This is a genomic window from Psychrobacter lutiphocae DSM 21542 (genome assembly GCF_000382145.1).
GTDB lineage: Bacteria > Pseudomonadota > Gammaproteobacteria > Pseudomonadales > Moraxellaceae > Psychrobacter > Psychrobacter lutiphocae.
Map to the genome: position 1 here is coordinate 1 of NZ_KB907646.1, position 47,231 is coordinate 47,231.

The 47,231-nt window shown below is 42.0% G+C and carries 35 protein-coding genes and 2 pseudogenes; 16 read left to right on the plus strand and 21 right to left on the minus strand.

What is annotated here, in order from left to right:
• Positions 1 to 536: 536 nt before the first annotated feature.
• The 4 genes from frdA to frdD all read left to right on the plus strand — a co-directional run bounded on the left by frdA (position 537) and on the right by frdD (position 3,996).
• Positions 537 to 2,348, plus strand: a complete 1,812-nt coding sequence (frdA, locus tag H140_RS0109600) for a fumarate reductase (quinol) flavoprotein subunit (protein WP_019673439.1) — start codon at positions 537 to 539, stop codon at positions 2,346 to 2,348.
• A gap of 1 nt (position 2,349) precedes the next feature.
• Positions 2,350 to 3,171 (plus strand): succinate dehydrogenase/fumarate reductase iron-sulfur subunit, encoded by an 822-nt coding sequence (locus H140_RS0109605; RefSeq protein WP_019673440.1) that lies wholly within the window; start codon positions 2,350 to 2,352, stop codon positions 3,169 to 3,171.
• A 14-nt stretch (positions 3,172 to 3,185) separates the two neighbouring features.
• On the plus strand, positions 3,186 to 3,578 hold the full coding sequence (locus H140_RS0109610; protein WP_019673441.1) for a fumarate reductase subunit C: 393 nt from the start codon (positions 3,186 to 3,188) through the stop codon (positions 3,576 to 3,578).
• Between the two features lie 70 nt (positions 3,579 to 3,648).
• Positions 3,649 to 3,996: a fumarate reductase subunit FrdD gene (frdD, locus tag H140_RS0109615; RefSeq protein ID WP_019673442.1), complete on the plus strand. Its 348-nt coding sequence runs from the start codon at positions 3,649 to 3,651 to the stop codon at positions 3,994 to 3,996.
• Between the two features lie 142 nt (positions 3,997 to 4,138).
• Here the strand turns inward: frdD and H140_RS0109620 are convergent, their stop codons facing one another.
• The 3 genes from H140_RS0109620 to H140_RS0109630 all read right to left on the minus strand — a co-directional run bounded on the left by H140_RS0109620 (position 4,139) and on the right by H140_RS0109630 (position 9,149).
• A complete protein-coding gene (locus H140_RS0109620; RefSeq protein WP_019673443.1) occupies positions 4,139 to 7,474 on the minus strand; it encodes a YjbH domain-containing protein in 3,336 nt (1,111 codons plus the stop codon).
• Complete coding sequence (locus tag H140_RS0109625) at positions 7,474 to 8,241, minus strand: hypothetical protein (protein ID WP_156819147.1); 768 nt, start codon at positions 8,239 to 8,241, stop codon at positions 7,474 to 7,476. Before H140_RS0109625 ends, H140_RS0109620 begins: the two co-directional genes overlap by 1 nt.
• A 185-nt stretch (positions 8,242 to 8,426) precedes the next feature.
• Complete coding sequence (locus H140_RS0109630; protein WP_019673445.1) at positions 8,427 to 9,149, minus strand: hypothetical protein; 723 nt, start codon at positions 9,147 to 9,149, stop codon at positions 8,427 to 8,429.
• Positions 9,150 to 10,184: 1,035 nt separating this feature from the next.
• Between H140_RS0109630 and thrS the strand changes: the two genes are divergently transcribed.
• The 3 genes from thrS to H140_RS0109645 all read left to right on the plus strand — a co-directional run bounded on the left by thrS (position 10,185) and on the right by H140_RS0109645 (position 14,306).
• Positions 10,185 to 12,098, plus strand: coding sequence for a threonine--tRNA ligase (gene thrS / locus H140_RS0109635; protein ID WP_019673446.1), 1,914 nt, complete (start codon positions 10,185 to 10,187; stop codon positions 12,096 to 12,098).
• Positions 12,099 to 12,153: 55 nt separating this feature from the next.
• Complete coding sequence (gene infC / locus H140_RS0109640; protein ID WP_019673447.1) at positions 12,154 to 12,657, plus strand: translation initiation factor IF-3; 504 nt, start codon at positions 12,154 to 12,156, stop codon at positions 12,655 to 12,657.
• 392 nt (positions 12,658 to 13,049) lie between these two features.
• Complete coding sequence (locus H140_RS0109645; RefSeq protein ID WP_019673448.1) at positions 13,050 to 14,306, plus strand: toxic anion resistance protein; 1,257 nt, start codon at positions 13,050 to 13,052, stop codon at positions 14,304 to 14,306.
• A gap of 124 nt (positions 14,307 to 14,430) precedes the next feature.
• Here H140_RS0109645 and ahpC read toward each other — a convergent pair whose 3' ends face one another.
• On the minus strand, positions 14,431 to 14,997 hold the full coding sequence (gene ahpC, locus H140_RS0109650; protein ID WP_019673449.1) for an alkyl hydroperoxide reductase subunit C: 567 nt from the start codon (positions 14,995 to 14,997) through the stop codon (positions 14,431 to 14,433).
• 571 nt (positions 14,998 to 15,568) lie between these two features.
• Here ahpC and H140_RS0109655 point away from each other — a divergent pair.
• Positions 15,569 to 16,471 carry a hydrogen peroxide-inducible genes activator gene (locus H140_RS0109655; protein ID WP_019673450.1) on the plus strand — a complete coding sequence of 301 codons (903 nt, stop codon included), beginning with the start codon at positions 15,569 to 15,571 and terminating at the stop codon, positions 16,469 to 16,471.
• Positions 16,472 to 16,562: 91 nt separating this feature from the next.
• Here H140_RS0109655 and H140_RS0109660 read toward each other — a convergent pair whose 3' ends face one another.
• The 8 genes from H140_RS0109660 to H140_RS0109695 all read right to left on the minus strand — a co-directional run bounded on the left by H140_RS0109660 (position 16,563) and on the right by H140_RS0109695 (position 27,126).
• Positions 16,563 to 17,273, minus strand: coding sequence for a M48 family metallopeptidase (locus H140_RS0109660; protein WP_227672884.1), 711 nt, complete (start codon positions 17,271 to 17,273; stop codon positions 16,563 to 16,565).
• A 33-nt stretch (positions 17,274 to 17,306) separates the two neighbouring features.
• Entirely contained in the window at positions 17,307 to 18,815 is a 1,509-nt protein-coding gene (locus H140_RS0109665) for a DUF1513 domain-containing protein (RefSeq protein WP_019673452.1), read from the minus strand.
• Positions 18,815 to 19,975 carry an imelysin family protein gene (locus tag H140_RS0109670; protein ID WP_019673453.1) on the minus strand — a complete coding sequence of 387 codons (1,161 nt, stop codon included), beginning with the start codon at positions 19,973 to 19,975 and terminating at the stop codon, positions 18,815 to 18,817. The genes H140_RS0109665 and H140_RS0109670 overlap by 1 nt, the downstream gene beginning before the upstream one ends.
• 74 nt (positions 19,976 to 20,049) lie before the next feature.
• The gene (locus tag H140_RS0109675; RefSeq protein ID WP_019673454.1) at positions 20,050 to 21,723 is read right to left on the minus strand and encodes a di-heme oxidoreductase family protein; all 1,674 of its coding nucleotides are present in this window, start codon (positions 21,721 to 21,723) and stop codon (positions 20,050 to 20,052) included.
• A gap of 46 nt (positions 21,724 to 21,769) precedes the next feature.
• Positions 21,770 to 22,978 carry an RNA-guided endonuclease InsQ/TnpB family protein gene (locus tag H140_RS0109680; protein ID WP_019673455.1) on the minus strand — a complete coding sequence of 403 codons (1,209 nt, stop codon included), beginning with the start codon at positions 22,976 to 22,978 and terminating at the stop codon, positions 21,770 to 21,772.
• 328 nt (positions 22,979 to 23,306) lie between these two features.
• Complete coding sequence (locus H140_RS0109685) at positions 23,307 to 24,764, minus strand: imelysin family protein (protein WP_019673456.1); 1,458 nt, start codon at positions 24,762 to 24,764, stop codon at positions 23,307 to 23,309.
• 297 nt (positions 24,765 to 25,061) lie between these two features.
• Positions 25,062 to 25,718, minus strand: coding sequence for an OmpA family protein (locus H140_RS0109690; protein ID WP_019673457.1), 657 nt, complete (start codon positions 25,716 to 25,718; stop codon positions 25,062 to 25,064).
• A gap of 262 nt (positions 25,719 to 25,980) precedes the next feature.
• Positions 25,981 to 27,126, minus strand: coding sequence for an RNA-guided endonuclease InsQ/TnpB family protein (locus H140_RS0109695; protein ID WP_019673458.1), 1,146 nt, complete (start codon positions 27,124 to 27,126; stop codon positions 25,981 to 25,983).
• A gap of 730 nt (positions 27,127 to 27,856) precedes the next feature.
• On the opposite strand from H140_RS0109695, the gene H140_RS0109700 reads away from it, so the two are divergent.
• The 5 genes from H140_RS0109700 (at position 27,857) to minE (ending at position 32,618) form a co-directional block, all read left to right on the plus strand.
• On the plus strand, positions 27,857 to 28,825 hold the full coding sequence (locus H140_RS0109700) for an acyltransferase (RefSeq protein WP_019673459.1): 969 nt from the start codon (positions 27,857 to 27,859) through the stop codon (positions 28,823 to 28,825).
• A 51-nt stretch (positions 28,826 to 28,876) separates the two neighbouring features.
• Positions 28,877 to 30,010 carry a hypothetical protein gene (locus H140_RS14415; RefSeq protein ID WP_019673460.1) on the plus strand — a complete coding sequence of 378 codons (1,134 nt, stop codon included), beginning with the start codon at positions 28,877 to 28,879 and terminating at the stop codon, positions 30,008 to 30,010.
• A gap of 156 nt (positions 30,011 to 30,166) precedes the next feature.
• A complete protein-coding gene (gene minC / locus H140_RS0109710) occupies positions 30,167 to 31,015 on the plus strand; it encodes a septum site-determining protein MinC (protein ID WP_019673461.1) in 849 nt (282 codons plus the stop codon).
• A 507-nt stretch (positions 31,016 to 31,522) separates the two neighbouring features.
• A complete protein-coding gene (minD, locus tag H140_RS0109715; protein ID WP_019673462.1) occupies positions 31,523 to 32,335 on the plus strand; it encodes a septum site-determining protein MinD in 813 nt (270 codons plus the stop codon).
• 1 nt (position 32,336) lies between these two features.
• The gene (gene minE, locus H140_RS0109720) at positions 32,337 to 32,618 is read left to right on the plus strand and encodes a cell division topological specificity factor MinE (protein ID WP_019673463.1); all 282 of its coding nucleotides are present in this window, start codon (positions 32,337 to 32,339) and stop codon (positions 32,616 to 32,618) included.
• Positions 32,619 to 32,884: 266 nt separating this feature from the next.
• Here the strand turns inward: minE and H140_RS0109725 are convergent, their stop codons facing one another.
• The 8 genes and pseudogenes from H140_RS0109725 to pilG all read right to left on the minus strand — a co-directional run bounded on the left by H140_RS0109725 (position 32,885) and on the right by pilG (position 42,734).
• On the minus strand, positions 32,885 to 33,433 hold the full coding sequence (locus tag H140_RS0109725; RefSeq protein WP_019673464.1) for a cytochrome b: 549 nt from the start codon (positions 33,431 to 33,433) through the stop codon (positions 32,885 to 32,887).
• A gap of 223 nt (positions 33,434 to 33,656) precedes the next feature.
• Positions 33,657 to 34,193 (minus strand): hypothetical protein, encoded by a 537-nt coding sequence (locus tag H140_RS0109735; protein ID WP_019673466.1) that lies wholly within the window; start codon positions 34,191 to 34,193, stop codon positions 33,657 to 33,659.
• 50 nt (positions 34,194 to 34,243) lie between these two features.
• Positions 34,244 to 36,379, minus strand: coding sequence for a hybrid sensor histidine kinase/response regulator (locus H140_RS14955; protein WP_019673467.1), 2,136 nt, complete (start codon positions 36,377 to 36,379; stop codon positions 34,244 to 34,246).
• An 87-nt stretch (positions 36,380 to 36,466) separates the two neighbouring features.
• A complete protein-coding gene (locus H140_RS15225; protein WP_019673468.1) occupies positions 36,467 to 39,790 on the minus strand; it encodes an Hpt domain-containing protein in 3,324 nt (1,107 codons plus the stop codon).
• 3 nt (positions 39,791 to 39,793) lie between these two features.
• Positions 39,794 to 41,038: pseudogene (locus H140_RS14425) on the minus strand (methyl-accepting chemotaxis protein); the annotation flags it as partial.
• Positions 41,039 to 41,259: 221 nt separating this feature from the next.
• Positions 41,260 to 41,838 (minus strand): chemotaxis protein CheW, encoded by a 579-nt coding sequence (locus H140_RS0109750; protein WP_019673470.1) that lies wholly within the window; start codon positions 41,836 to 41,838, stop codon positions 41,260 to 41,262.
• A gap of 2 nt (positions 41,839 to 41,840) precedes the next feature.
• On the minus strand, positions 41,841 to 42,206 hold the full coding sequence (locus tag H140_RS0109755) for a response regulator (protein WP_019673471.1): 366 nt from the start codon (positions 42,204 to 42,206) through the stop codon (positions 41,841 to 41,843).
• A gap of 126 nt (positions 42,207 to 42,332) precedes the next feature.
• On the minus strand, positions 42,333 to 42,734 hold the full coding sequence (gene pilG / locus H140_RS0109760; RefSeq protein WP_019673472.1) for a twitching motility response regulator PilG: 402 nt from the start codon (positions 42,732 to 42,734) through the stop codon (positions 42,333 to 42,335).
• Between the two features lie 622 nt (positions 42,735 to 43,356).
• On the opposite strand from pilG, the gene H140_RS0109765 reads away from it, so the two are divergent.
• A complete protein-coding gene (locus H140_RS0109765; RefSeq protein WP_019673473.1) occupies positions 43,357 to 44,079 on the plus strand; it encodes a response regulator transcription factor in 723 nt (240 codons plus the stop codon).
• 59 nt (positions 44,080 to 44,138) lie between these two features.
• Complete coding sequence (locus H140_RS0109770; protein WP_019673474.1) at positions 44,139 to 45,968, plus strand: sensor histidine kinase; 1,830 nt, start codon at positions 44,139 to 44,141, stop codon at positions 45,966 to 45,968.
• Here the strand turns inward: H140_RS0109770 and H140_RS0109775 are convergent.
• Positions 45,963 to 46,877 carry a histone deacetylase family protein gene (locus H140_RS0109775; protein WP_019673475.1) on the minus strand — a complete coding sequence of 305 codons (915 nt, stop codon included), beginning with the start codon at positions 46,875 to 46,877 and terminating at the stop codon, positions 45,963 to 45,965. The genes H140_RS0109770 and H140_RS0109775 overlap by 6 nt on opposite strands.
• Before the next feature lie 167 nt (positions 46,878 to 47,044).
• On the opposite strand from H140_RS0109775, the pseudogene H140_RS15910 reads away from it, so the two are divergent.
• Positions 47,045 to 47,231: pseudogene (locus H140_RS15910) on the plus strand (helix-turn-helix domain-containing protein); the annotation flags it as partial.

Below are 47,231 nucleotides of genomic sequence, written 5' to 3' on the forward strand. Positions count from 1 at the left end.
TTTTTTGGTTGGTTTAAATTCTTTTATTTGAACTTAAACCTTTAATTCCGTTATCAAAATCTCTTAATCAATCTCACAATCGATTTCGTTGTTCCGATAAGGTGCGTATTATAGACGCTTTATTTTGTTTGTCAAGGGTTTGTTTCGTTTTATTTGAAATTTGTTGCCTGAACAACTCGTTCCTAATAATTATCTACTCCATTAAACCCAGCCTTCCGTCGGTACCAAGTAAGTGTCTGTTTTTACTAGGCTTTTATTATCTAACTTCTGCGCTTCTGACTGAACAGGGGCGTATTATATAGGGTTTATGATGAGTGTCAAGCCTTTATTCGGGCTTTTTTTGATTTATTTGCTTTTTGTTGGGTTTTTGTTGGGTTTTTGGAGCGCCCCAAATTATCATTGCCACCGTCAGATCTTTACAACATTGCAATTTGAATCGATAAACCCTTAATTCACATTTTAACTAATTTTAAACCACAATCTGACCATGGCTTTGCTACAATAAAGAAATAACATTCTTCATCTAAGAGGGCCATATGCAAACCATAAAAACAGATATAGCAATCGTTGGCGCTGGTGGTGCTGGACTTCGTGCGGCTATTGAGATTGCCCGTGGTGCGCCTGATGTTGAGGTGACTTTAATTTCTAAGGTTTATCCGATGCGTAGTCATACCGTAGCTGCTGAGGGAGGCGCTGCTGGGGTGGTGCGTGATGATGATTCGTTGGAAAATCACTTTAATGATACAGTTTCTGGTGGAGACTGGCTGTGTGAACAAGATGTGGTTGAGTACTTTGTCGAGCATGCGACTGAAGAGATGATTCAGCTTGAACATTGGGGTTGTCCGTGGTCGCGCTTACCAAATGGGCGTGCGAATGTGCGTCGCTTTGGTGGTATGAAAATTCCACGCACCTGGTTTGCTTCAGACAAAACAGGATTCCACATCCTGCACACCTTATTTCAAACCTCTATGCAATATCCAAATATCAAACGCTTAGATGAGCACTTTGTCCTAGACATAGTTGTCAGTGAAGGCGCTAGCCATGACCCTGCTGACAAGCAGCTGCAAGGGGTGATTTGCTATGACCTATTAAATGGACAAACGATCGGTATACAAGCCAAAAGCGTTATTATTGCAACTGGTGGTGCTGGTCGTGTCTATGCCTTTAATACTAATGGCGGTATTGTCACTGGTGACGGTATGGCTTTGGCTTATCGTCATGGTGTGCCCTTACGTGACATGGAATTTGTCCAATATCACCCTACCGGACTACCCGGATCTGGTATTTTAATGACAGAAGGCTGTCGTGGCGAGGGCGGTATATTAATTAATAAAGACGGTTATCGCTATCTACAAGATTATGGCCTTGGTCCTGAAACGCCCATCGGTGAACCCAAAAACAAGTACATGGAACTGGGTCCGCGTGACAGACTGTCACAAGCGTTTTATCATGAGTGGAAGGCTGGCCGAACAGTAGATACCTCCAGAGGTCCTGCTGTATATCTCGACCTTCGCCATTTGGGTGAAGCACATATTAATGAACGCCTACCTTTTATTCGTTCTTTGGCGCAGAAATTTGTCGGTGTTGATCCAGTTTATGAGCCGATTCCTGTACGTGCCACTGTTCACTACACCATGGGCGGCATTGAAACTGATCGCCACTGCCAGACCCGTATTCCAGGATTATTCGCTGTTGGTGAATGCGCGTCAGTTGGCCTGCATGGTGCTAACCGCTTAGGTTCCAACTCGTTAAGTGAGTTGTGCGTATTCGGTAAAGTTGCTGGTGAAAATGCATTGTCCCATATCAAAAAAACGGCTCAGCAAGATAGTCTGGCGATCTCATCTGCACAGTTTACGCAACTGGCTGAACAGGCTTTTAAACCCTATGCTGAACTGCTAAACCGTACCGATGGTACAGAAAAACCTGCTGATATTCGCAATGACTTAGGCAGACTAATGGAAGAAAATGTCGGGATTTATCGCAGCGCAGAGCATTCGCAAGCTGCCATAGCCGGTATTAAACAACTCAAACAGCGCTATAAAAATGTGAAAGTCACTGATCACAGTACCACGTTTAACACTGACTGGCTGACTACCATTGAGCTTAGCTATTTATTAGACGTGGCAGAAAGCATGATTTATAGCGCCAGCGCTCGCAAAGAGTCACGCGGTTCACATCAACGCCTAGACTACCCAGAGCGTGATGACGAGCACTATCTAAAACACTCTCTTGCCTTTTACCAATCAGGTGCTGAACCGACCATTGAATATAGTGATGTGTTAATCACTAAGTCACAACCCGCCACGCGCGCTTATGGCGCTGCCGGTGATGCCGGAGGAGACAACTAATATGAGTAGCCAGCCAAAGATGCATAAGCCCCGCTCTCAAACAGAAATGGGAACAAAACAAATGGCTCACAGTGGTCATATCAAAATCACAGTGATGCGTTATCGCCCTGCTCAAGATGATAAGCCTTGGCCTGAAACCTTCGATATTGCATGGACATACGATATGTCTATTTTGGACGCTTTAGGTGTCATTAAAGATGATTTACGCCCTGAACTGGCCTATCGTTGGTCATGTCGAATGGAAGTCTGCGGCTCTTGTGGCATGGTGATTAATGGCGTGCCTAAGCTTGCCTGCTCTACTTTTGTGCGTGATTATGTTCCGCAAAATGGAGGAACAGGTGAGATTGTCATCGGTGCGATGGATAATTTCCCAATTGAAAAGGACCTGATTGTGGATACCCAGCCTTTTATTGAAAAACTAGAGTCTGTAAGTCCTTATATTATCAGCAAAAACCCACGAGCATTGAGCGATAAAGAGTATCTTCAAACGCCAAAACAGCTTGCTAAATATAAAAAGTATACCATGTGTATTAACTGCATGCTTTGCTATCAAGCCTGCCCTCAAGTCGGTCTAAATGCAGACTTCTTGGGTCCTGCTGCATCTGCCTTGGCACATCGTTACAACCTTGATAGCCGAGATGATGGCGCAAAAATACGCTTTAAAATGCTCAATGAAGAAGATGGAATCTGGCCTTGTACCTTTGTCGGATACTGTTCCGAGGTATGTCCTAAGCACGTTGATCCTGCCGGCGCTATCCAACAAGCTAAAGCTCAAGGCGTTGGCTATTGGGCAATGGACCTATTTAGCAAAGACAGTCAATAAAAGGAGTCTTAATCATGGCTAGAAAACCTTACATTACAAAGCAGTCAGATAACTGGTATACACAGACTCCCTTCTACAAAAAATATATGCTACGTGAGTTAACCTGCATCCCTGTGATGCTGGCTGCGCTTAATTTCTTTTGGTGTATTGCTGCCCTTGCCAGCTCTGCTGATGCATGGACAACTTGGATTAATTTCCAGCGCAACCCTATTGTGGTTGTCCTTAATCTAATCGCCATAGTTGCGGCACTATTCAATACGGTTGAATGGTTTAAAGCCATGCCAAAAGCCATGCCCATCCAAGTTGGAGAGCGTTTTGTTGAAGACAGCAAAATGATTACTGGCAGTTGGATTGCTTTTGCTGTCATATCTCTTTTTGTATTTTTTGTCATCTATGCCTTGGTTTAGGCACTGGCATCACCTTCGGTTCATTAATCGCTTAATGACAATTAAGCATGCGTATTAAAAAGGAAGCATCATGAGCAATAAGCACTTAAAGCCTATTTTTTGGGGTATATTTTCTGGTGGTGGCACCGCAGCAGCTTTGGCTTTAGCACCGATGATTGTGGTTATTTGTATTTTGCTGCCATTTGGTGTATTGGGCAGTCCCGACAGCTTTTATGAAAATGCACACTACTGGATAAATCATTGGTTCTTTTTAGTTGCATTTTCAGTGCTGGTTTTCTTATTTATGTGGCACGGTGCGCATCGCCTGTATTACATTTTACATGATATGCACTACCATGTTGGCAATGGCGTTCGCTATGGCTTATACACCTTGGCAGTGGTGGCATTTTTAGTCACTTTATTTATTGGACTGTCCTAGTTTTCTGGACAGATTAAAGCTGTTTTAAAAACGCCATTTCTCAGCTAATTTAATAACCTTTACTCCTTATTTTGTTTGTTAAAATCGTGTGTGTTAACTGATTTTGACAAACCGTTCAGGGAGAAAAGGCATTAAAAGATGGCTAATAATGCTCCATAGGATTTTGTTTTTCTAAAGCAGCATTATCTAATGATGAGGTGAAGTCATATAAATTATATCGACGCTGTAACTTAGCACCACCATCACGGATGAGCGGCTGATACACTAGGCTGGTCTGCCCCGATGTCCATTGTGGGAACAAGGTATCTAGTGGAATAGAAACATAGACGCCTTTGTCCATACTACCCTCACCAAACTCTTCAGCTGACACATTGGTTTTAGTGAGCCAGCCTCCCATTTTGACACCGTTGCCAAAGGTGCGTGATAAATCAAGCGTCGCACCTTTGTCACCGGCTAGGTATTGGCCGGCCGACAGTTTCATGTCGATGTCATATAAAGGGGTATCCCAATATAAACTGACATGACCGGTGTTGACTTCGTAATCTCTAAAGCCGAAATGTTGGTCGAAGTCGCGCTTGCGGACGCGGTTTAAGTCAATACCAACCGCCCAAGGTTGATTAGGCTTACGATACAGTAACTCGCCACCAACACCAGCATACATAGACTCAAGATAACCAGCGTAAGCCATACCGTACAAGTTATTGCCAAATGACTTAAATTGGTTCAGCTGTAAATTTGGCATTAAGATGCGTGAATTGGTCATATACTCACCAACATGAGTACGTACACGTGGCAATTTACTGTCTGCGGTGTAGCTAAACTTGTCATAGTTATCCAACAAGCGTAGCTGTGCTTGGCCACTGATCCAAGCGCCCTGCCACAGTCGATAGTCGGCACTGGCATTGGCAAAAATACCGTACAAATAGCCATCTGGGCCACCAATACTTTGACTGACACTTGGGAAGATACTTAAGCTGGCTTTTGGAACATCTACATGGGCTATCAGCTTGTCCGTATTGGGCTGATAGCTCTGTGCCGCTGAAGTAATAGCAACCGGCTGCTCAATACGCTGAGAAGGTGGAGTCAGCTGTAAGTATTGCTCTTGCCAAGTAGCTGGGTCAATGTTAAACACACTAACCGGCTCTCCATAACGCGAGACTTGTATCTGCACCAGACTAATATCTGCCGGTAACCCTTGACGCAATATCTCCATGCCCTGCTTTAAGCGTTCTTTAATAAAGACACCGCCGTAATCGTCGACATTAATAAAAACTCGATCATTTTCAAAAGCTAAATCTGTCGCACGCCAACCTGTCGCTTGTGAGAAGGCATTCAACAAGGGCGCATTTTTTGACAGCTCGATTTTCGCTGACTCGGTTAAATCACGACCAATATTGGGTTGGCCCCAACGGTTCTGATTTAAGTTAAGCTGATGCTTACTCTTATCAACCCATTCAGTAATCGTATCACCCCACTTACCGCTGACACTGGGGGTGAAGTCAGCTTTATAACTTAAGCTTGAATAACTGGTTTTGGGTAAGCTTTCAACATACTGAGTTTGTTGTGCCTTAGGCTTCACACGACCTAAGCCTGACATATCGCCTTGCAAGCTGACGCCTAGCATTAAGGTGTCGCCACGCTCCAGTCCGCCGCTCAGAACCAATCCTCTTTTTTTATCTTGCCAAGTAACGCCAACGTTAACTGGGAAGTCTTTTGGGTTATGGTTTTTATTAGAATGTGGCTCCGATTGATAGTCATTGCCATCGTATTCGACTTTAACAGTTAAAGGATCATACGGGCTATGCCATTGCACACCACCGAAGACAGATGCTTTTCCAGTGAACCAAGATTTTGGACTAACATCACCGCCTTGCCCACGCTTGGCAGCAACTCTGTCTTTAAAGCGGTTATCAATAATGCCTAGTGGATTTTTTAAATCACCTCGCGCGCCTAGATAACCCCAACCCATCCCTAAGCTAAAATCAAAGTCACCATAGCGCTTATTGGCTACTAAATACTCCCCATCGAACAGGCCTGTGCCAGCAGGATCACGCCAACCAACAGCCAACTGTGGCACCCACTTGCTTTCATTGAGAAGCTTTAACTTAACATCTAACGATTTATCTTTTAGATCTTGGTTAGGACTTACAGGACCGTAAGAAACACCAGAAATACTGGTATATCTCACCACAGTCTCAAGACGATCAAATGGCTGTAAAACAATATTGTATTGAGTATAAGGATCTACATGGGACACATGTGCAGTTAAGTTACCCGCTTCTTGCATCCTTGCTGTCGGTGTCTGAAGGAGACCAGTTATACCCCAATCACTTGGAGTAACTGGCAGATCACGCGCCGTTTCTAGCTGGGCTTGCGACAAGGTTAATGGGGTTTCATCTTGCCCAAATGGCAACAGCAAATCTACGCCTTGTGTGCCAATAAACTGAGCAACAGATTGTGCCAGTTGTTCTGGCCATTTATTGGAGGCACTGGGCACCCATAGCCAAGAACCTGGAGCTGGTGCTTGTTGTTGCTGTTGATTCCAATTGCCTATTGTCAAACGCTCAACACTGCCGTCTGCTGAAATAAGGTAGGCCTCATCTGACACAAACTTCTTCTGCAGCTTAAGCTGACATTCAGCGATATAATCTTTTGCTCGAACACCTGCTTGATAGCTCACTCGACAAGCAGAAGCATCATCAAACAGCACCGTAACTGTATGCGGCTGTTGATGTAAAACAACTTTGTCATTTTTTTTGAATACGGGATCAACTTCTGGGTTGACCTGTAAATAACTGGCATCCTGCTTAGGTAACACCACCCGTCCGGTAGCAGGTAGGCTCGCAAGCCACTGCTGTAATGCTGTCACACTGGCACGGTTATTATCGTTACCTGTAATGTGTCGGCTTATTTGAGTGTTGACCTTGTTTTTTGTACTACTGATGCCATTGTTAATCGCATTGGTTACCCGATTGCCAGAAGTGTGATAAATTGGCTGATTGGCAATAAATTGGGTTAACTGTAAGTTTAGGTTTTCACGCTGTGCCTGCTGTGGAGCCACTTCGACATGTGCTTCCCAAGCAAGCGCTGGCTCATAATAGAGGCTGTCTTTTATAGTAGCATTGCCCATAGCATCAGCATTGGCATAAGAAACAAACACCTGGTCTAACTGTTGACTTAACCACTCCCCCATTCTTTCACCTTCAGGCGCTGATAGGGTTGTTGCGGTATTTGTTGTTATAGAGGTATTTGCTAAAGCGTTGTTGGCGCTGGTGTTGGCATCATTGGCATAAGCAGACAGCGTTAAGCTTGACACTAACGCAATCACCAGATATTTAACTTTAAACTGTGCGGTTTGACGCGCTGACATTTGATATTGTGATGCACCTTCTAAACCAGAGGCTGTCGCTGTTGTCACAGAATTGGCGCTGTTGGCACTAGAGACGGTGGTGTTCGCTTTTGCGATATTTTTTGACATTATAATGTGTTCCATACTTGCCAAGACAGACAGTATTGTTTGGAAATACATTGTTGTCCATAAACAGGGGTTTTCATATTTTGAAATTCAAACGCATACCAAGCATCAAAGCTGGCATAAGCCTGATTACTTTTACTTGTGCCTGTTAATTGCTGTAATAACTTGGAGGCTTTAGAAGGTATATCGGCTTGGGATCTATAAGATTGAGTATCTGCTTTCTGATGTACGCTATACTCATGCACCCAGACCAAATTGGCCTCATCACCAACATAGCTATGATGCGCAGGTGGTAAGCTCTCATTGACCTCCCTAAACTCTGGCAAAGCCAAAATACCTTCAATTCGATCAACATAACGCTGAAATTGAAATGGCTTTTGTGCCGGCCAGTTAATAGCTTGAGGCAGATGCTCACGCCAATCTATCAAAGGTGTGGTAACGGCTATTAGTCGGCCATTCGCCCATTTAAATACAGAACGATCTGAGCTATAAAATACTTGCGTATTTGCCACTGGCCACTGCTGTGTTACACCCTGTGCCAACCAAAGTGTTTGACCATTCATGATCAGCTTAATGTAGTTAAACTGTGGGTTTAATGCAGGTGGTGGGGTTTTGTCTTTGAATAGTGCTTTGGGCGGGTTAAAGCATTTGCTCTGTTCTGCGACACATCCTGTTGTCGACTGACAAGCAGTTAATCCTAAGATACTGCCGACAGTGATCGCTCCGAGCATTTGTCGCTGATATTTAGAGAATCCTTTCTTTTTTTGCATCTTCTTTTCAACTTTTTAATTTTTCAGCTTTATTCTTAGCTTTAAATGATTCAGTGTTTAAAATGATTCAATTTTCAACGTTTATGACGCACGCTTTTTTATAGTGAACAATAAACTGATATAGAAAAATACCTTAAATTTAACAACTTAAGGTATTTTGTTGGATTCAAAGATAGGATCAATAGCTATTTAGTCGTACCTGTGGTACCCGTTGTTCCAATTGAGCTTGAGCTTGAGCCACCAGAGGCCGCTAATACGGCAACACCGATCACACCAGCTGCGACAGGTACCCAAGTTGGGATGGTTCCGGCTGCTGCGCCAACTGCTGATGTTGGGCTTGGCGTCGTAACTGGTGCGGTCGCTACTGGCTGTGGCGGTGCAGGCTGAACGGCAATTGGCTCAGGCTGAACAGTTGGCGTTGGCTGTGGCGCTGGCTGCATAATTGGTTCAGGCTTGGCTGCTACTGGCATACCTTCAGGAAAGTTACCACTAAACCAGTTATCACACTGCTTCATAGAAACACGAACGATATCACCTGAGGCATTGGTGTACTGGTTGATCTCCATATCTGGTGAATATGGAATATATTTACCTTGAAGGGCTTTGGCAACGCCATCACGACCACCACGACGACCCGTGCCGATATCACACGTACCTTTGCTATATTGTGGCGCTAAGTCACCTAAGCGGCCTGTATGCACAGCGATTTCATTACCACGTAACATCGGCTTATGAAAAGTGCTGGACTGATAAAATTTTGCTGTGCCTGTTTCGATTGAGTTACGGCACTCTGCTAACGTGTCATAACCCACATTACCATGAGAATCGTAATGCATCGCTGCTTGTGCTGAAACGCTCATTGCAGCGCCTAGTGTTACTAATGATAGTGAACCTATTAGCCTTTTCATACTGTCTTCCTTTACATGTATAACTGCTGTCATACTTTTTAAATTAACCATAAAATTTTTTAAATTAGTGCTATAAATCTTGAATGATAAAAAACGATAACTTTGGTGCATAATCTACATGAAGTTTTAACAATTGTATACTAAATTTTTAAACTTTTTATTAATTTTTTCTTATGTAACACGCTGATTATCGTTCTGTTAATGCAGGTCTTTATCTGGTTTTTATTAAAAAAGCCAGCCTTAATATCTAATACCTATTTGATTTATATATTATTTTTTATTATATTTTTTAGCCTATTAGGCTAAGTTTTATGTTGATAATGTTGGTAAGCGTGACGAAAAGAGCTGAGAAAATCTTTTAACTGAGCAGGAGTTAAGTTGTGCTTGGTTGATAGGTAAAGAAAAAATAACTCTCAGAGGTGAGAGGCGTTAAAAGTAAATCCATCCCCAGCCTTGAGAAGCGTTAATAAAAGCTCTGGGAGAGCTTTTTAGCTTCGCAAGAGTCAAGCTTTGCTTGGCTAAAGGAAAAGAAGGGAGCAAAGCCTTGTGTGAGTTATGGTTTGGGTGGGTGGTGGTTCATTATGGGTTTGAGTGTGGCCATGGGTGCGGTTTAGCCCTGATTGAAGTGGATATACTTGGTGCAGCACTGAGTTGCGTGCGCTTGGCAAATGACGGTATCGTAGCGCAGGAACGGCAGTTGCCATTAGCGTACGCCTCAGTGCAAACCAAGATAGTAACGAAAAGCAGGAATAGCTACTAAAAAATGCTAATAATGGTGTAAAATTTTAGTAAATTTAAACGGTTTTTGGTAGTTATTGTGAGGTGATGACGGATTCACTATAAAAACTACTTTAAATTCCTTTATAATATAGACAATGACAATCTGATTAGCTGACTATATTGGTCGGTTTTTTCTGTTAAAATTTAATCTGACGGTTGTATTTCTTATTTATCATCACAATTATTCTTATTATCATCAGCTAACTTCAATGATGATTTTTTTATTTGCGTTTTCGATTATTTGGATTTGAGATTATGGTTGCAATTACTCTACCTGATGGCAGTGTCAAAGAATTTGACGGTGCGACAACAGTTATGCAAGTGGCCCAAAGTATTGGTCCTGGTCTTGCAAAAGCGACGATTGCTGGGCGTGTGGATGGCAAGCTAGTCGATGCTTGTGATCCAATTACCCAAGATGCTAGCGTCGAAATTGTGACCGCTAGAGAGCAAGATGGCTTAGACATTATCCGTCACTCTACCGCGCATTTGCTTGGTCATGCAGTTAAACAATTATACCCAAATGTAAAAATGGTCATCGGTCCTGTCATTGAAGATGGGTTTTATTATGACATTTATAGCGAAAAGCCATTTACCCCTGATGATATGGCGGCGATTGAAAAGCGTATGGCTGAGTTGATTAAGCAAAACTACGATGTCATCAAAAAAATGACCCCACGTGATGAAGCGATTAAAATCTTTGAAGAGCGTGGTGAGGACTATAAGCTAAAACTGATTGAAGATATGCCAGAGGAAAAAGAGCTGGGTCTATATCATCATCAAGAATATGTCGACATGTGCCGTGGTCCACACGTGCCAAATACCCGCTTCTTAAAAGTATTCAAACTGATGAAGATGAGTGGTGCTTATTGGCGTGGTGATGCCAAAAATGAGCAGCTACAACGTATTTATGGTACAGCCTGGGCGGATAAAAAAGATCTAAAAGCTTATATCCAGCGTATTGAAGAAGCGGAGAAACGAGATCACCGTAAGATCGGTAAAGCGCTTGATTTGTTCCATTTGCAAGAGCAAGCCCCAGGCATGGTGTTCTGGCATCCAAATGGTTGGACCATTTATCAAGTACTTGAGCAATACATGCGTAAAGTACAACAAGATAATGGCTATAAAGAAATCAAAACACCACAAATTGTGGATAGAAGCTTGTGGGAAAAGTCAGGTCACTGGGATAACTATGCTGAAAACATGTTTACTACCAGTAGTGAAAACCGTGATTATGCCATTAAGCCGATGAACTGTCCTTGCCACGTGCAAGTGTTCAATCAAGGTTTGCGCTCATATCGTGACTTGCCTCTACGTCTAGCAGAGTTTGGCTCGTGCCACCGTAATGAGCCTTCTGGTGCCTTGCATGGCATCATGCGTGTGCGTGGCTTTACTCAAGATGATGCGCATATTTTCTGTACCAATGCACAAATTGGAAAAGAAGCTTCAGACTTTATTAAGCTGACGCTTGATGTATATAAAGACTTTGGCTTTGATAACATCGAAATGAAGCTATCAACTCGCCCTGAAAAGCGTGTTGGTGCTGATGATCTGTGGGACGCTGCTGAGAAGTCGTTGGCTGATGCCTTAGATGCTGCTGGACTTGAATGGGAATTGCAAGAAGGCGAAGGTGCATTTTATGGCCCAAAAATTGAATTTAGCTTACGTGACTCGATTGGTCGTGTCTGGCAGTGTGGTACACTACAATTAGACTTCAACTTACCTAATCGCTTGGAAGCCCACTATATTAATGAGCAAGGCGAGCGTGACGTACCAGTTATGTTGCACCGTGCTATCTTAGGGTCATTTGAGCGCTTTATCGGTATGTTAATTGAGCACTATGCTGGTTGGTTACCCGTATGGCTGTCACCACAGCAAGTGGTGGTGATGAATATCACTGACAAACAGCGTGAAGCTTGTGAAAATGTAGTCAGTGAACTGCAAAATGCAGGGTTACGTGTCATTAGTGACTTGCGTAATGAAAAAATTGGATTTAAGATACGAGAAAGAACATTAGAACGTATCCCCTATATGCTAGTATTAGGGGATAAAGAAGTTGAGTCAGGACAAGTTAACGTGCGTACACGTGAAGGGGAAAACCTTGGCGTGATGTCTGTGACCGACTTTATTGAATTAGTGCAGAAAGCAATCGCCCAAAAGGGACGAGTTTAGTCTTTCAAAAACCCAAAACTGATGAGGAGTATTACCTATTAAACAGTCAAACCGTTTGAACATCAACGAAGAGATTCAGCAAAAAGAAGTTCGCTTAGTTAAAGAAGACGGCGAACAAATGGGTATAGTCGATATTGACACTGCCCTTAAAGCGGCTCGTGATGACAATCTAGATTTGGTTGAATTGGTACCGAACGCCAAACCGCCTGTCTGTAAAGTTATGGACTACAAGCGTTATCTGTATGACCAAAAACAAAAGGCAAAAGAAGCTAAGAAAAACCAAAAACAAACTCAGCTAAAAGAGATGAAGCTGCGTCCTAGCACTGATGAAGCAGATTACCAGGTTAAACTGCGTAAAATCATCAGCTTCCTAGAAGATCAGGACAAAGTGAAAGTAACCATTCGCTTCCGTGGCCGTGAAATGGCTCACCAAGAGCTTGGCTTACAGCAGCTGAATCGTATCATTGAAGATACATCTGATATCTCAAATGTCGAACAACCACCTAAGATGGAAGGTCGCCAGATGGGGATGCTACTTGGCCCAACACGCAAAAAGTAATCCGTTTTAGATGGCTTGTTGATCTGTCAATTTGACTTATCAGCCCTTAAACAGTATCCAATCTGCAGTTATAAAATAGCACCACCAATTTGCAATTGCAGATTGGTGGTTTTTTACTATTAAATATATTTACGCTTTCACTCTTGGGTTTTAGTCACTAATTAAGGTACATTAAAAATAAGGTACATTAGAAATAAAATAGATTTAAAGCAAAGTACATGACAATCAAAGCACATAAACATATAAATCATACCTAATTTAAAACTTATTAAACTAGGGGCTGTATAGAATTCATCTACTAGGACTGAATGAATTCTATACAGCCCCTAACCATCAGTTATTTTTTATTACGGCTTATTTTGAATTTTTAAATAGAACAACAAGGAAACAGTATGCAAGAACTTACCCCACCAGAAAACACCAACGCCCCCTCTATCACCTTAACACCGCCAGAGCCAGTAAAAGAAGTGCCAGCCAGTGAAGCCGACCAAATGGTGAAGCTTGACCCCACCCAAATCCCCGAATTGGACGCCAAAGTCGATGCCTTTGTAGAGCATGTGCTAACCAACCCAGTACAAAGCGATGAGTTTAAACAGAATGTACAGTCCATCCATAACCTAGGTAACAAAGAAATTCGCGAATCAGCACAAGTATCCAATCGTATGCTTGATATGCCAGCTAAAAGCTTGGATAAAGGCTTATTTGATAATTCACCTATCGCAAAATCACTCACTGAACTACGCGGTATTGTCGAAGACTTAGATCCTAGCAAAAAACAACTAACCAGCCCACGCAAGTTATTTGGCTTAATCCCTCTAGGCAACAAAGTACAGGATTACTTCCGCCAATACGAATCAGCTCAGTCACATATCAACGCAGTAGTTACCAGCTTATATAACGGTAAAGATGAGCTACTTAAAGACAATGCGATGATTGAGCAAGAAAAAGTCAATATGTGGAATCTTATGCAGCAGATTCGTCAGTATATCTATGTTGGCAAAAAAATTGATGAGCAGTTAGAACAAAAGGTGTATCAGATTGAAGCCACAGACCCAGAGAAAGCCCGTATTATTAAAGAAGAAATGCTGTTTTATGTGCGTCAAAAGAACACCGACTTCTTAACCCAGCTTGCAGTTAACGTGCAAGGCTATCTGGCTTTAGATACCATTCGCAAAAACAACCTAGAGCTGATTAAAGGGGTAGATCGTGCGACCACTACTACTGTTTCTGCATTACGCACCGCAGTAGTTGTCGCTCAAGCCATGACCAATCAAAAACTGGTATTAGACCAAATTAGTGCATTAAATAAAACAACCAGCAGCTTAATTGAGTCAACCTCAGCGATGATGAAGCGCCAATCTACCGAAATCCATGAGCAGGCCAGTAATAGCACTATTGAACTAGATAAGCTACAAACTGCATTTAATAATATCTATGAAACCATGGATATGATCAGCGACTACAAAGTGAAAGCTTTAGATAATATGAAAACGACGGTCGATGCTTTAACTCATGAAGTGGATAAAGCTCAAAAATACTTAGATAAAAGCAATCAAACCACAGTGCTAGAAGTAACCAAAGAGATTGATACTAAAAAAATAGCCAATCAGGCTGATAAGTCCGATAATGTTGTCGATATCGATCTTTAATAATTGTTAGATATTAACTTATTAAATGCTAATACAAAAAAAGCCCCGCTAACTAAGTTAGCGAGGCTTTTTACGACATAAGGTATATTACCTTACTTAATCTAATTTCTTTATAAAAGATTTATTAGATTTTACCTACTAGGTCTAGGCTTGGTTTTAAAGTTTCTTGGCCTTGCTCCCAAGCTGCTGGACAAACTTCACCGTCGTTGTCACGTACGTACTGAGCTGCTTTTACTTTACGGACCATATCTTTAGCGCTACGACCGATACCTAAGTCATGGATCTCAGCAACTTTAACAACACCATCTGGGTCAACTAAGAACGTACCACGTAGAGCAGCGTGCTCTTCTTCGATTAAAACGTTAAAGCCACGAGCAATATTACCAGTACCATCACCTAACATTGGGAAGGTTACTTTACCGATAGCTTCTGAAGCATCGTGCCATGCTTTATGTACGAAATGAGAGTCAGTAGAAACTGAATACACCTCAACACCAAGACCTTGAAGCTCTTCGTAATGATTTGCCATATCTTCTAATTCTGTTGGGCAAACAAATGTGAAGTCATGTGGGTAAAACATAAAGATAGCCCATTTGCCTTTAACATCATCTGAAGAAATGGTTTTGAACTCACCATTTACAAAAGCTTCAGTTGTAAACTCAGGGATTTGTTGATTGATAATTGATGACATAGCTTTCGCTCCTTGTTGTAGTTAATTGTAGTTAGTTCAAAGGTTGGTTTTAGTATTAAACTTTTTAGTATTAAACTAAAGTATAACTATCTGTTCTGTTCGCTAGCATTGCATCATGCTTGTATATAACAGGCTAACTTGAGCCGAATGTAACGCCATAACAGCTTAACTATTTATAGTTACAAACTAATATAGTAAAAAATCTATCCATATAGTTAAAAACTTACTCAAGCCAAGCTAATCTAGCATAACTTAATTACTAAAATATGACTTTGGTTGTTGTGCTAGTCACTGGTAATTTTATGTAGCTAGAACGTTAACCTATATCGGCTGTTATTAACCTTTATTGGCCATGTGCTGGCTGACTACATGAGCTAGTATAGCAAAAACTTATGATTGGTCTAATTTAAAGCATTTATAGTTACATTTTGTTTTATAAATCAATAAACTTATTGTTATATACTCAATATATCACTAATAGCAGATATGTATTATTATATATCAGACAATAGAAACACCTACGGATACTCCTCCTATAAAAATTCACGCATAAAAACCTAAGAGAGCCTTTATGATTACATTAAGACAGTTAGAATTTGCCATTGCGGTTGCTAAACACCGTCACTTCAAACGAGCTGCTGAAGAATGTAATATTTCACAATCTGCGTTAAGCTTAGGTATTGCAGAGTTAGAAAAACAGCTAGATACTCAAATCTTTGAACGCAATAATAAACAAGTGCTCATCACTCCTATCGGAGAAGAGATCTTAGTGCGCGCACGTCGAATCTTCTCTGAAATCAATGATCTGACAACTCGGGCGCAAAGTCATCAAACGCCCTTAGCTTATCCGATGAGCATTGGCATGATTCCGACCATTGCACCTTATTTATTACCCAAAGTATTGCCTGAGTTAAAAGCACAGTATCCTAATTTTCGTATAACAGTTGTCGAACGCCAAACTGAGCGCTTGTTAGAACAAGTACGTTATGGGCATATAGATACTGCTATTATAGCTCTGCCTTATGCAATTGAAGGGTTGCACAGCTTTGAGTTTTGGCAAGAGGACTTTTTTGCGATATTCCCTAATAATAATCCATTGGCACAACTGCAAAAAATCAGCGCTGATGATTTGAGTAAAGCCAATCTAATGCTACTTGGTGAAGGGCACTGCTTAACCGACCATACTTTGTCAGTATGCTCTTTTGACCGTGAGGAGTTCAAATCCAACTTTTCCGATGCCAGCCTAAACACTTTGATACAAATGGCAGTGGCGGGAATGGGCACTACTTTGATTCCAGAAATGGCATTAACGCAAGTACATCGACAAAACAAAGAAGTCACTAGTGTCCCTTTGGCAGAAAAAGGACCACACCGCCGCATAGCCTTTGTTACTCGCCTAAACTATGCCCGTGTCGATGATGTCAACTTACTAGGTAGGATATTTAAAGAGGCGCTAGAAAAGTCCTCTAAATGACAATCTAAATACGCAAGCTGAACTTATGTAATAGGATATATCTATGAGCTTGTACTGAGTTCGTTTGTGGGCTAACAGATTTATACCGCCTCTAATCTACAACATCCAGCTTGCCAGCTAGTATACCATGCCAGTGCTTATAGTCTGGCATAGCACGCTGAACCTCATGCCAAAATGCAGGGCTATGATTGGCCTGATGCAAATGGCATAGCTCGTGGACAATGACATATTCCGTACACTCAAAGGGATAAGCTGGCAAATAGACAGATAGCCAAATGCGCTTAGCTCGTGTATTGCAGCTGCCCCAACGCGTGTGCATTTTTTTGATTCGCATCTCATTAGCATAAGCCCCAACAATTGGCTGCCATTTTGCAAACAACGATGGTATTACCGACTGTAACTCCTGACGATACCAGCTTAATCGCTCTGCTTCACCCATTACCAAACCTTGGGGCTTACCCCACAAAGTAACTGGCTGTAATGGATTGGGTTCAGCATTACTCTTATCCGGCACACCTGATGTATCACCTTGTTGCTGCTTTAGTTGCTGCCGCTTTAGCAACACAGCATGCTGGTTGATCGCCCAATCCAGTCGCTTAGAGAGCGCAAAAATAATATCTTCATCTTCGGCATAATAAGGCGCTGAAACTGATAATCTATTTGGCTTGAGGCGAAAGTTAATATTTTTTACTCGTTTGCGTGTGATTCTAAGCTCAATATCTGCCTCTGCCAGCAGCTGTATCAAGTTTTGATAAATTAACTGGGTTTGTGCTTGTCTATCACGCCGATGAAGTCGCATCATCTAACCTATCTACCTTTTGATTTACAAGTTGACTCACGAAAGTACTGCTAACTTCTTAAGATGATTGTCAAACGCAAAGGCTTGAGCCACTTTATTGATAGTTATAGCTGGTGTAGTTATATTATTATTGGGCGGTAATCCTCCCCTATCCTCAATACGAATTCTGGTTAAATTCCCCTGTCCATCACTCACCAAAAACTGTGGCTTACAAGTAGCTAGCCTGTCGGCAGACCATAGTGCAACACCAGCACAGTCTGGTAAATTGACACCATCTATCATCAGTCCAGTATCTAAATCAAACACTGCCGCACAGCCTCCAATCGGACTGGTTGCGCAAACTAAATTATGCTCAGAATCTACGGCGACACTGGCAATATAGTGATGAAACCTGTACCAACCCTTGGTGTCCAAGCTTGGTATCAGCAACGGAGTGAGTTTTTCTTGCCCCAACTGATGCGTGAGTACCAAAGGTACAGATAGATGACGCTCACCTTGAAACTGAATGCCAATAATGACAGTACCGTTTTGATGCATTGCCAAATGGCGTACACTCATTTGATTGTGTGCTGGATACACTTGCTGTAAGAGCTTACCATCATGGCGATTAAGATAAACTAAAGATGGCTGCATGCTGTCGATATTTAACTCTGCCCGTGATGCTTTTTCGGTCTTAATGCCCCCATTGGCAATTACCAGTGTGTCACCATCTGGATGCATCACCAGCTCATGCGGCCCAATACCTTGAGTGGCAAATTCGGTCAGCTTTTGATAGCCAGTAGCGACTTCATACACACCTATCACACCACTAAAGTCTTGTGTGTTATTCTCAGTCACATACAGATATTTGCCATCTAAGCTATAGCAGGCGTGACCATAAAAATGTCGATTGGAAGCAGCCTGAATATGATGCAACACCTGACCGTCTACTGCCTGCAATATCCAAAATGAAGCGCTCGGACGACGCCCCATTACCGCCACATGCTGGATTTTCTTAGCGGTTGTCTTCTCCACCAACCCATGATTTGCTAAAGGCTGAGGTTGAATAACGATGTCATGCACCCGTTCTGGCATTGGGGTTTGCCACACGATATCACGTTGATCATTGATACCCACCACAGCAAAGTCATTAGTTTGTAGCTCTGCGACGCCACTCACCCATCGAAGCTGAGAATCTAGGGTGGCTTGAGCCTTGCCTTGCTTATGAGTCTGGCTTTGCTTATCAGACTCATTTGCTACCTTAGCGCTACTACTAACACTGATATTCTGTTGCAAGCTAGAATGCTCAGATGCTGAGTTGTCCTCACCCTGATTAATGGCTGCACTGCCATCTTTGCGAACATAGCCCAACTTATCAAACACACCATCTATATAATCAACCAAACGGGCATTGGCATCATACTGCTTACGCCCTAAATGGTGTGCTAACACTAACGCTGCCGTGCCTAAACTTGCCAGCCCCAGTGTACTCAGTCCCAGCCGCAAATCTTTTTGCATACTGTGCTTGTCACTTGCTGACTGTCTGTCTGTTGCTCGGTTCTGCATTAATCGCCGTCCGTACTATTAAAGCCAACTTGTACACCAAGGGTTGGCATTAATTGACGTTTAATGAGCTGTGTCAGTTCTGTTAATTTGTCGTATAAAGCTTTTTGTTGCTCTGGGGTAGCTTGAGCAATATCTTCTGGCAGCTCCGCTAGCATGGTGCTGGTTTGTGCTAATAAGCCAGACAGCCGATCGGCAACGGCCTCTTGCTCGCCAGCGGCCAAAATTGCAATCAATTCAGGATCTGTTAGTGCTTTGTTTAATGCTTCTACTTTGGCATTAATAATAGTGCGGCTTTGACCAGCAGCTTGAGCTGGTAAGTGACCTTTTTTGTTACCGGTTAACCCAAGTGGCTGATCCAGTGAGCTGCTTTTGGTGGTTTCAATCAAAGATAGAACCGAGTTAATCCAACGATTAAGACCAGGTTTGCTGTCTGCATCGGTTACGCCTAACAAAGCAACTGATTGCGCTTGCCAAGACTGTAATACCTGATCTAAGCGCATGCTAAGGGCTTCGCTGGCACTCATCACGTATTGACACTGAGCTTGGGTTAATCTGTCATTGCTATACAACACTTCCTCTAGGCCAGGAATACCTTGAACAACAGCACTTTCAGAAGCCAACTGCTCTGCAGTTAAATTTGGCTTAGCAGTAATTAGGTCTATCACACCTTGATGTACCAAACCACGCTCATCAGGAAAGTAATTAATATACAAGTTACTCATACTGTCCATCGCTGGACCAAAGTTAACAATCTCAGCCTGCGCCCAAGCACTTGCCAAGTCTAACCACTGTTGGCGTAAGGCTTCAAGTTGCTGTGCATCGGCACCTGAGCCAGCCTGACAGCTATCCGTCGCCAGCTTATTTAGCGCCTGACTGTGCTGTAATACCTGCGCATAATCAGCAATAATCTGATTTTGTGCTACTTGGCTCAAATAACTTTTTAACTGTGCATCCTCAACCTGAATTACTTGTGACTTAACTGCATTACCATGACTGCTGTCAGCACTATCTGTTTGCGCCTGTATGTCTTGTACTGTATCACCCGTCGCTGCTTGCTCTTTGGTTGTCCCTTGTGACTCATCCGTAGGCTTGCTACAACTGATCAAAATACCAGCACTTAATGCGGATAGAACCATGGCGGCCAGTTGATGTTTTTTCATAAATATTCTCTATATTAGGTAGGACTCATCTGAGTTCAGATTATATCGTTATCACATTCTATTCAAAACGTTTATTATAATGAATTTAAAAAGGCTTCGAGCTCCTCACGCCCTTTCTTGTCAAGCTTTAATACTTGTTGTTTATGTGTTTGTGCTTCACCGCCATGCCATAGTACCGCTTCCATTAAGGTACGAGCACGACCATCATGTAAAAATGTAGCTTGTGAGTCAACGGATTGAGCTAACCCTATTCCCCATAAAGGTGGAGTACGCCAATCGTAAGAAGTTGCTAAGAATTCAACCTGTGCATCTTTTGATGGCAACTTACCTGCAATAGTGCGATCGGCAAGATCATCTCCCATGTCATGCAATAACATATCTGTATAAGGATAAATAATTTGTCCATGCTGCTCTAGCTGCCCATCATCACCTCCTGTTGGCAGCTGATAGCGTGGTGTATGACAGTCTTGACACCCCATATCAAAGAAACGTTTTTTACCCGCTAATACTACCTCATCATCTGCATTACGACGATGTGGTACAGCTAAGTTACGCGTATAGAATTCGACAAAGGCTGCAACCTCATTGCTGACTTCAACAGGTGGCAAACCATCTCCTTGATCATCAGCACCTGTGGGTGCATTTAAACACTCAATCTGGTACTTAGTACACGACTCAATAGGTCTAATACGAGAGGTTAGCCCCATATCTTCATTAAAAGCACTCATATTCTGAGTAAGCAAGCGTGTTTGGCCTGCTTTCCAACCAAACCTACCTAAACTTTTTTTGCCAGTTTCTGGATCAGTAACCCAATTATATTTCCCTTTTACACCATTGTTTTTGTTCTGTATTTTAGCTTGAGAGGTGATAGCTTGCTCTGGAATATACTCCAATAAGCCCAGACCTATCATAGGTGGTGCTACACGTGGTGATACCATCAACTCAGGATCAAAGTCACCATAACCTGGATTGGCTAGCTTAAAGCTTGGACGGCGTAGCGTAATGACATGACCATCTGCAAAAGTCATAGGCACATCTTGCCAACTGACTTCAATCTTGGCTTCGGCTGGTACGCCCTCAATACCTCTGTCTTGTAATTGACCACCATAGACTGGATGAGCAACTTTCTCAATATTTGAACCTATTAATTGCGCTTTTTGCTCATCTGATGTGGCAGGCATGGCCAAACGTATCAATAGGCTATCTGCACTATCGTTGGCATCAAGTGGCGCATGACCACGGCCATCCTTAATGTGACAAGATTGACAAGCCGCCACGTTAAATAATGCTCCTAAGCCATCACGGCTGTCTGTGCTGGCAGGTGCTACAACCCAAGGCTGTTTAAAAAATGCATTCCCAATAAAGAAATCTCCTTTTCGAGAAGCAGTGATATTAGAAGCTGGTTTAGAATAACTCTCTGTTGAAGTGATACTCAAACCCGTATCACCGCCTTGTTTGATTTCTTGCGGATCAAAAGTAATTAACTGATTAATCGATACTCCCGCCAGATCCTCAATAACTTGCGTTCTTTGATTGTCCTCTAAGTTAGCTTGTTGCTCTGTCTCCGGATGCGCATCCTTGTCACTTGCAGCAGGCTGGCAGCCGATCAAACCCAAACCAGTTAACCCTAAAATAGAGACCGCTGTCATGGTGGTTATCAGCGAAACCGTTGCAGGTTTGGTGGTTTTTTTTGTGCTAAGTTTATGCGAAGAAACAGGCTGTGTTGTACTGCGATAATCATTTGTCATGGTTGAACCTTAGGCTTGCTAACTTGAGCTTGCTAACTTGATATTGTTAATTGTTACTTAAATATATTTTATTAATATTTATAACATAAGTGTTTTTAAACTTTAATAGCGCTTTTGACTTCCTCCCCTCGCAAAAGGGGATTCCTACCGCTAGACGGTCAAGCCCGACCGCAAGGATGTTCTTAGCGGCATTGATATCTCTATTATGCCATCTGCCACACTTTGCACAAATCCATCCTCTTATTCCAAGAGATGCTCTACCTTTCGGACTACTATCGCTTATTTTGCGACAGTGCGAACAAGTCTGGGTAGTGTAACTCTCATTTACTATCTCAAACTGACAACCTGCATGCTTGCATTTATATTCCAGTTGTCGCTTAAATTCAAACCATCCTGCATCGTATGTTGATTTAGCTAGTTTGGTTTTTTTGTTGGTAAATGAGCGTGATTTAACATCACCAACCACAATTAAGGCATTATCTTTGACTAATTGGATGATGAATTTGTGTATTGCATCTAATCTTGAATTTTTTATTTTGGCGTGAATCGCTTTGACTCGCTTTTTATTGTTTGCTCGTTGAGCGATTGCAAGTGTATCCGCCCATTTTTGAGTTTGTTTGATTGTCAGTTTATCACCATTTGAGGTGGTGGCTGACTCTGTTAAGCCTAAATCAATACCAACGCTGCCTGTTCCACATGGTTGTTTTGGGTATTCTTTGACAGTGATACAGGCATACCAACGATTACGGCTGTCTTGTACTATCTCAAGCGTATTGATTTGATATAGACTAAGGTTGTAGCTATCGAATACATCGATGATGAGCTTTTGACCCTTAGAGAGCGATAGCTGTATCGTTGATTTCAGTGCTTTTTTACCGCTTTGTCGTGTGGCTAGGTGTTTAATGGCAGATTTCTTAAAGGGTATCCAGCCTAGGCTTTTGCGTTTGGCATCAGGACGATTGGTGCGCCAGTTAAGTTTGGCTTTTTTAAATTGCTTACGAGATTTGGCATGAGTCTCGTTGATGGCTTGCAAAGATTGGCTGTGCAAGCCTAAATACTCACCACTACCTTTGATATATTCGTTAAGATCATAGGCTGAAAAGAATCTACCTGTCTTTCGTAGGTGCTTGTAACTTACGTCATTAACATAGTTCCACGCGTCATTAACATGGTTCCACGCATAGTTAACACTGCCAGCTATTTTGTTTAGCTGGTTTACGTGTTTGTCTTTGATGCGCAGCTTGAGTGTTTTCATATACTTAGTATGCCGAGGTTAATATTGATATACAACCCTTTAACCGCTTTTTACGACAGTTTGTGTCGCCTTATATCCACCCCTTGAAGTGGGTGGTTTTACGGCGACTGGTGATAAAAAAGCAAAACACGTTGCCAATACTACACTGGCAACGTGTTTGTCATACTAAACTAAGACGGATAAAGGTGTAGATTGAATCATAAGCACTGCTACCTTCTACGCTACTACTCGCTTGACTGGCTATACTGCCTTGCTATATATGTTTTTCACCATAATATGCATACTTTCTCACCATAAATAGTAGTATCGTCTTATTGTCTATATCTTCTTAAAACTGTGAGCCAGTATCTGCATCTAGATTATCAATGCCTATACTTTTTGCAGCAATCTCAATAGAATCGGTTAAGGTTTTTAAATCATTGATAGCGCTTTCGATCCAAGCACGACGTTCGTTTTGCTCTTCTGCAGAGATACCTAGTTGCTCTGCTTGACCTACTGTTGCAATCATTTGATCTACTTTAATACCTTCTTCTTCACCTTTTTGAACAATCATATCAAAGCTAGCTGCTACTTTTTCAAACTCAGCTTCTAACTGATCGGCCGCTTCTTGCTGACCTGCATCGATTAGGAATTGCTTAATTCCATAATCACCAACTGTCTGACCTGATACCGTTTTGTACTGACCACGGAATACATTGCTAATACCATGTGCATTCTCCGCATAGCTTAAGTGAGTAAGATCACTAAAGCACTCATGCTCATCTTCTGTCGAGCCAGTTACAAAGGCAACTTGCATACGCTCTGAAGCCAACTCGCCTAGTGCCAAACTACCCATTTGATAGAAAATTTGACGAATTGCATTATCACCGCTACGTGCCATTAAGTCACTACGTAAGGTGTTTTCAGAATCAGGCTGCCACTGCTCAACCATGTCTGATAGATCGTTTACTAGCAGCTGTGCCGCTGCTTTTAAGTATTCACCACGTTTAGTACAAATAGCTGGATCTGATGAATTTCCTTCACCACTAGTACAGTTACTATCAGTTTTATAATCAGTAAATGGGCGGTTGCCTGCACCTTCACCAACTCCATTGGTATCTTGACCCCATAACAAGAATTCAATTGCATGATAGCCAGTTGTTACATTAGCCTCACTACCACCTATCTCATTCATCTCAGCAAGTAACTCAGGTGTAATCACCTTAGTATCTTGCTGAATACTACCAACGGTAATACTATCAGCATTGATAATATTGTCTTTGCTGTCATATTCACCAGCATAGCTTTCAGAAACATAGTCAATTAAAGCTTCATCTAATGGCCACGCATTGACCTGACCTTCCCAACCATCAACACTTTCAATTTTGCGTGCATCATTAGCACTGACGAAGCCTTCATCAAAGCGAAAAACTTCCGTTTGTGAATAAGGCTGACGAGCTAGCTTATATGCTGCCTTAGCCGCATCTAAACTTGCGGTCGTTGGGTTAGCAACATAAGCATCAATAGCAGCTTGTAGTCTTTTGGCTTCACTCAAAGAGTCTTCATAAGCGGCTTGCGCAATGTTGGAATAGCTAGTTAATAACTTAGTCACTGCTTCTTGATCGGCAGTTTCTGCTGCATTATTTGTACTTTCAGATTTAGCAACTTCTGCACTGGTTTCGCTACCTTTTTCGGCTGTGCTTTTTTCTTGAGAGCAACCTGATAAGGCTAATACGCTAAAAGTAGTTGCTAGAAGTGCTGTTGTAAGCTTTGATTTGATTGGGCGGATTTGGGTAGCTGAAGCCATAAATAATTCTCTGAATTGATAACACTGTGTATTAAACAGCTAATTTTGTTAGTGCTTAGTATTTGTTAGCACTAAGTAACAGTATCTTGTTATAAAAAATCTATTTGTTAACAAAGTTTGATGTTAGTAAACTAACGTTAGCAAATAAAGTATAATGCTATCGATAACGATTATCAATAAAATTATAAAAAAAACTTAAATATTATTTGAAAAAACAACCTGAACACGCTTAGAATAAAAAAAACAAGCCAGTAATGCTGACTTGTTTTTTTTAATATCAAATACTGTAACTAAGTATTAGTTTAAGTTCTGTGGCGCATTAATCTGTATTTCAACACGACGGTTTTGCTGGCGACCCTGCTCGGTGCTGTTTGATGCGATTGGTTGATTTTGGCCATAGCCCATTGTACGAATACGATAGCTTGATACACCACGGTTGATAAGGTAACTTGCTACTGCTTGTGCACGACGCTGTGATAACCCTTGGTTATAAGATGGATTACCCGTACTGTCAGTATGCCCCATGATATCTACTGTGCTTTGATCATACTGAACCATCGTTTGTGCTAACTTGTCTAGCGTATTGTAAAATGAGGGGTTAATATTGGTGCTGTCATGAGCAAAAGTAATGTTGCCTGGCATAACTAAGTCAATATTACCTGTGGTAGGGTTACGGTTAACTTCAACGCCAGTACCAGCCATTTGCTGTTTTAGTTGTTTTTCTTGATTTTCCATGTACAAGCCAGCCGCACCACCAAGTGCAGCACCAATTAAGGCATCACGACCAGTTTTTTCACCGCCAGTTGCTTTTGAAATAGCAGCACCTGCTGCTGCACCACCAAGTGCACCTAGCGCACCTTTATTAATACTTTGTTGTCCAGTTGCTGGATCAGTAGTACAACCAGCTAATGCCAAACCAGAGGCTAATGCTGCAATCATTAGTTTATTTTTCATGATATATCCTCAACTTTATATTTAAAATAAAACGTTTAAAAAAACGTCAGCTTACCATTGTTATTTTAACAGTTGTTATGTCAACATTTTAGCAAAAGTCTTATCGACTGAAAACTTACTTTAATAAAGTTAGCAAATGTTTCAGCTTATTATGCATGTAGTTACTTACCTTTATGTAATATTTTGTCGTTTTGCTGTACGGCATATGGCAAACACCTCACAGCTTTATATATCAAAACTAAGATACGTTAGTTTGTGTCAATTACCCTTGACAGTCATCAATGTTTATTTGACTTCCTCCCTCCCTAAAGGGGATTCCTACCGCTAGACGGTCAAGCCCGACCGCAAGGATGTTCTTAGCGGCATTGATATCTCTATTATGCCATCTGCCACACTTTGCACAAATCCATCCTCTTATTCCAAGAGATGCTCTACCTTTCGGACTACTATCGCTTATTTTGCGACAGTGCGAACAAGTCTGGGTAGTGTAACTCTCATTTACTATCTCAAACTGACAACCTGCATGCTTGCATTTATATTCCAGTTGTCGCTTAAATTCAAACCATCCTGCATCGTATGTTGATTTAGCTAGTTTGGTTTTTTTGTTGGTAAATGAGCGTGATTTAACATCACCAACCACTATCAAGGCATTATCCTTAACTAATTGAGTGGTGAATTTATGAATTAAGTCTTGCCTTGTATTTTTGATTTTGGCGTGAATCGCTTTGACTCGCTTTTTATTATTGGCTCGTTGAGCTATTGCAAGTGTATTTGCCCATTTTTGAGTTTGTTTGATTGTCAGTTTATCACCATTTGATGTGGTGGCTGACTCTGTTAAGCCTAAATCAATACCGACACTGTCTGTTCCGCATGGTTGTTTTGGATATTCTTTGACAGTAATACAGGCATACCAACGATTACGGCTGTCTTGTACTATCTCAAGCGTATTGATTTGATATAGACTAAGGTTGTAGCTATCGAATACATCGATGATGAGCTTTTGACCCTTAGAGAGCGATAGCTGTATCGTTGATTTCAGGCACAATCCACCGCTTTGTCGTGTGGCAATATGCTTGATGGCTGATTTTTTAAAGGGTATCCAGCCTAGGCTTTTGCGTTTGGCATCAGGACGATTGGTGCGCCAGTTAAGTTTGGCTTTTTTAAATTGCTTACGAGATTTGGCATGAGTCTCGTTGATGGCTTGCAAAGATTGGCTGTGCAAGCCTAAATACTCACCACTACCTTTGATATATTCGTTAAGCTCGTAGCCTGAAAAGAATTTATCAGTGCGTTTTAGATGCTCAAAGCTTAACGCATTAACATAGTTCCACGCATAGTTAACACTCCCAGCTATTTTGTTTAGCTGGTTTACGTGTTTGTCTTTGATGCGCAGCTTGAGTGTTTTCATATACTTAGTATGCCGAGGTTAATATTGATATACTACCCTTTAACCGCTTTTTACGACAGTTTGTGTCGCCTTATATCCACCGCCTGAAGTTGGTGGTTTTACGGCGACTGGTGATAAAAGATATAAAAGATAGTTAAGACTTTTGGTAATCAATCTACAAAAAATATGATAGTCTAATATGTTTGATTTTTTTCTAGCATAAGTGACTTTTGATAATTATTATTTTCAATATTAATTATTGCTTTAGTACTGTTTTTTTAGCCATCCTTGGTTTACAATCGTAAACTATATTTTCTATTGATAGATAGTTGTGTTGATAGATAGTTAGTTTCATTGTATTGATAAATAGATTGTATTGATAAATAGATAGGTGTGCTGGTAGATAAGCTGGTGTATGTGGGCGTGTCTTCATTTTGAAAATGGCGACAAAGATAAGAAATCGCAGTCAGACTAAGTAAATCACACAGATAATATCATGATATTAACCCGTTATTTGACACTGTATGACGAGATTTAACTGTTTTTAGTCCTTTTATATGCCATTGCACTAATTGAAGACACCCTCTAATAGTCGTATAAAAGATGCACCTACTTATTTTATTCGTTTGATTTTGCCAAAACAACGTAAATCAACACGATACAATTCATTAGAAACTGTTGAACACCACGACATATCAGCCTAGATTCTCCGTTTTTTTAATGCTTATCGAATAATTAATTTGGTTCTTTTATGAAAAATAAAATAAATTCCTTTTATCAAAAGCTACATACAAAAGCACCATTACTCGGAAAAACTGCCTCTTTTGCAACCGCAGCTGGAGTGATTGGCGCCAATACCTTTACCTTTGGTATTCCGCTATGGCTAATGGGAGCAACCAAAGTCGTTACTGGATCAGCCGTTGCCGATGACAAAGTAATTGACATCGCTAATCATTGGATTAATGTCAATAACAGGCTAATCGATAGCGTACTGCCAGAGCGCGATTGGCGTATTGAAATGCCTGATGATCTGGATGAAAATAAGCAGTACTTGCTTATCAGCAATCATCTATCTTGGGTCGATACTAGTATCGTGCAATACATCAGTCAAGGCCAACTGCCTTTGGTTCGCTTTTTTACCAAATATAATCTAATTTACATTCCTTTTATTGGTCAGGCATTTTACTTTTTAGACTTTCCGATGATGAAACGCCATACCAAAGAGCAAATTGCCAAAAACCCAGAGTTAAAAAGCCGTGATATCTTGGAGGCTAAGCGAGCTTGTGGGCTATTAAAACATAAGCCTTTTGCACTGCTTAACTATCTAGAAGGCACTCGCTTCACCCCCAAAAAACGGGATGCTCAAAACTCACCGTATAAAAACTTATTAAAACCAAAAGCAGGTGGCATTTCACTGGCTATACAAGCCCTTGGGCCACAAATTGATGGAATACTGGATATGACTATTGTCTATCCTGATGGCAGCCCTTCTTATAGTGACTTGTGGAAAGGTAATATCAAACGTTTGGGGGTTAATTTACAACGTATTGATATCCCACAAGATCTGTTTACTGCTATTGAAGAAGGAGATTATAATAATGATGAAAACATTAAACAAACCATGTATGCTTGGCTAGATAAAATATGGCAAGATAAGGATGCGCTGATTACTCGTATGAAAGCTGAGTTTGCAGAGTCGCCTCAATCGCCAAAACCTTAGGGGACAAACACCACTTGACACTTTACTTGCGCGAGAAAGGCATCTAGTAGCATGAGCAACTCATCCCATGACACGCATCTAACACCGGCTGATTCTCATTCTAACTCTGAGTCTCGCCTAAGTCCGACATCCCCTAGCGAGCAGCCACAAAAAACGAATCGTACCAAAGCCCTGCTCGCTTTGACTTATGATATCCTTATGTTAGCGGTTATCATCATTGACCTAACCATCATTAGTCTTGACTTGCTGCTGATGAGTAAGTTTGCCGCACAAGTTGCTGACTGGCTAAACTTGACTCAATACTTGTTGGTTTATACCGAAGGAGTTCATTTCCCTCTGCGTGTCTTGGGTGGCTTTTTTACTATTTTTTTGATTGTGGAGCTGGGGTTACGCTGGCTATTGTCGATCATACAAAAAGAGTATTCTCGCTGGTTTTTCTTCCCTTTTGCGCACTGGTATGAGGTGCTTGGCTGCTTCCCCCAGTTTCGTGCGTTACGCTTACTCAGAGCCTTTTTTATCGGTCGCAAGCTGTATCAACTGGGCTATCAGGTATTACCGAAAAAGTGGATTGCCTCAGGTAAGTTTTATTATGACGTGATATTTGAGGAGTTGTCTGACCGAGTGATCTTAACCGCAACAGATAACTTACGCCAACAGTTTGCTGATGAGCAAGCCAATCAACGCTTTATCAATGAAACACTAAATAAAAATCGAGCGCAAATCGAGCGCATGCTCGCCTCTATGCTCAAACAGGAGCTAACACCAAAGCTACAACAGCTGGCACACAATGACGCCTCAAAACAGTTGGCTTCCGAAGTGGGTAGTGCTGTACAAGATGCTTTATATCATACTCCAGAGTTGCGCCGTTATTTGCGTTTAATCCCCATTGCTGGAGGCCTGATTGAAAGTCAACTACATTCGATCAGTCAAAACATTGGGGAAAATATTACCGAAACCTTAATCCGTCACTTTACCCAGCCACATATTGCTGAGCCGATTATTGATGAGGTGGCGCAGACTATTGCTAATATTGATCTAGATAACCCTGAGCTTGAACAACTGGTCTCAAGCATTGTTAATGATGGGTTGACCGCCTTTGAACAGCAGGTTAAGGTTCAGCAGTGGAAGCATCAACAGCATTTAAAACTTGGTACACTTGTACAAAGCGAGCAACAATCTGTATAGCGTGTTAATTACAAATACTTTGTATGCCAATTACTTTATACTTAGATTGCGCTTTATGCTTAGATTGCGCTTTATGCTTAGATTGCGCTTTATGCTTAAGCTACACTCTTTATACTTAAATTACCCACTCTAGCTTTTTGTCTTCAAGGATTTTTTATGACAGCCTCTACTGATGTGACACCTGCCTTAAAAATGTACGGTAAAATGCTCACCTTTACACGCATTCATTTAAGAACCAATGACTTACAACAAATTGAAGCCTATTTGTCAGACAGCCTTAGCCAAAAAAACAGCCAAATTCCAGTGATTATTGATAGTGACGTTGAACAAGAGCTTGCCGCATTAGTAGAGTTATTTTGGTCTTTGGGATTACAGCCGATTGGTGTGGTTACCGGCATCTTAGATGAGGCGGCAAAAGCATTACGTTTGGCCATTTTTCCAGGTGATGGTAAGCGCATTGAACGTATTCACCCTACCAAAAAAGCGACCACCACCTTAGCTGAATCAATACCTGACACTCAGTCTAAGACAAAAGCTGCATCCAATACAGCAGCAGAAGTAACGGATACGGAACAAAAAGTCGAGATCACATCACAACAACAGCCCTCTTTGTCACAAAGTAGCGGTATATCCCAAAGCAACAGTGACTTTAGTGGCTCTGATAGTATGACCACCTTGTTTTATGATCAAATGTTGCGTTCAGGTCAAAGCATTAACCATGTTGGTGGCGACTTAGTACTAACCAATAGTGTCAATAATGGTGCCGAAGCCATTACAGATAATAGCTTACATATCTATGGTCGTGCTCAAGGACGCTTAGTCGCAGGGGCTACTGGTGATAAAGATGCCCGTATTTTTTGTCAGCGCTTTAATCCGTCTTTGGTCTCTGTGGCTGGCACCTACTGCTTACATGATAGCATCCCTAAAGATATGATTGATAAACCTGTACAGGTTAGATTTGTGGAAGATGAAGGCTTGGTGTTTGAAGTACTAGATAACTACTAATGATGAGCAAACTCAATATGATACAAATTAATAAATACTTTATTTAAATTAAGTACAAGGCCTATGGAGTAAACAGATAGCAATAAAAAAACAAACAAATTTAGCTGAAAAAAGCAAGTGCATACTGTTACTTTAGTGTCATCTGTGATACCCTAACGCCATAATACTTGACTTATGTAGTGCTGTTATGCTTCTGGCATTAAAACTGATTTTGCTTTTGATTTTAATACCTGTTATCAGCTCACTATTTACTTTATGATTTATAGCGAAAACTGCTTATAGCGAAAACTGCATTTTAATATAAAAATACAGGGAAGATATGCCTTGCACACCATGTTTCGCACACCCTAACATGTTTCGCACATCATAAATAATGCCAACTGCAAGGTGAATAACAAAACGCCCTATGCATTATATATTTTAACTTGGATTTCGTTATATTTTATTATGGACGCTTTACCGTCCCTACCCAGACTTCATATTTTAGATTTATAGGAGTATGCCATTGTGGCAAAAATCGTTGTAATTACCTCTGGTAAAGGCGGAGTCGGAAAAACGACAACCAGCGCTTCATTTGCCGCAGGCTTGGCCTTACGTGGTTACAAAACTGTCGTCATCGACTTTGATGTTGGTTTGCGTAACTTAGACTTATTGATGGGCTGTGAAAACCGTATTGTATATGACTTTGTTGATGTTATATCCGGCAATGCTCGCCTATCTCAAGCTTTAGTAAAAGATAAGCGCTTAGAAAACTTATATATTTTACCTGCCAGCCAAACCCGTGATAAAGATGCGCTAACCGATGAAGGTGTTGCCGAAGTAATGGAAGAGTTGTCAAAACAGTTTGATTATATTATCTGTGACTCTCCTGCTGGTATCGAGCGTGGTGCACAGCTGGCTATGTATCATGCTGATGAAGCTATTATCGTTACCAATCCAGAGATCTCTTCTGTACGTGACTCAGACCGCATTATTGGTGTGCTACAAAGCCGTACCAAAAAGGTTGAGGAAGGCACAGGTACTGTCCGCGAACATCTAGTGATTAACCGCTACAATCCAGAGCGTGCCGCTGCCAAAGAGATGATGGATATTGACACCATTTCAAATGATATTTTAAAAGTACCTTTACTCGGTGTTATCCCTGAAAGCAACAGTGTTCTTGAGGCCTCAAACCATGGTGAGCCTGTCATCCATTATCCAGACTCTATTGCTGGTCAATGTTATGATGACATCGTTGCTCGCTTTTTAGGTGAAGAAAGACCATTACGTCACATTGACGTTAAGAAAAAAGGCTTCTTACAACGCTGGTTTGGGGGTTAATATGTCAAGAAAAAAAGGATTTTGGAGCAGTTTATTTGGTACCGATACAAAAACAGGCAGTGCCAATACCGCTACTGAACGCTTAAAAGTAATTGTTGCCAGTGAAAATCGCCTAAACTCACGTTTAACCATAGACCGCATTGAAAAAATGAAGCGTGAAATTCTGGAAGTGGTAAATAAATATGTCAATGGTGTTCAAATTGATGATGTTAATATCAATCATCGCCATGAAGATAACCTAGATGTGTTAGAGATGAATATCAACTTACCAGATGGCAAATAGCTGAGTATCACCACAAGAAATAATACGAAAAAACCGCCTCTGTTATAAAGAGGCGGTTTTTTATAGCTTGCCTACGGATGATAGGCATTATAATCAACGAGCTACTAAACAGTTACGGTGTTAAGTGTTATCCTCGTTAAGCCTATTTCAGTAATACCTGCTCTTGATTGCCTAACTATTTTCGGTTGCCTTATACCTATTCTCGATCTCTGTGATCAGATCTAGAGCTCTGTGATTAGGATGTTAAAAAACGTCCATATCAAAACCTATATAATGCGCTTTAAAATACCATCTTTTTTGATAAATTGGTGGTGTACCACAGCCAACAAATGAATCACAGTAAAAGTTAACAGTAAAGGCCAGATGATTTCGGTGTGCAGGTTGTCAAAAAAACGCGCACGTACCCGATCTATCTCAAGCATACTCGGTATCTCAAATATCCCGAACATATCAACTGCACGACCACCGTACCAAGACATCAATAAGCCAGAGATGGGCATGGCAAACAACAATACATACAACCCGACATGAACCACGCTAGAAGCAAGCTTTTGCCAAGTAGGTGCGGGTAAAGGTGCTGGATCTGTACTTAGCAAACGACCGATCACCCGAGCCACCATCCATGCGAGCACACTCACGCCAAATGCTTTGTGTAAGTCAATGTAAGACCCTTGATTGTTCTCATGCAAGGTGATTAACACCCAAGTGATCAGTAGTAACAGCGCACTAATCCAGTGAAATATACGAACAGCAACTGACCATTTAGCTGGCTGATTGGTCGCTGGCTGATGATGTTTTTTTGGCTGTGTAGTCATAACATACTCATCCTATTATCAGTGGCACCTTTTGTTTTATTGATGTTTATTCGTTTGGTGATATTGGCATTGACTTGATTGTTTAATGGCTTTATATCATAACTAGCCACGATTTGCCTAGGGTGCCTCCTCAATTTGTACCACTACTTTTAAAGCGGCTATCAGCACCAACCTTCAGCCACCCTCTTCAGCCAACTTTCATCTGTTAAAAGTAAGAGCAGATTTATTTAGCTAGCTGACTTAAAGCTGACAAATCTGGCACCACATAAGCCTGCTGCTGTACTAAAACTAACTGCGAAACATACTCGCCAGCAGTGCCATACTGTACTGTTGCTTCTAACTCAATATCTTTAATATCCAATAATTTTATTTCTCGCTGGATGAGCTCTCCTTTAACTAATATGGCTAGCCGTGCGTTATCGCTTTCCCCTTCCAAAATAACTACCTGCTCAGCCTCTTCTAACCTTGTTAATAACGGATAAATACTGATGACTTGCTGCTGCCATCGATAGCCTTGGTGATGCAAATAGGTTTGCGAATTGTCAGATATGGCACTCTGCTTCTCGTCTGCTATGGTAAGCTCTATAACAGCATGTGGGTCAAAGGGCATCACTGCCAAAATAAGTGCCGTAGGAACAATCCAGTCTAGCTGCTCAGTAGCTGGAATAATCGTCGTCGCCAACACCCCCTGCTTAGTACTCATTAACGCATTGGTTGTTAGTGGTGATACTTGATACGGCCGCTGCTGTGTATTATTCACACTGACTCCATTTGAGATAGGATTAGAGACTAGATTGGATAGAGTTTATATTAGCTGCTAAGCAGACGTTGGATACGGCTTATTAATTCGGCTTCTTGAAATGGCTTACCCATATACTCATTCACTCCCAGTTGTAATGCACGCTGACGGTGCTTATCTCCAGTTCGAGATGTAATCATAATGATGGGCAAGCTTTTTAACGCTTCTTGATGCGATTGATGGCGTACGTATGCTGCCACTTCGAAGCCATCCATTCGCGGCATTTCAATATCTAGCAACATTAGATCTGGATGCAAATTTTGTAACATCGCAACTGCTTCTACACCATCTCGCGCGACATAAGCTTGGTAACCTTGACGAACTAACATCCTTGATGTTACCTTACGTACCGTAACTGAGTCATCGACAATTAATATTTTGGGCATACTGCTTTGTTTTTTCTGAGCAGTTTGCGCTGGTATCTGTGTCTGCTGCGGTTTGCTGCTTGATCGCGACAGGGGCTTTGCTTGAATTGAAGAGGCGCTTATTTGCGATGTGGCCATCTGCTGCTGTGACACTGCCAAAGCAGTCGGCGCATTGCGTATCAAAGCCAGCACGTCTAAAATCAACATAACCGAACCATCTGCAGTTATGGTCGCTGCTGATAAGCCCGTAATGGTTGATAGTGGTCGCCCTAATGGCTTCACCACCAGCTCAACACGAGAGCCGATAATCTCATCCACATGCAACGCATAGTTTTGACCAGTTTGCGTTTTTAACAACACTACTGGCACGCTAGACTTAGCATTTGCTGATTGAAGCTGTCCAGCTTTAACCCCACTGCCATACAGCAGTTGGGTTAAGTACCGAATCCGATAATCTACTCCTGAAATTTGCAAGCTACTGTCGGCTTGAGCCTCATAAAAATCAGCCAAACGCTGTACAGAAATAAGCTCGATACGTTCAATTTGTAATAACGGAATAGCAAAGGTTTGGGTAGCTGCACGTACCACTAATGCCTCAGCAACGTCAATGGTCAGTGGCAACCTTAAAATAAACTTTGTACCTACCCCAGCTTGGGACTGTGCAGAAACACTGCCCCCTAACTGCCGAACCTCACTTAGTACCACATCCATACCAACACCACGCCCAGATATCTGGGTTAAGTTGCTGGCTGTCGATAGCCCTGCATGAAAGATATACTGCATGACTTCTAAGTCGGTTAAATGCTGATCATCAGTGGCTATCAGACCACGGCTCACTGCTTTGCGTCGGACTGAGGCAACATCAATACCTTGCCCATCATCTTGCAGCCGAATCACTATTTCACTGCCTTCACGTGCAATATCAATGGTAATTTGACCGTCTTCTGGCTTGCCTTGTTCGCTGCGTTTTTCAGGGGTTTCAATGCCATGATCTACGGCATTTCTTAGCATATGTTCTAATGGTGAGCTGATACGTTCCAGAATTGTTCTATCTATCTCATCCTGCGCATTTACCACTGACAACTGTACCGACTTGCCCAGCTCATTAGCAGTTTGACGCACTGTACGCTGTAATCTGGGTAATAAACGTGAAAATGGTACCATTCTAGAGGTCATTAACCCTTGTTGTAACTGGGTCTGATTTTGTGCTAGTTGCAGTAATAAGGCTTCTGTCTCTTGCGTCTTATTATGCAAAGTGGTCTTAATATCCAACAAATCAGAAGCAGATTCAGCCAATGACTTCGATAGCTGATTCAGTGCTGAATACTGATCCATCTCTAGGGGATCAAAATCAACATCTGCCTGTAAATAACTATCATCAAACTGAGAGCGTATCTGCGCTTCTAGCTCAATATCCATCCGCCGCAGCTGCTCAGCCAGTCTTTGTACCGTTGTACTCATCTCGCTAAGTGCGCCATTGACACTACTCATACTTAGCTCAATACGTGAACGGTTAATGGCTGACTCACCTGAAAGGTTAATCATCTGTTCCATCAGTTGAGTCGGCACTCGAATCATCTCGTTGCTGGTGCCCGTCTGTTCTTCTGCTTGTGGGTCATCTACTAAATAAGGTGGCATCTGACTAATATCTCTTCGCCCCAACCTAGCATCTCGCCAGCTTTCGTAGCGACTGACAGCTTGAACATATGCTTGCAATGAGCCTTTGGGCAGCTCTGTTACCATCTCTGGCTGCTGAATAAGCTGCTGCAACTGGGTTATCAAGCCCTGATCTTTGGGTGGATTAATCCCTTGTTTTAATAAATAGATCGCTTGTACTAGCCAAGTGTGCGCCAGATCAATAAGCTCAATCTATAAAGGCGGTAACTCCAAATCCTGCTGCACAAGCTTACTATAAACTGCCTGCAATGCATCAGCAACACTCGCTACGGCATAGGCATTCACCATATGCGCACCACCTTTGAGCAAATGCAACGCACGTTGTAGCTCTGTAAGTGCAGTCTGTCGCCCAATAGCCTGATTGCTCTCACGTGTATCTGTTGCAGCTTGCCACGCATGTTGCTGTAAGCTACCCATATCACCAATCAGATCATCGGCTTCTTCTAAAAAAACAGCCAAAATATCTGGATCTGGGCTATCACCACCCCAAGACTCAGACTTCATCCTGTCAAACTCCAGCTCTATTAAGCTGATATCTTCATTGGTAGCAGTACGCTCAGTTTGGCTGCTGATATCTGTATCCATCGACCAAGCAGATGCCGTAGATGATGCTGGTGGCTGCACCGCTTGCTGTGAAGGCAGTGATGACGTTACTGCCCTATCTGCTGCTGTTGTCTTATGGCTCTCCATCTGCTGCCTGTCAGCTTCAGCGACTGACTCACTTGCCATATACGCCACTGGCTGTTGCCTGTTAGATGACAGCGTAAAGGAAGGTAGTTGATATCCCTCGTCAAGTTGTTTACGCTGTACCAAACCTTGTAACTGCTCAACAATATGGGGCACATAAAAAGATTGACTTTGCTGAGCCAGCATCTCTATTTGAGTTGATAACACATCCTGTACAGACTGCATCAAAGCTACCCAGGCTGGTGTGATCTCAATCTGCTGGTTGACAAAGCATTCATATAGGCTTTCAGCCTCATGGCTAAGCTCAGCAATACTATCAACACCTGCCATACGAGCACCACCTTTTATGGTGTGAAGATGGCGCTGTAATACCTGAATGACGTCTTGATTTTGTGGATCTTGTTGCCAAAGGGTAAACTGCTGATTACTATCGTCATCCAGTACTTGTGCTTCTTCAATAAAGATAGCCAATAACTCTGGATCGGTAGCCACTAATTCTAGCGCTACGCTGTCACTTAGATTCGTCTCATTTCCCCTATTATTCACAGCCTCCTTTTTATCAACATCAACTGCATCAGTATTTACTACTTTATCTACCTCCCCTGCTTCAGTTGTGATAACTGCCGAAGCCACAACTGAATCTGTCACCTTATCAGCTGCTTTTGGTGACTGAGAGATTTCAATGGCTAGCTGATGCAAACTTTTGATAACATCTGTATCTACTTTCAGTGCCATACTACCAGCCAGCGAATCAAACAAACTTAATAACTGCTCATGCCCTGCTGTCAAAATCCCAACCACTTGTAGCTGTGTCATAGCCTGAAGTTGCAATACTTCAGGATGCTCTATAATGGCTTGGTAAACTTGCTGTAAAGCACTAAGCAGGGTCGTAAACTGAGCAGAATCCCCCACTTTTGTTAGAAGTAGCTGACTTTGTGCCATTAACTGGTCAAAATAGGCGGTAAGATTCTGCCAATCCTGCAAGTTGCTATTGGCTGTCCCTATGGTAGCTATCTTAGTAGCACTCAATCCTTGTGCTAGCTGTGGTAGTTGCCATTCTGCGTCTAATAAGGTGTCAGCTCCTGTAATCAGTGTGGCAATACTCAACTTAATATCTGGCTTAGCCGATGCCTCCTGTGTATCGGTAGCTATCGATTTATCAAAAGCAAGTTGTAACTGATATAAAGCTTGCTGCTGTTGGCTGAGATCTTGCTGCTCAAGCAGTTGGCTTTGGTTTTGATGCTGCTTAATATACTGTCTTATTATTAGCAGTGACTGAGCAATGAGCTGTCTATGACGGTCGCTCATTGACATCTGTTGTATTTGAAGTTGCTCTAGGCTTTGCTCAATAATGGCGCTAATCTCATTAATCGCTTCTAACCCTTGACTGCTAGCTGCTCCACGCAAGGTATGAAACGCCCGTAACAGCTCGTCACTAACTACCTGTTGCTGTGACGCTTGTGCTTGGTCAAGCTGCGCATCAATACAACTGAGTAATTCGTACGCTTCATCGACAAAAACTTGTTGCAGCGCCTTATCTTGTTGCAACGTGTCTGTACGCTTAGTCTCAGAGTCACGTTTAGCCTCAGAGTGTTGCTGCAAACGAGCATTGGCACTGGCTAAGCTATCTAACAAGCGATCTTCAGTTGGTCTTAGTGTGCTTCTTGTTGCCTGCACAGCTGTTGGCTCTGATATTACTGACTCTGTTGGCGGTAGATCTTGCTTAACATCTTGCACCAAAGTAACAGTGGCATAATCAAAACCAGGGGATTGATTATTAGCATACAAATTTGCGGCAGCCATCCACACAGCTACTTGCTCTGGATAGCTGGTGTGTTGCGCAAAACTATCTATCAATTGCGGATAAGTGGCAACCACATCCTGTAATAGCGTCAACATACCATCCGTTGCATCTATGCTACCTTCTAACACCCGATTGAGCATATTTTCAATTGCCCATGCCAGCTCAGCACTTGTCAACGCACCTACCATTCTCCCTGAACCTTTTAAAGTATGAAAGCCTCTGCGAATGGTAGTCAACGCCTGCTTATCTGAAGTCAAGCTAGTTAAGTGTTGCAAATTTTCTGCTATTTGCTGTAAAACCTCTTCTGCCTCTTCGATAAATATTTCTTTAATCTCAGGGTCACAGTCGTCTGCATCACTGGGAATATCAAGCAGTTCTAAGTACGGCTGTAATAGTATCCAAGCAGGTTTATCTATATTATTTGTGCTGATACCTATTGCTGTATCAGTTCTGGAGTTTAGAGGAGGCTGATCATCATTTTCTATCAGGCTAGTTACTATTTTAGCGCTATTAGGTTGAGAGCTACTCGGATACAAGCTTTCAATTGCGTTATTAGCAGCTTTATGTTCATCGGTCATATCCTGCTCTTGCATCGCAACTACTTCTGCTTCAGTAAATAACTGCTGCAACTGCAGGAGACTATCTTGCAGTGGCTGTTGTTGATAACTGCCTAGATCAATATAGTGGCTAAACTCTTGCAATAGCTGCTCGCTGGCCTTTAATACTAGATCTACACTGGTAAGTGGTAAATACTGTACCGACAGGGCGTTGATGGTCGTGACCAACTGCTGAATTAACGCTGTAAAATCCTTTAAGCCTGCTACATCTAATTTGCTATGAATTTGCTGATAGCTCTCAGCGATGACTAGTAGATCCTCTTTATCTGCATGAGTTGTAGTCTCTGGTTGCGTGCTGGGTTCTGCATCCGAATAGTGCTGCAACTGCTGATGTAAGCTAAATAACTGCTCTTTTATCAGCGGGAACATCCATTCAAAGGAGAATAAGGGGCTGGAAGAACGACTCATTATTTATCCTTTGGCCGATACATCATCTTGCGCCAGCTTAAAGCCTGAGACCGACTCTTGCAGTGCAACTGCCATCTCGTTGAGCTGACCCACTGAACGAGCTGTGGCGCGCGTCCCTGAAGTTGTCTTAGAGGTAACCTGCTGAATATCCTCCATAGTGTGGGAAATTTGCCCAGCGGAAGTGGCCTGTATTTGTGCTTCGTTTGAGATACGTTCAATAAGATCAGCCAAACTGTTCGATACACTTTGCACTTCGGTCAACGCCTCGCCTGCATCAGCAGCAAGCTTCGCTCCTTGTACTACTTCACTGGTGGTTGACTCCATAGATCTGACCGCTTCACTGGTGTCAGCCTGAATGGTTTTTACCAAGGTTTCAATCTGCTTAGTTGCATTTGCTGAACGCTCAGCCAGTCGCTGAACCTCATCGGCAACTACCGCAAACCCTCGACCTGCTTCACCTGCCATAGATGCCTGAATTGCGGCATTTAAGGCCAGTACGTTGGTCTGATCTGCAATGTCATTAATCAAGCCAACAATATCACCAATCTCTTGTGATGACTCACCTAAGCGCTTGATACGCTTAGAGGTTTCTTGGATTTGTTCACGGATGGTCACCATACCATCAATAGAGCGCTGTACTACCTGCGCCCCATTATGGGCAATGGCAACCGAACGTTGCGCTACCGCAGCAGACTGAGTAGCACTATTTGATACTTGCTCGATTGAATGCACCATTTTATTAATCGCAGCAGATACTTCCACAATCTTTTGTGACTGGTGTTCAGAAGCTTCAGCCAGCTCCGTTGCAGTCAGCTGCGTTTGATTGGAAGACTCAGCCACATTTACTGCTGTATTATTAATCGCTTGTACCAGCTGTCGCAGTTGGTCTATGGCATAGTTAACCGAATCTGCAATAGCACCAGTAATGTCTTCTGAAACAGTTGCATTAACGGTTAAATCACCATCAGCCAAGTGCTCAAGCTCATCTAACAACCTTAAAATAGCCGTTTGGTTTTGTTGGTTTTCTTTTTCCACCACTTTTGCTCGTTGAAACTGTGCATCCATTTCATCGCGCTGGCGTAAGGTTTCTTTTTCAATTAACAATCGCTGAGTAGCGTTACCAGCCTTATATAAACGATACAAGGTATAGATTGCCCCTGACAAGCTCAATAAAAACAAAAGTGTAGGCCACAGCACTTGCTTACTCGCCAGCACATAGCCCGCCATTTGATTAACACTAAACAATAAATAAACAAGACTCGCCACACCAATAATACCCAATATTACTAAGGTATAAATCCACTTTTGCTGATGGTCTTGATGATCGGCTAATGTTTTTTTACTTTTAAAATATGACGACTTGCTCGCAGGCTGGTTGGCTGCATCTTTCATTCAGGCTATCCTTAACATCTGTCTTGTTTTATTGTTAATCAGTTTTGTTTTATTGTTAATCTGTTTTACTTTACTATTTAATTAGAGCGTGCATTTAGCAGAGCAGCTTCTAAAAAGCGAGGGTCTGCTAATAACAAACTAGGCATAAACACTGGCCAGTGCTGTTTTTCCTCTATAAACTGGCCATGATTGTAAGGTAAAAAAGGTGAGCTACTTGGCAAGCTTTTGGCAACATATTGCTCAGGTGAAAACTTTTTGATATGAGCTACTGCATCGACTAACAACCCAACCAAAATATCATGTTGCTTAACAATCAATACTTTGCGCTGCCGCATTTGAGCTTGGGTAAGGCTATATGTTTTTTGTTTGCTATGTTGACGCTGTAAATTTAAAAACTTAGCTAAATCTACTAAGGGCAACAATTGACCTCGCACATTGGCAACACCCAATAGCCAAGGCTTGGCTAGAGGTACGGTGGTCACAGCCTGTGGGGTAGCAACCACTTCCGTCACCTCACCAATCGGTGCTACTAACTGCTCACCAGCAAGCGTAAATGCAACACCTTGCCACTGTGGCGTCTCTTTCTGAGTTACCTGTTTGCGCAATTGCGCCATCTGCTCTAAGCGCAATAATTCAATAAATCCTTTTAACGCCACAATTATTGTCCTATAACCGCATCAAGAATCCTGAGAAGCTCGGCCTCATATACAGGCTTGGTTAAATAGGCTTTTGCCCCTTGGCGTTTACCCCAGATTTTGTCAGTTTCTTGATTTTTTGTACTAATCATAACTACTGGAATATGAGCAGTCATCTCATTACGAGTAATCTTGCGTGTGGCTTGAAAGCCATTCATCTCAGGCATCACGATATCCATTAAGATCACATCGGGCAAATGAGTTACTGCCATCTCAACCCCCTGCTGACCATTCATAGCCTCAATCACTTCAAAATTACTATTGGCTAGTATGTCACGAAAACGAGCCATTTCTGAGTGGGAGTCTTCAACCACTAACACCTTATACATTATCGTCTCTCATCTTTATGATTTTGTTATCCGACATAAGTCAACTGCACTTACTGGTTAATACGACACTTACTGGTTAATACGACTGCACTTATCCTTATAACGCTATGATTTTTATGGCGCTATTTATGCTTGTGTTTGTGTGTCTTGATTATGATACTGGCGGATAGCTGTATACAGCTCATCTTTGCTAAAAGGTTTGGTTAAATATTCATCTGCACCAACAATACGCCCACGCGCCTTATCAAACAACCCATCTTTTGATGACAACATAATGACAGGTATGCTGGCAAAGTCTTGGTTATTTTTGACAATGGCACAAGTTTGGTAGCCGTCTAACCGTGGCATCATCACATCAATAAAGATAATATCTGGCTGATAGTCCGCTATTTTTGCCAATGCATCAAAACCATCAACCGCAGTCAGCACATCACAGCCCACTCGTTGCAATAACATCTCTGCGGTACGTCGAATGGTCTTTGAGTCATCAATTACCATTACCTTTAAACCTTCAAAGCTAATATCCATTGTAATTACCTTTTATTTTTATAGTTTACGCTTAAACCTTCTTATTATCTCAATGCCATTTTTAGCATAATTTAACAGCCTTTACTAGCTGTTTCCAAACCAAGTACTAGCTGTTTCCAAACCAAGGAGTTATAGGGGGTAGATAGAATAGATCTATTAGGATGCACCTCTATTGTTGTAGTCAGATAAATGAGTTACAAGGCAACCAAGTGCAAGTACTACTGAAGTAGGCTAAACGAGGTTAACGCTGTAACTCTTTTATATGCTGTGACTATACTTGCTTAATGAGGCGAAAACTACCTCTGTCAGTGACATTAATCCGCTCTAGACAATCCCCTGAACTACGCCCGCCTTAAAAACAATAGCTTATCGCAATTAACTTAACTCTGATTATACGTGGCTATAAGCGAATGTGTAACAATAGCGAAGATAAAGTAACAAACTATGTATTGTTAAGACAGACAGAGCGTTAGCATTATGGCTATAATACTCTTAATATTTTTAATGTTATTAATATTTCTAATACCATTAAACTCTCGAATACCATTAAACTAATGACAAACTCTCGAATACCATTAAACTAATGACGATATAAACATAAACAAATAAAGGACTCTCAACTATGAGTAAACAAATCTTATTAATCGAAGATGATCCAGACTTGGCTGAATTAATCAGTGACTATCTGGCAATGAACTACTACGTAGTACATCATGCACCTACGGGACAAGAGGGACTAGATATCCTAGATGCCAAAGAGCGTGCGATAGATCTGATTATTTTAGATTTAATGTTACCAGATATGGATGGTATGCAGGTCTGTCAAAAGATTCGTGGTAGCAAAAATAGCCAAATCAATAAGGTGCCTATTGTCATGCTCACTGCCAAGGGGGACACCACCGACCGAGTACTGGGCTTAGAAATGGGTGCAGATGACTATATCGCCAAACCCTTTGAGCCTCGTGAGCTATTGGCGCGTATCCGTGCCGTATTGCGCCGTCATGAGCAGCCCAATCAAGCTGATGGACAATCAGACAGCCTTACTTTTGGTCGCTTAAGTGTCTTCCCAGACAGCCATGAGGTGACTATTGATGATAAGCCTGTGCGCTTAACTACCCATCAATTCCAACTGCTTCATTACTTTGCCACCCATGCTGGCAAGGTGCTCAATCGTGAGCAGTTGTGGCAAGCCATGCCCAATGATGACAGCTCGGATAACATAGATCGTGCCATCGATGTGCATATTTCACGCCTAAGAGCTTTGATTGAAGACAACCCACGTCAACCGAAGCGCATCATTACTGTACGCGGCGTTGGCTATCAGTTTGCCACAGATCAAGTGTAGCTTTTATCAAGGCATATTGATTACCCCTTACGTCCTTATATAACTTTAGATATCCTTTTATGCTTCGACTGTCTAACTTTGGTCTTACCTCCGTCTTTAGCAAGCTATTTTCTAGCGTTATGCTAACGCTTGTCTTTTTTGCCAGCTGTATGGTGGCACTGATGAATATGGTGCATAACAACTCAGTGGATGCACGCTGGGAAGTGCTTGCCAAACAAATTGTGACCCAGGTAGACCCTTTTGTCGATGAGCTAGATAATGCCACCACCATGAACGAGCTGTTACAAGCTCGTTTTATGCTGGCAGTGATCAAAAAAAGCTTTGATATCTTTGATGAGTCACTACAAGCTAAGATGGGACTATATGATCGCCAAGGCCGTTTATTAATTCAGACCGATGACAGCGACTTGCCCAAAGAGCTACCAGCAGACCCATCGTTTTTTACTCGTATTTTACCCGCGTTTTTTTCTTCAGATACACTATATGTCACTGCCATGAGTGATCGTGGTTATACCCTTTTGTACGAACCACGCAATCCACCAAAGCGTTCTGAATTATGGGCAGTTCTTAACTGGTTTACTGGTACTATTATCTTAGTCGCCTTGATGTCCATGGTCTTGTGGTGGATTGCACGCTCTATGACCTGGCGCATCAACCAAATGAGCAAACAAATGGAACAGCTGGGTGAAGGCGACTTTAGTGTTCGGGTGCCGGCCAAAGGCAATGATGAGATTGCCAGCTTAGCCCGTGGCTTTAATCAAGCAGCACAAAAAATTGAGCAATTAATTAGTGCCAACAATTTACTTTTAGCACATGCCTCTCACGAGCTCCGCACCCCCATTACTCGCATTCGCTTGCAAGTTGAAATGATGGATATGCTGGCAGCAGAGTTATCCGAAAAAAGCCAAACTCAATTCAAAAAACGGGCGCAAGCTATCAATCGTGACTTAATCGGCTTAAATGACTTGGTAGAAAGTATCTTATTGGTCAGCCGCCTAGATGCTGGGCATGCTGCACAGGCAAATGAGCGCTTAGACTTCTATGATCTGGTCGCTCAAGAATGCCAACACTATCCTGAAGCCACCTTATATGGTGAACCCTTGACCATTGAAGGACAGCCAAAACTATTGATCCATTTGGTGCGAAATCTACTCAATAACGCCCTAATACACGGTAAACCACCTATTGAGGTACATGTTTATGGTGTTGTCAATCAAAAAGACGCCTTGTATCCTCCCAAGCCTCTACTTGATAAAATTGCACAAAATAAAGCACAGCAACTGCAAGATTTTACAGATACTGATCTGATTGACAATACAAGTGTAGATCTAGCTCATGAGCAGATCGAAGATCAAGTATTCACTGCACACAAAAATAAAGCCTCAACCACAGAGGACGCACAATCTGTCTTAGTTGTTAATAGTGAAGAAGAAAGTAACCTGAATGCCAAGGATACCGACAAAGCATCAAAAACAAATACAACTAGTGATATATCTTCTACTGACCAAGGACAAGAAGCAAAAAGCACAACTAAGAAAAACAACAGCCTGAAAGGAAAAAACAGTAATTCAAAAGCAAGTGATGTGGGTTTTGCCAGACGATTACGCCGCCCTAGAGCTGAACCGATTGCTGTGCCTAAATATGCGGTACTTGCCGTCATTGATCAAGGTAAAGGAATTCCTCTGGACAAGCGAGAAGAAATCTTTAGCCCCTTTGTACGTTTACAACAAAAGCGTAAAGGCTCAGGACTAGGTCTATCTTTGGTCGCTCAAATTGTCGCAGCACATAATGGTCGGATTCGTACCGACACCTATAATGGTCATACTCGCTTTATCGTTCTTCTACCAGTTAATGACACCATTATTGTCGAGCGCCCTAATTTTTCATAAATCGCGACTAAAAAATAACTGCTGTGCCAAGCGATAGCTATTGCAGTGCGCCTCCACCACATCCTCTATATCTTCTGAATAACCACCGCCCATAACCACCGCGATTGGAATCTGATTGCGCTTGGCTTGTTGTAACACAAACTCATCACGTGCCCGACATCCTTCACGGGTTAACGCTAATTTTCCCAGCTTATCTGTTGCCAATACATCCACCGCTGATTGATAAAAAATCATATCCGGCTGATGCTGAGCTATCAGCTGTGGCAAGCTGTCCTGTAACTGTGCCAAATATGCCACATCATCGGTATCATTAGGTAGGTTAATATCTAAGTCAGAATCGACTTTGCGAAATGGATAGTTCTTTTCACCATGCATACTAAACACAAATACCCTAGGCTCATTGGCCATAATGCTGGCATTACCATTACCTTGATGCACATCCAAATCGACAATCAAGATCTTACTTGCCTCGCCACGTGCTAATAATAAATTGCTGGCAATACACACATCATTAAACACACAAAAGCCCTCTCCATGATCGGCAAAGGCATGATGCGTACCACCTGCGACATTAAAGGATATCCCATATTGCTTGGCATACAAGGCACACTCATAAGTGGCATGCGCAATATAACGGCCACGCTCAACCAACTGCGGTGTCATCTCAAAGCCAATCGCCCGTGCCTCTTTACGTGACAAGGTTTGGGTTTTTAGCTTATGCCAATACTCTGGGGTATGGGTGGTTAAAATCTCAGCTTCGGTGAGCTTGTCTGGCGCAAATAAGTTCTCACTACTGAGGGTGCCTTCCGCCAACAACCGCTGCACAATCAAGGGGTATTTTTGCATCGGAAAGCGGTGACGCTCTGGCACTTGATAAACATAAATAGGTGAGTAAGCCACTTTTAGCATATTTATTTTCCTACCTTTTTACTAGGGCGTGTCCCTAATGTGAGCACAGTATGTAATGAAAATAGCAAACGGACTAATCAGCCTATTTATAACATAAAAAAGTTATAAGTAATCGAACAGAAATACATTATAATAGCAATTTTCCATAACAGACATAAAAAGCCATCATGAAGATAAGACAAGTAGAACTAACCGATGCCGAGCGTAAAGCACTAGACCACGGGTATAAACACGGAAAAACAGCCAGTTATCGAAAACGTTGTCACATTATACTGCTAAAAAGTGATGGCAGAATAGCCAAAGACATCGCACAAATAACCGACACCAACATTCAAAGCGTATACAATTGGCTCA

Bases quoted from the DNA above. Each gene is read 5' to 3' on its own strand.
- H140_RS0109690 (WP_019673457.1), bottom strand. From the start codon at position 25,718: ATGAAAAATAAACTAATGATTGCAGCATTAGCCTCTGGTTTGGCATTA.
- H140_RS0109765 (WP_019673473.1), top strand. From the start codon at position 43,357: ATGAGTAAACAAATCTTATTAATCGAAGATGATCCAGACTTGGCTGAA.
- H140_RS0109630 (WP_019673445.1), bottom strand. From the start codon at position 9,149: ATGAAAAGGCTAATAGGTTCACTATCATTAGTAACACTAGGCGCTGCA.
- H140_RS0109680 (WP_019673455.1), bottom strand. From the start codon at position 22,978: ATGAAAACACTCAAGCTGCGCATCAAAGACAAACACGTAAACCAGCTA.
- H140_RS0109695 (WP_019673458.1), bottom strand. From the start codon at position 27,126: ATGAAAACACTCAAGCTGCGCATCAAAGACAAACACGTAAACCAGCTA.
- H140_RS15225 (WP_019673468.1), bottom strand. From the start codon at position 39,790: ATGAGTCGTTCTTCCAGCCCCTTATTCTCCTTTGAATGGATGTTCCCG.
- H140_RS14415 (WP_019673460.1), top strand. From the start codon at position 28,877: ATGAGCAACTCATCCCATGACACGCATCTAACACCGGCTGATTCTCAT.
- H140_RS0109675 (WP_019673454.1), bottom strand. From the start codon at position 21,723: ATGACAAATGATTATCGCAGTACAACACAGCCTGTTTCTTCGCATAAA.
- pilG (WP_019673472.1), bottom strand. From the start codon at position 42,734: ATGGATATTAGCTTTGAAGGTTTAAAGGTAATGGTAATTGATGACTCA.
- H140_RS0109625 (WP_156819147.1), bottom strand. From the start codon at position 8,241: ATGCAAAAAAAGAAAGGATTCTCTAAATATCAGCGACAAATGCTCGGA.
- ahpC (WP_019673449.1), bottom strand. From the start codon at position 14,997: ATGTCATCAATTATCAATCAACAAATCCCTGAGTTTACAACTGAAGCT.
- frdD (WP_019673442.1), top strand. From the start codon at position 3,649: ATGAGCAATAAGCACTTAAAGCCTATTTTTTGGGGTATATTTTCTGGT.
- H140_RS0109660 (WP_227672884.1), bottom strand. From the start codon at position 17,273: ATGATGCGACTTCATCGGCGTGATAGACAAGCACAAACCCAGTTAATT.
- frdA (WP_019673439.1), top strand. From the start codon at position 537: ATGCAAACCATAAAAACAGATATAGCAATCGTTGGCGCTGGTGGTGCT.
- H140_RS0109685 (WP_019673456.1), bottom strand. From the start codon at position 24,764: ATGGCTTCAGCTACCCAAATCCGCCCAATCAAATCAAAGCTTACAACA.
- H140_RS0109645 (WP_019673448.1), top strand. From the start codon at position 13,050: ATGCAAGAACTTACCCCACCAGAAAACACCAACGCCCCCTCTATCACC.
- H140_RS0109700 (WP_019673459.1), top strand. From the start codon at position 27,857: ATGAAAAATAAAATAAATTCCTTTTATCAAAAGCTACATACAAAAGCA.
- H140_RS0109665 (WP_019673452.1), bottom strand. From the start codon at position 18,815: ATGCAGAACCGAGCAACAGACAGACAGTCAGCAAGTGACAAGCACAGT.
- H140_RS0109670 (WP_019673453.1), bottom strand. From the start codon at position 19,975: ATGAAAAAACATCAACTGGCCGCCATGGTTCTATCCGCATTAAGTGCT.
- H140_RS0109775 (WP_019673475.1), bottom strand. From the start codon at position 46,877: ATGCTAAAAGTGGCTTACTCACCTATTTATGTTTATCAAGTGCCAGAG.
- minC (WP_019673461.1), top strand. From the start codon at position 30,167: ATGACAGCCTCTACTGATGTGACACCTGCCTTAAAAATGTACGGTAAA.
- H140_RS0109725 (WP_019673464.1), bottom strand. From the start codon at position 33,433: ATGACTACACAGCCAAAAAAACATCATCAGCCAGCGACCAATCAGCCA.
- H140_RS0109755 (WP_019673471.1), bottom strand. From the start codon at position 42,206: ATGTATAAGGTGTTAGTGGTTGAAGACTCCCACTCAGAAATGGCTCGT.
- thrS (WP_019673446.1), top strand. From the start codon at position 10,185: ATGGTTGCAATTACTCTACCTGATGGCAGTGTCAAAGAATTTGACGGT.
- H140_RS0109620 (WP_019673443.1), bottom strand. From the start codon at position 7,474: ATGTCAAAAAATATCGCAAAAGCGAACACCACCGTCTCTAGTGCCAAC.
- H140_RS0109655 (WP_019673450.1), top strand. From the start codon at position 15,569: ATGATTACATTAAGACAGTTAGAATTTGCCATTGCGGTTGCTAAACAC.
- H140_RS0109610 (WP_019673441.1), top strand. From the start codon at position 3,186: ATGGCTAGAAAACCTTACATTACAAAGCAGTCAGATAACTGGTATACA.
- minE (WP_019673463.1), top strand. From the start codon at position 32,337: ATGTCAAGAAAAAAAGGATTTTGGAGCAGTTTATTTGGTACCGATACA.
- H140_RS0109605 (WP_019673440.1), top strand. From the start codon at position 2,350: ATGAGTAGCCAGCCAAAGATGCATAAGCCCCGCTCTCAAACAGAAATG.
- H140_RS0109770 (WP_019673474.1), top strand. From the start codon at position 44,139: ATGCTTCGACTGTCTAACTTTGGTCTTACCTCCGTCTTTAGCAAGCTA.